This is a genomic window from Pseudomonas sp. BNK-30, from assembly GCF_047456185.1.
GTDB lineage: Bacteria > Pseudomonadota > Gammaproteobacteria > Pseudomonadales > Pseudomonadaceae > Aquipseudomonas > Aquipseudomonas putida_E.
In genome coordinates this window covers 338,186-395,342 of sequence record NZ_CP179904.1, presented here as the reverse complement: position 1 = coordinate 395,342, position 57,157 = coordinate 338,186, and the positions used below count along the sequence as shown (strand labels likewise).

Sequence of the window (57,157 nt, the reverse complement as noted above, 5' to 3'; positions counted from 1 at the left end):
GTCGCTGGAGAAGGACTCGCGCATCGCACCCTCTTGCTCACTCCAGAAACGCTCCTCGATGACCCGTATCGCCTGCGCCAGCAACCCCTGTGCTCCCGCAGCGCCCGCCACGACGGCAGAGCTGGCGGCAAGCGCGACGAAGGCATGCAGGTAAGCCGCCTTGCCGTTGTCGCCCTGGCCGTACGGGCGGGCGAACCAACCGCCGTACCCGGCGTCGCGCAAAGGCCCGCACAAGGCCTGCACACCGTGCTGCACCAATGCCAGGCAGCCTGGCGCGCCCTGAAGGTGGGCCAGGGCGAAGCTGTGGGTCATGCGTGCGGTGTTCATGGTTTCGGCGACAGCCGTAGGGGGCAATTTGCCGCGGGCGTCGAGATTGCCGAAACCTTCGGCGGCTTGCGAGGCCTTGGCGAAAGAGAGCAGCCGCTGGCCCTCGCTTGTGAGCCAGGCGGTATGTTCCGGGGAATCGATGTAGTCCATGCGCCCGTTTCTTCCCTGTATGAGGTTTGCAGATTCTAGCCAGCCGTCCTGGCTGGGATGTCACGAAGGCTTGCGGTTATGTCACCGGTCGGTGACATACCTTCACTCAACGCCACGCGGCAGATAAAGGGTCACGCGCAACCCACCCTCGCGCAAATTGAGCAAGCTCACCTCACCCCCATGGCTATGGGCAATGTTGCGGGCGATCCCCAGCCCCAAGCCATACCCTTGCTGCTGCCCGGCGAGCCTGAAGTGCGGCTCGAACACCTGCTCAAGCTGCTGCTGTGGCACACCCGGCCCGTGGTCATCCACCTGCAGGACAAAGCCCTGTGCGCTGTCGATGATGCGCAGGCGGGCCCGCTCGCCGTACTTGATGGCATTGTCTATCAGGTTGCCGATGCAGCGGCGCAAGGCCAGCGGCTTGCCGGGGTACGGCGCCAGGGCCTGGCCTTCGACGGTGATGCGGCCATCCCCCAGATACGGCTCGGCGAGAATCTCCAGGACCTGGTTGAGGTCGACCGGCTCGATGTTCTCGTGGATGTCAGTGTCTTTCACGCATTGCAAGGCGCCTTTGACCAACAGCTCCAGCTCATCCAGATCCTGGCTGAACTTGGCCTGCAGGCGCTCATCTTCCAGCAGTTCGACGCGCAGCCGCAGCCGGGTGATGGGCGTGCGCAGGTCGTGGGAAATGGCGCTGAACAACTGGCTGCGCTCGGTGAGGTAGCGGCTGATGCGTTCACGCATGCTATTGAACGCACGCCCCACCTCGACCACCTCGCTGCCACCGCCCTCGGGCACTGGCGCCACATCGGCGCCCAGCGACAGGTCCCGCGCGGCCCGCGCCAGGCGCTTGAGCGGCCAGCTCTGCCAGTGCACCAGCAGGCCGATGAACAGCAGCAGCAAGGCGGTGGTCAGGACGATGAAGCCGATCTGCTGGCGTGGCAGGCGCTCGGCTTCAAGGCTGGTGTAGGGCTCAGGCAGCAACGAAGCGATGTACAACCACTCGCCCTCGTCCAGGCGAAGCTGCGTGACCAGTACAGGCGGGTTGAGTGGCTCCAGGGTCAGCGAGTAATGCGCCCAGGAACGCGGCAGCTCATCGAGCTTCAGGCCGCTGTTGAAGATGCGCAGGTCATCGGGTGCGACGAACTCGACGGAAATATCCATCTGCGCGCCCAGCCGCTCATGCAGTACCTGCTGGAACACATCAATCACTGCCTGCTTGCGCGGCGTGATTGGCAATACCGGCATGTCCAGCGGCTTGTCGTTGAGCGACACGAAAAAACGCGTACCGCCCATGCTGCGCAACTGGTCCAGTACCATCGGCCGATAGGCCACCGGCAAAGAACGGAAATAACTGACGCTGGCACTCATCGAATGGGCCAGGCTGCCGGCACTGGCACGCAAGCCTTGCAGCTGGCTGGCACGTAACTGCGCGACCCAGATGACGCTGGACAAACCTTGAGCCAACAACACCACCAGCAAGGTCAACAGCAGCATGCGCCCCAGCAGCGAGCGCGGCACCAGGCGCCAGCGCCGCTCAGGAAGCACAGCAGACATGCGCAGCCAGCAGGTAGCCACTGCCGCGCACAGTGCGGATCAGCCGTGGCGGTTTGTCGGTGTCGCGCAGACGCTGGCGCAGGCGGCTGACCGCCATGTCGACGATACGGTCCAGCGGCATCGGCTCGCGGCCACGGGTAGCATTGCCGATGGTATCGCGGTCGAGGATCTGCTGAGGGTGATCGAGAAACAGCTTGAGCAGGGCGAAATCGGCACCGGAAAGGATCACCTCTTCGCCATCGCGGTGGAACAGGCGGTGGCTGACCGTGTCCAGGCGCCAGTCGTCGAAGGCCAGTACCGCTGTGGCTGGCGCGGCCTGGCCGAATTCCGCGCGACGCAGCAGGGCCTTGATTCGCGCCTGCAGTTCCCGCGGGCTGAACGGCTTGCCCAGATAATCGTCCGCACCAAGCTCAAGGCCGATGACCCGGTCGGCCTCGTCGGAGCTGGCGGTCAGCATGATGATCGGCACCCGCGATTGACGCGGGTGCTGGCGCACCCAGCGACACAGGCTGAAGCCGTCCTCGTCGGGCAGCATCACATCGAGAATGACCAGATCGCAGTGAGTGTTTTCCAGCGCGTGGCGAAAACCCTGGCCATCGGCTTGGGCATGCACCTGGAAGCCGGCGCGACTCAGATAGGTTTGCAACAGCTCGCGGATTTCCTGATCGTCGTCGACCATCAGGATCGATTTTCCGGCAGTGCTCAAGGTATCCCGCCCTCTTGTTGTCACAGGTCTTTTGCCTGCTGTGAGGGCCGCAAAGCGGCCCCCTATCAATGATCCAGAGCCTGCTGTAATGCCACGCCGGCGCCCAGCAGTCCAGAAAACTCTGCCGTCACCAGCCACACCGGCACACCGGCGAAGTAACCGCTCATGCAGCCCTTGTCGGCAAAACTTGCAGCGAACCCGCTGCGCATGAACAGTTCGGCAAACCGCGGGATGACGCCGCCAACAATATAAACACCACCGCGCGCACCCAGGGTCAGAACATTGTTGCCTGCCACGCGCCCCAGGAAGCGGCAGAACTGTTCGACCACCGCCAATGCCCGTGGCTCGCCACTCAGGGCGGCATCGGTAATTTCTGCGGGTGTCTTGTGCCGTACCGTATCACCGTCCAGCGCACAGATGGCCTGGTACAAACGCACGAGGCCGCCACCGCTGAGCACGGTTTCAGCGCTGACATGGCCAATCTGCCCATGAATCTGCTGATGGATCGCCGCTTCGCGGGCATTGCCCACCGGCAGGTCGACATGCCCTCCCTCACCGGGCAGCGCCAGCCAATGCTGCTCACCGAGGCACAGCAGGCTACCGACGCCAAGGCCGGTACCCGGGCCGATCACCAGTGCAGGTCGCGCCGGGTCGGCCTGGCCGGGGCAGACCTGGCGCACCTCGTCCTCTTGCAGGCGGGTCATGCCCAAGGCCATCGCCGTGAAGTCGTTGATCAGCAGTAGCTGTTCGACCTGCAACGTCTTGCAGAATGCGCTGCGGCTCAGCCGCCAATGATTGTTGGTGAAGCGAAATTCATCACCGTCGACCGGCCCGGCCACCGCCAGGCACACTGCCGACAGCCCGCCACGCTCGATACCCTGGCTCTGCAGGTAGGCCTCGATGGCCTGCTCCGGGCTGGTGTAGTCAGCGGTGGCGAAAACTTTCACCTGATGCAGCTGGTTGTCACGCCACAACGCAAACCGGGCATTGGTGCCACCGATGTCGCCAACCAGCAGGTCCTTCATTTGAGGTTCTCCAGGGCCGAGGTAAAGGCGCTGGCGCCCTGCTCGGCCGAGCTGAACGCCATGCGCATGAAGCCGAACAGCTCGCGCCCACAGCCCAGGTCGTTGCCCTGTGGCGCAGGTGGCAGGTCGCGGCGGGCCAGTTCCTCGGCCGACACCTTGAGCTGCAGCGTGCCTTCGACACCATCGACCCGCACGATATCACCATCGCGCACCCGCGCCAGCGGTCCGCCATCAAAGGCTTCAGGGCAGACATGGATTGCGGCCGGGATCTTGCCCGATGCACCTGACATGCGCCCATCGGTGACCAGTGCCACTTTATAGCCGCGGTCCTGCAGCACACCGAGGAACGGCGTCAGCTTGTGCAGCTCCGGCATGCCGTTGCAACGTGGCCCCTGGAAACGCACCACGGCCACGAAGTCGCGCTCCAGTTCGCCGGCCTTGAACGCATCGGCCAGCGACTGCTGGTCCTGGAAAACCCGTGCCGGGGCCTCGACGACCTGATGTTCAGGGGCCACCGCGGACACTTTCATCACGCCACGCCCAAGGTTGCCTGCCATCACCCGCAAGCCGCCTTCGGCCGAGAACGGCCGCGCCACCGGGCGCAGGATGGTCTCGTCCAGGCTCTGCTGCGGGCCTTCGCGCCAGACCAGCTTGCCGTTGTCGAGGAACGGTTCCTGCGTGTAGCGGCGCAACCCGTGGCCGGCGACAGTGTTGACATCCTCGTGTAGCAAGCCGGCATCGAGCAGCTCACGGATCAGGAAGGACATGCCACCGGCGGCCTGGAAGTGATTGATGTCGGCCTTGCCATTGGGGTAAACGTGGGACAGGGTCGGCACCACCTCGGACAGGTCGGCCATGTCCTGCCAGGTGAGCTGGATGCCTGCCGCCTGGGCGATCGCCGGCATGTGCAGGGTGTGGTTGGTCGACCCCCCGGTGGCATGCAGGGCGACGATGGAGTTGACCAGCGATTTCTCGTCGACGATCTCGCCCAGCGGCATGAAGCTGCCACTGGCCTTGGTCATGCGTGTCACTTGCTGTGCGGCCTCGGCGGTCAGCGCGTCGCGAAGCGGGGTGTATGGGTTGACGAACGAGGCCCCCGGCAGGTGCAGGCCCATCACTTCCATCACCAGCTGGTTGGTGTTGGCAGTGCCGTAGAAGGTGCAGGTGCCCGGGCTGTGGTAGGACTTCATCTCCGACTCCAGCAGTTCCTCACGGCTGGCCTTGCCCTCGGCATAGCGCTGGCGCACATCGGCTTTCTGCTTGTTGGAGATGCCGGAAACCATTGGCCCGCCCGGTACGAAAATGGTGGGCAGGTGACCGAAGCGCAGCGCGCCCATCATCAAGCCGGGGACGATCTTGTCGCAGATACCCAGCATCAGCGCAGCGTCGAACATGTTGTGCGACAGCGCCACCGCAGTAGACATGGCGATCACTTCACGGCTGGCGATGGCCAGCTCCATGCCAGGCTCACCCTGGGTCACGCCATCGCACATGGCCGGCACACCGCCAGCGAACTGGCCGACGGAGCCAACTTCGCGCAGTGCCTTCTTGATCTGTTCGGGGAAATGCACATACGGCTGGTGCGCCGAGAGCATGTCGTTGTAGGCCGAGACGATGGCCACGTTGGCGGCATTCATCAGGCGCAGGCTCTGCTTGTCGTCAGCGCCACACCCGGCCACGCCATGGGCGAAGTTGGCGCACTGCAGGCTGGCCCGCATGGGTCCGTCGCTGGCCGCGCCGCGAATCAGCTGCAGGTAGCGTTCACGGGTGGCACGGCTGCGTTCGGTCAGCCGTTGGGTGACCTCAAGGATGCGCGGGTGCATGTACTGGACTCCAGGCTAGCGGTAAGGGCGGTTTACCGGGCATTTCCCCTCCAAACGATTGCGGCCTAGGCTCCTGTGTAAGAGACCCTGCGCATCGAGGCGGCGGCTTGCCCGACCACTCGTTGTATATTTAAACAAAATACTGCCAGTAAAAAGGCTTGTTTTCTATCGCTGAGTGAATAATCTTGTAATTCCAACAACAAAACCGTTTCAGTGAAGCTTCATTTGTGCCACAGGTTTCACTCGAACTGCCAGAGGTACTGCCATGACACTACGTATCGCCATCAACGGATTCGGCCGCATTGGTCGCAATGTCCTGCGCGCACTGTATACCCAAGGCTACCGCCACGACCTGCAGGTCGTCGCCATCAACGACCTGGGCGACAGTGCCATGAACGCCCACCTGCTCAAATACGACAGCGTACACGGTGCTTTCGATGCGTCGGTGGAAGCTGATCACGAGAGCCTGACGGTCAACGGTGACCGTATCGCGGTGAGCGCCATCCGCAATCCGGCCGAGCTGCCCTGGAAGGCTGAAGCGATCGACGTGGTGTTCGAGTGCACCGGGCTGTTCACCGACCGCGCCAAGGCCGCGGCGCACCTGGCGGCCGGGGCTGGCAAGGTGATCGTCTCGGCACCGGCCAAGGGCGCCGACGCCACCGTGGTATACGGCGTCAACCATGACATTCTGCGCGCGTCGCACCAGGTCATTTCCAACGCCTCCTGCACCACCAACTGCCTGGCGCCGATCGCCCAGGTACTGCACCGCGAGTTCGGCATCGAGCAGGGGCTGATGACCACCATCCATGCCTACACCAACGACCAGGTGCTGACCGACGTCTACCACAGCGACCCGTACCGGGCGCGCTCGGCCACCCAGTCGATGATCCCGAGCAAGACCGGCGCCGCCGAAGCCGTGGGCCTGGTGTTGCCGGAACTGGCCGGCAAGCTGACCGGCATGGCGGTGCGCGTACCGGTGATCAACGTGTCGCTGGTCGACCTCACCGTCAACCTCAAGCGCGAGGCCACGGCCGAGCAGGTGAACCAGTTGTTCCTCGAAGCCAGCCGGCATTCCAAGGTGCTCGGCTACAACACCCTGCCGCTGGTCTCGTGCGACTTCAATCACAACCCGTTGTCGTCGATATTCGATGCCAACCACACCCGCGCCAACGGCAGGATGCTCAAGGTGCTGGCCTGGTATGACAATGAGTGGGGGTTCTCCAACCGCATGCTGGATAACTGCCTGGCATTGTGCAGCGCCCGCTGAGCGCAGGCACTTGCTGCGGTAGGAGCGGCCTTGCGCCGCGAAAGGGGCGCGCAGCGGCCCCAACTATATCTCTGGCGCTCAGAAAACCTTGGGGCTGCTCTGCAGCCCTTTCGCGACGCAAGGCCGCTCCTACCGACAATCTTTACCTTTTCCTAACACTTCCAGGCTTGACCTTCAGGCAAGATGATAAGCATTATCATTCACCTTTCGTCGGCCAGGTCCCCCTGTGAGTCAGTCCCGGTTCAACTCTGTCTTCCTCGTTCAGCGCCTCCCCCTATTGCGGACCTTGCAGCGCATGGTCGGCAACCCCAGCACCGCCGAGGACCTGCTGCAGGAAACCTACCTGCGAGTGTCCCGCGCCTTGGGGGAGCGGCCCATCGAACACCTCGAGCCCTTCGTCTTCCAGACCGCGCGAAACCTGGCCCTGGACCATCTGCGCACGCGCCGGGTGCAATCGCGCATGCTGGTCGACGATGTGCCCGAAGAAATCCTGCACAACGTCGCCGCGCCGCTGAGCAGCAGCGAGGATGCCGCACACGCCGAGCAACTGCTCAAGCACCTGAGCGTCAGCCTCAACCAGTTGAGTGAGCGTCAGCAGCGCATTTTCATCCTCAGCCGCCTGCACGGTGCCAGCTACGTGGAAATTGCCGGGCAACTCAATGTCTCGGCCAGCACGGTCCAGAAGGAGCTGAAACTGATCATGGCAATCTGCATGGGTGTGGCCGAACGCCTGAAGTAAGACGACCGCTGGCCACCCGAGCGCGGCGAAGCGCTTGCCACGCCCCGCCTTAGCCTTGATCATTCGGGAAAATCATTTCAAGGATTCACCGTGACCGACAGCCCCGCCCCTCGCCCGCCGACCGCAGGGCCCGACGCCCGCGCCCGTGCGATGGACGAGGCGCTGGACTGGCTGGTCCGCCTGCAATGCGCCACCGAAGCGGACACGCTGGCCTTCGAGCAGTGGCTCAGCGCCGCGCCGGAAAACGCCGTGGCCTACGTCGAAGCCGAAGCCCTGTGGAACGGCACGCCGGTGCGCCAGGCCGCCACACAAATGCATCAGGTGCGGCGCCGCTCTGTACGCGGGCGTCTGCGGGCTCACTGGAAACCCCTGGCGACCGCCGCAGTACTGCTGGTCGGGCTGTTCACCGTGGGCAACTTGCCGATGCGCCTGCAGGCCGACCACCTGACCGTGGTGGGCGAACGCCAGCGCCTGCAGCTCGATGACGGGGCCAAGGTGCTGCTCAACACCAACTCGGCTTTCGCCAGCGACGTGCGCGAAGGCCGTCAGGTGGCGCGGTTGCTACAAGGCGAGGCGTATTTCCAGGTACCCGGTGGCACCCAACCACCACTGGAAGTTCAGGCCGGCCCGCTGCGGGCACAGGTGCGCGACACCGATTTTGCCGTGCGCTACCTCGATGGTGAGGCACAGGTCCGGGTGCAGCGCGGCGACGTCGACCTGCAGGCCGCCAGCGACCAGCGTATCCGCCTGAGCGCCGGCGACAGCATCAGCGTCGGCCCGCAAGGCTTCGGCCAGCGCCAGCGCCCGGACATGCACAAGGACCTGGCCTGGGTCGATGGGCGCCTGGTGTTCGAGAACTGCCCGCTTAGCCAGGTGCTGGCCGAAGTGCGGCGCTATTACCCAGGCTGGATCATCAACCGCAACGCCCACCTGGACGACATGGCGGTGACCGGCAACTACCGCCTCGACCAGCCGCTGGAGACTTTGCGCGCCCTGGCGCACATCACGTCAACGCGGCTGCACGAGTATCCCGCGCTGGTCATTCTCAACTGACCTGAAAATTATTTTTACGCGATCGCGCTGCCCCGCCCGTCTCGCTATAGCCAATGCAACTGATTCTTGTTTGAAAACAGGAACGGTAATCACCTATAACAGTTCGCGCGTCAGGGAGCGCTTTCGATGTCCACAGGTCCAACTCGCCCGTCCCCCCTTCCCCGCCGTACCGGCCAATTGTCCCTGCTGACCCTGGCCTTGCTCGCCAGTGGCGCCTGCGGCCTGCCAGCGCTGGCAGCAGAACCTGCGCACGCGACAAGCCCACGCCTGGGCGACTACCGCTTCAGCATCGCCCAGCAGCCCTTGGTCGAGGCCATCAACGCCTTCAGCCAGGTGACCGGCTGGCAGGTGGGCTTCAGCGCCGAACTGGCCGACGGTGTGGCTTCGCCAGGTGTACGCGGCTCGCTGCCTCCGGAAGCGGCACTGAAACAACTGCTGCAAGGTACCGGCCTGGGCTATCGCAAGATCGGCAACGGCAATGTGGTGCTCGAACGCCAATCGGCGGGCAATGCCATCGCCCTGCAGCAGATGACCGTCAGCGCCACGCGCAGCGCCCAGGACGTCAGCCAGGTGCCGAGCACCGTGAGTGTGCAGACACGCGAGCAACTGGACCGGCAGAACGTCAATAACATCCAGGAACTGGTGCGCTATGAGCCAGGCGTGTCGGTCGGTGGCACCGGCCAGCGCAGCGGCCTGAACGGTTACAACATCCGTGGCATCGACGGTGAGCGCGTGCTGACCCAGATCGACGGTGTGTCGATCCCTGACAGCTTCTTCTACGGCCCCTACGCCCAGACCCAGCGCAACTACGTCGACCCCGAGATCGTCAAGCGCGTGGAAATCCTCCGCGGCCCGGCCTCGGTGCTGTACGGCAGCAATGCCATCGGCGGTGCGGTGAGCTACTTCACCCTGGACCCGGACGACATCATCAAGCCCGGCAAGGATGTCGGCGCGCGCCTGAAGACCGGCTACAGCTCGGCCGACGACAGCTGGCTGACCTCCGCCACCGTGGCCGGCCGCCAGGGCGACTTCGACGGCCTTTTGCACGTCAGCCAGCGCAACGGCCACGAAACCGAATCCTACGGCGAGCATGGCGGCAGCGGCCTGTCGCGCACCGAAGCCAACCCGGAAGACGTGCGCACCACCAACGTGCTGGCCAAGCTTGGCTGGAACTACGCCGACGACGCGCGCCTGGGCTTCACCTACGAGCGTTACAAGGATGACCGCGACCAGAACATCCTCAGTGCCGTGGGCGGCCCGTTCATTCCAGGCTTAGGTGCCATGAACTCCTACCGCATGCGCCAGGGCAACGACACCGTCACCCGCGAGCGCTTCGGCATCAACCACGAGTTCGGCCTCGACAGCCTGGTCGCCGACCATGTGAAATGGAGCCTGAACTACCAGATCGCCAAGACCGACCAGCGCACCGATGAGCTGTATGTCGCGTCGGGGCGGCAGGTGCTGCGCGACCGCCAGACCACCTACAAGGACCGCCAATGGGTGTTCGATGCCCAGCTGGACAAAGCCTTCAGCATCGGCCAGACCGATCACCTGCTGACCTACGGCACCACCATAAAGCATGAAGAAGTGACCGGCTCACGCAGCGGCTCCGGCACCTGTGTGGCCATTGGCGGTAGCTGCACCGCCATCGGCCAGGACAGCTCGCGCGACGGCCAGGCCCTGGTCAGCGATTTCCCGGACCCGACCATCAACACCTACAGCCTGTTCTTACAGGATGAGATCCGCTGGAACAACTGGACCTTCATGCCCGGTGCCCGCTACGACTACACGCGCATGGAGCCCAAGTTCACCGACGCGTTCCTGCGTGGCATTCAGGGCTCGGGCGCAGCGCCAGGCGCCCTCGACGACTCGGACAAGAAGTGGCACCGCGTGTCGCCCAAGTTTGGCCTGACCTACGCTTTCAACGACAACTACACCTGGTACGGCCAGTACGCCGAAGGCTTCCGCACGCCGACAGCCAAGTCGATGTACGGCCGCTTCGAGAACCCGACACTGGGCTACAGCGTGCAGGGCAACCCCGGGCTTGAGCCGGAGAAGAGCAAGAGCTACGAGACCGGCCTGCGCGGCAACTTCGATGCCGGTAACTTCAGCGCTGCGGTGTTCTACAACAAGTACCGCGACTTCATCGACGAAGACGCCGTGCAGTCGGCTAACCTGGAAACCACCTTCCAGGCCAACAACATCAAGCACGCCACCATCAAGGGCGCAGAGGTCAAAGGCCGCCTCAACCTCGACCACTTCGGTGCGCCAGACGGCCTCTACACCCAAGGCTCGATCGCATACGCCAACGGCCGCAACGATGACAACGGCCAGCCGCTGAACAGCGTCAACCCACTGACCGGCGTGTTCGGCCTGGGTTACGAGCAACCGAACTACGGCGGCCTGCTGAGCTGGACCGTTGTCAAGCGCAAGACCCGCGTCGACGACACCACGTTCTTCGCCCCGGACGGCCAAAGCTCGCAATTCCGTACCCCTGGCTACGGCGTGCTGGACCTGAGCGGTTTCTACAAGGTGACCGACGACGTAACGGTCAACGCTGGGCTGTACAACCTGACCGACAAGAAATACTGGCAGTGGGATTCGGTGCGCGGCTACGACGGCCAGGGTGAGGCGGGCGTGACCCAGCCTGCCAACCTCGACCGCCTGACCATGCCAGGGCGCAACTTCGCCATCAATGTGGTGTGGGATATCTGACTGAGCCAATCGCTACTGGCCCTATCGCCGGCAAGCCCCCACGGCTACGCCACTGAACCTGAGGGCAGTGGGTACCCTGTGGGGGCCGGCTTGCTGGCGATAGGGCCGGTACTGACAACACAAAAAACCGGTTTTTTTACTCTCCCCACCCCTCTGTTTCGTCTTGTCACTAGACGCCCCAAATTCCCAAGGACACCCCATGACCGACCGCCCAGCCCTGCGCTCGCAACGCCTCAACCAGGTCACCCACGCCCCGCACACCGAGCTCGACGCCCTGGTCAAATCCCACGCACCGTTCGACAGCCGCGAGAGTTTCGCCCGTTTCGTCGTCGCCCAGTACCTGTTCCAGTCCGAACTGCAGGCCCTGTACAACGACCCGAAACTGATCGCCATCGTGCCTGACCTGGCCCAGCGCTGCCGCGCCGATCAAGCCCGCCTGGACCTCGCCGACCTCGATACCGAAGTACCGGCTGCAGTACCCGGCGCCTTGCACGACCCAAGCCTGGCAGAAGCGTTGGGCTGGATCTTCGTCTCCGAAGGCTCCAAACTGGGCGCCGCGTTTCTGATCAAGCGGGCAGTGGCCCTGGAGCTGTCCGACAGCTTTGGCGCCCGCCACCTGGGCGAACCGGCCGGTGGCCGCGCCGAGGGCTGGAAGCAGTTCACCCGAACCCTCGATGGCCTGGCGCTGTCTGCCGAAGAAGACGCTGCTGCCGAGCGCGGCGCAGTGGCCGCCTTCGAGCGCTTCACCGAACTGCTCAAGCATGCCTACGCCGCCGACAGCGCGCTGGCCTGATACGCTTAACCCGGCCACCCTTCCGGTGGCCGGACCGTTTTGTGCAGTGAGACCATGACCCGACCTGCCCGCTCGAAACTGTCGCGCCTGCTGTATGGCATCCTGGCTTACGTAAGCTTGGGTATCGGCCTGGTCGCCATCGTCATTCCTGGCCTGCCGACCACCGAGTTCATCCTTCTGGCCGCCTGGGCAGCGACACGCAGCTCGCCGCGCCTGTCGGCATGGCTGGAGAACCACCGGCTGTTCGGGCCTATCCTGTTCAACTGGCGCAATGGCAAGGTGATCCAGCGCCGGGCAAAGGTCAGCGCAACTCTGAGCATGCTGGTGTGCGCAGGCCTGATGCTGGCCTTCTTTGACCATCGCTGGCCGGTATTTCTGGCCATCACCGGCATGGCCCTGGGCAACCTGTGGATCTGGTCACGGCCAGAGCAGGCATGCCCGCCTGCGTCACAGGCTCAGTAGCCCTGAATACAGCGCATACGCTGCCAGAGCAGCGCCAATCAGCACCGCCGCGAAGATCAACTTCTCCCACGTGGTGAACAGCACCTGGCCTTGTTCACGCTTGGCCCGGGCGAACAGGATTACCCCAGGCGCATACAGCAATGCCGACAGCAGCAGGTACTTGAGCCCACCGGCATACAACAGCCAAAGCGCATACACCAGCGCCACCAACGCCACCAACAGGTCCTTGCGGCGCAGCCCCTCTTGCCCGGCATAACTCTCCCCGCGCAGCGCCAAGAGCACCGCGTAGGCGGCCGACCACAGGTACGGCACCAGGATCATCGACGACGCCAGGTAGATCAGGCTGGTGTAGGTACCCGCCGAAACCAAGGTGATCAGCAAGAACCCCTGGATCATGCAGTTGGTCAGCCACAGGGCATTGGCCGGCACATGGTTGGCATTTTCCTTGGCCAAAAAGCGCGGCATGGTCTTGTCCCGTGCCGTGGCGAAGAGGATTTCGGCGCACAGCAGTGCCCACGAGAGCAAGGCGCCGAGCAGCGAAACTGCCAGGCCGATGCTGATCAGCAACGCGCCCCAGGGCCCGACGATGTGCTCAAGCACCGATGCCAGTGAGGGGTTCTGCAGCCCGGCCAGTTCCGGCTGGGTCATCACCCCCAGCGACAGCACGTTGACCAGCACCAGCAGCGCCAGTACGCCGAGAAAACCGATCACCGTGGCCTTGCCCACATCCGTGCGGCGCAGCGCCCGCCCCGAATAGACACTGGCGCCTTCGATGCCGATGAACACGAATACGGTGACCAGCATCATGTTGCGCACCTGGTCCAGCACATTACCGAACTGCGGGTTGCTAACGCCCCAGATATCCCGGGTAAAGATGTCGGCGCGGAAGGCGAAGGCGGCGATGACGATGAAGATCAGCAGCGGCACCACCTTGGCCACGGTGGTTACCTGGTTGATGAACGCCGCTTCCTTGATGCCACGCAGCACCAGAAAGTGCACCGACCACAACAGCAATGAGGCACAGCCGATGGCAATGGGCGTATTGCCCTCACCGAACACCGGGAAATAAAAGCCCAGTGTACTGAACAGCAGCACGAAGTAGCCGACGTTGCCCAGCCAGGCGCTGATCCAGTAGCCCCAGGCCGAGGAAAAGCCCATGTAATCGCCAAAACCTGCCTTGGCATAGGCATACACCCCTGAATCCAGCTCAGGCTTGCGGTTGGCCAAAGTCTGGAACACGAAGGCCAGCGCCAGCATGCCCACTGCGGTGATACCCCAGCCAATCAGCACAGCACCAACATCCGCGCGCGCCGCCATGTTCTGCGGCAACGAGAAGATGCCGCCACCAATCATCGAACCGACCACCAGTGCGATCAACGCGCCGAGGCGCAGTTTCTGTCCTGGTTCGCTCATGCGATTCCTCGTCTTTTGTGCGTGCTGTCACATCGCTGAAACAGCTTTATCTGCATATAGATACGGCTACTTATAATAGACAAAGCCATTAAAGCTATAGCACTAATAACTCTTTTGTCTATACCGATCGCTCCAGATAAACGCTTGTCCGACGTGCAACTTTGTCAAGCTCGATTACCCATGGAATTTATTGAGAAAAGTTTGCGAAAACGGCAAAAGCGGCTAGCTTCAGAGTTCGCAGGCTGAACAGAGCGTTTGCTCTGGTTGTACATGGAGGTGCCAGCGCACGGGGCCTGCAACAGGGCTGTCGGCACTCTCCAGGAGTCAAGTGAAGGAAATTTCCTACTTCACAACGCCATGAACTGATCCAAGTCAGATCATGGCCCAGGCGACGGATTTATTCTGTGGTCAACTTTCTCCTGGTACGGAGTTGTTAAATGTCTGATTCTTCCGGAAAACTAAAACTCGGCGCACTCGTTGCACTCGTCGTCGGTTCGATGATTGGCGGCGGTATTTTCTCGCTGCCGCAAAACATGGCCGCCAGCGCAGGGGTTGGCGCCGTACTGATCGGCTGGGCGATCACCGCAGTCGGCATGCTGACCCTGGCTTTCGTGTTCCAGACCCTGGCCAACCGCAAACCTGATCTGGACGGCGGGGTATACGCCTACGCCAAGGCCGGCTTCGGCGACTACATGGGCTTCTCCTCGGCGTGGGGCTACTGGATCAGCGCCTGGCTGGGCAACGTCGGTTACTTCGTGCTGCTGTTCAGTACCCTGGGCTACTTCTTCCCCATTTTCGGTGAAGGCAACACCCCCGCTGCCGTCATCGGCGCCTCGGTGTTGCTGTGGGCGGTGCACTTCCTGGTACTGCGCGGCATCAAGGAAGCGGCGTTCATCAACCTGGTCACCACCGTTGCCAAGGTGGTACCGCTGGTGCTGTTCGCGCTGATCTGCGTGTTCGCCTTCCGCCTCGACATCTTCACTGCCGACATCTGGGCCACCGGCACGCCGGAACTGGGCAGCGTGATGAACCAGGTGCGCAACATGATGCTGGTCACCGTCTGGGTGTTCATCGGCATCGAGGGTGCGAGCATCTTCTCCTCACGGGCGGAAAAACGCGCCGACGTGGGCAAGGCCACAGTCATTGGCTTCATCACCGTGTTGCTGTTCCTGGTGCTGGTCAACGTGCTCTCGCTGGGCGTGATGACTCAACCGGAACTGGCCAAACTGCAAAACCCGTCGATGGCTGCCGTGCTGGAGCATGTGGTCGGCCACTGGGGCGCGGTGCTGATCAGCGTCGGCCTGATCATCTCGCTGCTCGGCGCATTGCTGTCGTGGGTGCTGCTGTGCGCCGAGATCATGTTCGCCGCTGCGAAGGATCACACCATGCCGGAGTTCCTGCGCCGCGAGAATGCCAACCAGGTGCCGGCCAACGCCCTGTGGCTTACCAACGCCATGGTGCAGATCTTCCTGGTGATCACGCTGTTCTCCGCGAGCACCTACCTGTCACTGATCTACCTCGCCACCTCGATGATCCTGGTGCCCTACCTGTGGTCGGCAGCCTATGGCTTCCTGCTGGCCATGCGCGGTGAAACCTACGAGCAGGCTGCCAGCGAACGCAGCAAAGACCTGCTCATCGGCGCCATCGCACTGATCTACGCCATCTGGCTGCTGTATGCAGGCGGCATGAAGTACCTGCTGCTCTCCGCCCTGCTGTATGCCCCTGGGGTCATCCTGTTTGCCAAGGCCAAGCGTGAAATTGGCCAACCGATCTTCACCAACGTGGAAAAACTGATCTTCGCAGCTGTGGTCATCGGCGCCCTGGTGGCGGCCTATGGCCTGTATGACGGCTTCCTGACCCTGTGACCCACGTCTTCGCTCAATTGGAGGAAAGAACCATGTCCGCTGAAAAACAGAAGTACGGTGTGCACTCCGAAGCCGGCAAGCTGCGCAAGGTAATGGTTTGCGCCCCAGGGCTTGCGCACAAGCGCCTGACCCCGAGCAACTGCGACGAACTGCTGTTCGATGATGTGATCTGGGTCGACCAGGCCAAACGCGACCATTTCGACTTCGTCACCAAGATGCGCGAGCGCGGCGTGGATGTGCTTGAGATGCACAACCTGCTGACCGACATCGTGCAGAACAAAGACGCGCTGAAGTGGATCCTTGACCGCAAGATCACCCCTGACACCGTAGGTGTGGGCCTGACCAACGAAGTGCGCAGCTGGCTCGAAGGCCTCGAGCCGCGCCACCTGGCCGAGTTCCTGATCGGCGGTGTGGCCGGCCAGGACCTGCCGCAGAGCGAAGGCGCCGACGTGGTCAAGATGTACAACGATTACCTGGGCCACTCCAGTTTCATTCTGCCACCGCTGCCGAACACCCAGTTCACCCGCGACACCACCTGCTGGATCTATGGCGGCGTCACGCTGAACCCGATGTACTGGCCGGCGCGACGCCAGGAAACGCTGCTGACCACTGCCATCTACAAATTCCACCCGCAATTCACCGGTGCCGACTTCCAGGTCTGGTACGGCGACCCGGACAAAGACCACGGCAACGCCACCCTTGAAGGCGGTGACGTGATGCCGATCGGCAAAGGCATCGTGCTCATCGGCATGGGCGAGCGCACTTCACGCCAGGCCATCGGGCAGCTGGCGCAAAACCTGTTCGCCAAGGGTGCAGTGGAAAAGGTCATCGTCGCCGGCCTGCCGAAGTCCCGCGCTGCCATGCACCTGGATACCGTGTTCAGCTTCTGCGACCGCGACCTGGTCACGATCTTCCCCGAAGTGGTGAAAGAAATCGTGCCATTCATCATCCGCCCGGACGAAAGCAAGCCCTACGGCATGGACGTGCGCCGCGAGCACAAGTCGTTCATCGAAGTGGTGGGCGAGCAACTGGGCGTCAAGCTGCGCGTGGTCGAGACCGGCGGCAACAGCTTCGCCGCCGAGCGCGAACAGTGGGATGACGGCAACAACGTGGTGGCGGTGGAGCCTGGCGTGGTCATCGGCTACGACCGCAACACCTACACCAACACCCTGCTGCGCAAGGCCGGCATCGAGGTCATCACCATCAGCGCCGGCGAGCTTGGCCGGGGCCGTGGCGGCGGCCACTGCATGACCTGCCCGATCGTGCGCGACCCCATCGATTACTAACGACCATTTCCCCGGCTGCCCCCACAAGGCGGTGGCCGGGCCGATTACCGAACTCAAGGAGAATCACCATGGCGTTCAACATCCATAACCGCAACCTGCTCAGCCTCGAACACCACAGCACCCGCGAGCTGAAGTACCTGCTGGACCTGTCCCGCGACCTCAAGCGTGCCAAATACACCGGTACCGAACAGCAGCACCTGAAGGGCAACAACATCGCCCTGATCTTCGAGAAAACCTCGACCCGCACCCGCTGCGCCTTCGAAGTGGCCGCCTATGACCAAGGCGCCAATGTCACCTACATCGATCCCAACTCTTCGCAGATCGGCCACAAAGAAAGCATGAAAGACACCGCCCGCGTACTCGGGCGCATGTACGATGCCATCGAGTATCGCGGCTTCAAGCAGGAAATCGTCGAAGAGCTGGCCAAGTTCGCCGGGGTGCCGGTGTTCAACGGCCTGACCGACGAGTACCACCCGACCCAGATGATCGCCGACGTGCTGACCATGCGTGAGCACAGCGACAAGCCGCTGCACGACATCAGCTATGCCTACCTGGGCGACGCCCGCAACAACATGGGCAACTCGCTGCTGCTGATCGGCGCCAAGCTCGGTATGGACGTGCGGATCGCTGCGCCCAAGGCGCTGTGGCCGCATGACGACCTGGTCGAGCGCTGCAAGCAGTACGCTGAGGAAAGCGGTGCACGCATCACCCTTACCGAGGACCCGAAAGCCGCAGTCAAAGGCGTGGACTTCGTGCACACCGACGTCTGGGTGTCGATGGGTGAGCCGATCGAAGCCTGGGGCGAGCGCATCAAGCAGCTCAAACCCTATCAGGTGAACACGGAACTGATGAAGTCCACCGGCAATCCGCGGACCAAATTCATGCACTGCCTGCCGGCGTTCCACAACTCCGAGACCAAGGTCGGCAAGCAGATCGCCGAACAGTATCCGGACCTGGCCAATGGCATCGAAGTGACCGACGACGTGTTCGAGTCGCCCGCCTGCATCGCCTTCGAACAGGCGGAAAACCGCATGCACACGATCAAGGCGATCCTGGTGTCGACCCTGGCTGATCTTTGATAAGCACCTCGGTAGTGTGGGAGCCGGCTTGCCGGCGATGCAGGCAACACGGTGCATGGCACCGGCTTCGCCGGTGATCGCCGGCAAGCCGGCTCCCACACAGAAACGAGGCGCTCCCCCCATCTTCGCAAAGGACATTCCCATGCGTATCGTTGTTGCATTGGGCGGCAACGCCCTGCTGCGCCGCGGCGAGCCCATGACCGCTGACAACCAGCGTGCCAATATCCGCACCGCCACCGAGCAGATCGCCAAGATTCACCCCGGCAACGAGCTGGTCATCGCCCACGGTAACGGCCCCCAGGTTGGCTTGCTGTCATTGCAGGCGCTGTCGTACAAACCCGACGAAGCCTACCCGCTGGACGTGCTCGGTGCCGAAACCGAAGGCATGATCGGTTACATGATCGAACAGGAACTGGGTAACCTGCTGGCGTTCGAAGTGCCGTTCGCCACCCTGCTGACCCAGGTCGAAGTCGATGCCGACGATCCGGCCTTCAAGGACCCGACCAAGTTCATCGGCCCGGTCTACAGCAAGGAAGAAGCCGAACGCCTGGCCAAGGAGAAAGGCTGGGTGGTCAAGGCCGACGGCGACAAATACCGCCGCGTGGTGGCCAGCCCCAAACCCAAGCGCATCTTCGAGATCCGCCCGATCAAGTGGCTGCTGGAAAAAAACAGCATCGTGATCTGCGCAGGCGGTGGCGGCATCCCCACCATGTACGATGAAAACCGCAAGCTCAAAGGCATCGAAGCGGTCATCGACAAGGACCTGTGCTCGGCGCTTTTGGCCGAGCAACTGGAAGCCGACCTTCTGATAATCGCCACTGACGTCGATGCGGCTTACATTGACTGGGGCAAACCCACGCAAAAAGCCATTGCCCAGGCCCACCCCGACGAGCTCGAACGCCTGGGCTTCGCCGCCGGCTCCATGGGGCCGAAGGTGCAGGCCGCCAGCGATTTCGCCCGCGCCACCGGCAAGGTCGCAGTGATCAGCTCGCTGGAGAATATCGAGGACATCGTCAAAGGCACCGCCGGCACCCGTGTTTCAACGGCCACGCCAGGCATCAGCTACCGTTGAATGCAGTAGGCGGGCGCAGGCCGCCCGCCATTTTCGACCCTCCGGAGGATTCCGCCATGGCCCAGTACCAACCTGGTCACGTGCATATCGAGCGCAGTGCGCTGAACGCCAATGACCACAGCTACGACCTCAACATCGAGTACGAAGCGACTCAGGATCCCAGGGAAGGCCGAGGTATCCAGTTCCGCTTGCATGGCAGCATCGAAGGCAAACCGGTGGATGAAAAGTTTTACCTGCCCAAAGATCAGGTCTTGCCGAGCTTTTTGATGGTGCTAAGCCGCAAGGCCCAGTCACACCTGCCACCGCACAAGAAATTCGAAACGCTCGGTTCACCGCACAAGATCTACGACCAGATGTTCGAGGACATCCGCGCCAAGCTGGATGTGAAGTCCGGCGACTCGATCAAGCCTGAACATTTAGAGTGAACCCAATCGCCGGCAAGCCGGCTGCCACAGGTACCCCGCTGCCTCAGGTTCTGCGGAGTACCTGTGGCAGCCGGCTTGCCGGCGATTGGGTTTAACACTGCTCCCAAGGCATACTACTGCCCTCCCCGGCCATAACCCCCCGCCTCCCCATGCGCATCCACGTCAGCTTCATCGACCGCGTCGGCATCACCCAGGAAGTCCTCGCCCTGCTCGGTGCCCGCAACCTCAACCTGGACGCCGTAGAGATGGTCCCGCCGAACGTCTACATCGACGCTCCGACCCTCAGCCCCGCCGTTCTCGAAGAACTGCACGACGCGCTGTTCGAAGTACGTGGGGTACAGTCGGTGGACGTGGTCGATATCCTCCCTGGCCAGCGCCGCCACCTGCAGCTCGATGCCCTGCTGGCCGCCATGAGCGACCCGGTGCTGGCCGTCGACAGTGCAGGCCTGGTGCTGCTGGCCAACCCCGCGCTGATCGCCCTGTGCGGTCGTGAGTCAGCGGGGCGGTCTGTTGGCGAACTGTTCGGTGACCCCGCCCTGCTGCAGGCCCTGCTGGACAACAACTTCCACCTGCCGATGCGCGAGATGCAGCTCAACGGCCAGAGCCTGCTGCTCGATGCCACGCCCATCACCAACGCCGGCGGCCTGTTGACCCTGTACCCGCCCAACCGCATGGGCGAGCGCCTGTCTGCCCTGCACCACGACCACGCCGAAGGCTTCGATGGGCTGCTCGGCGAGTCCCCGGCCATCCGCACCCTCAAGGCCCGCGCCCTGCGCGTGGCGGCCCTGGATGCCCCACTGCTGGTACACGGCGAAACCGGCACCGGCAAGGAACTTGTGGCCCGCGCCTGCCATGCCATCAGCAGCCGCCAAGCGGCGCCTTTCCTGGCCCTCAACTGCGCCGCGCTGCCCGAGAGCCTGGCCGAGAGCGAGCTGTTCGGCTACGCCCCAGGCGCCTTCACCGGTGCCCAGCGCGGTGGCAAACCCGGGCTGATGGAGCTGGCCAACCAGGGCACGGTATTTCTCGACGAGATCGGCGAGATGTCGCCATACCTGCAGGCCAAACTGCTGCGTTTTCTCAGCGACGGAAGCTTTCGCCGTGTGGGCGGCGACCGTGAGGTGAAGGTTGATGTACGCATCATCAGCGCCACCCATCGCGACCTTGAACGCATGGTTGCCGAGGGAACGTTCCGAGAAGACCTGTTCTACCGCCTCAACGTACTCAACCTGCAAGTACCGCCCTTGCGCGACCGTGGCCAGGACATTCTGATGCTCGCGCACTACTTCATGCAGCAGGCCTGCACGCAGATCCAGCGCCCGGCCTGCCGACTGACCCCGGCCACGCACTCGGCATTATTGGCCAACCCATGGCCGGGCAACGTACGCCAGCTGCAAAACGTGATATTCCGCGCGGCGGCCATCTGTGAAAGCAACCTGGTGGATATCGGCGACCTGGACATCGCCGGGACATCGGTGGCGCGTGGCCAGGATGGCGAGGTCGCGAGCCTGGAACAGGCGGTGGGGGATTTCGAGCGTGAACTGCTGCAACGGTTATATGCCAGCTACCCATCGACCCGGCAACTGGCGGGGCGCTTGCAGACTTCGCATACCGCGATAGCCCAGCGGTTGCGTAAGTATGGAATTCCCAAAGCGAAAATTTAATGATGCAACCATCACCCCTTCTCGGATTACTCCGAGAAGGGGCTTTAAATCTAATGATCGAAACAGATCAAGCATTGACTCAGTCTTCGCGGAAACCGGGTTTTCCATTAGCAACGAACCACGCTTTCAAAACTGAAATCACTCCGGCGGGACTGTCTTCCACCCCCTCTGCAGGATAGAAAATCAGACCACTTTTGTATGGGTGGTCGATAATATTTTCAAAGTGATCGGTCAGTCGATTGATATGCGCCCCCAGTACGTCGCCTTTGAGTCGGCTAGGGTTTTCGAAAAACTCATTCAGAAACTCAGTGAACTCAGCCTCTGTATACTCTTCTATTTTATTCTTGAGAATCATTGATCGGCACCTTTATTTCTGTGTATCCGCACGTGATTTTTTGGGGTTGTGATTCTAAGATTGTCGAAATCGTAAACCGCGCCACCATCTTTCAAAGGGGCGACGGCAAAAACTGAGTGCAACACCTGACCAATCCGGTACGGTGCCCCTATGTCTTACCAAGAACTCAGTATTGAAGAACGCATCACGATCCAGTTCGGCCAGCTTCAGGGCCTGAGCCAAAGAGCGATCGTCCAGATGCTTGATCGCAGCCCTCGACCATTAGTCGTGAGCTTCGCCGTAACACCGCCAGGCCCTCGCCCTATTCTGCCAGCCAGGCTCAGCAACAGATGCGCCTGCGCCGCAAAGCATGCCGTCCTGCGCGCAAGCTTGAACCAGGTGGCGAACTGTTCGATCTGGTGGCCTACCTGCTGCGACAGCGCTTTTCTCCTCAGCAAATTGCCGGCAAACTCCGACGCATGGAATTCCCAAAGCTTGAAGACGCTTACGTCTGCCGCGAAACGATCTACAACGCCATCTATGCATTGCCGGTGGGTGAGCTTCGCAAGGAGCTGATCATTTGCTTGCGGCAAGGTAAAACCAGTCGTCGCCCCCGCACTGGCGGGGTAGACCGCCGTGGCCAAATCCCTGATCTCGTCAGCATCCATGTTCGTCCGCCTGAGGCAGAAGATCGTCTGACGCCCGGCCACTGGGAGGGCGATTTGATCAAGGGCAAAGCCAATGCTTCTGCGGTCGGTACGTTGGTAGAGCGCAGCACGGGCTACCTGATGCTGATCAAGATGCATGACGCCACAGCGACTTCGGCGGTCGAAGGTTTCAGTGCCGCCTTGAACCGCATGCCTCTGGCAGCGCGTAAAACGTTGACCTATGACCAGGGCCGGGAAATGGTGCGTCACGCCGACATCACCCAGCGTACCGGAGTGGCTGTTTAATTCTGCGACCCGCATAGCCCCTGGCAGCGCGGCAGCAACGAAAACATCAACGGCCTGATTAGGCAGTACCTGCCCAAGGGCACCGACTTGTCTGGGCATAGCCAGAAGCAGTTGGATGCCATTGCGTATGAACTGAATATTCGGCCGCGCCAGCGTTTTGATTACCAATGCCCAATCGAGATGATGACGCAGATGATGGCTCGGCATCATGAGAGCCCATCCTTACTTCAATGAAGCCCGGTGTTGCACTCAGCCTTTGAAATCGCCAAGCTTTACCTGGCGTTACCGTTTTTTTGCCGCAGGCTGATCAAAGAAGGCAACTAGCGTCAGCTCAGAAGTGAAGATTGTGTGACTGGGAATTCCCGACCGGCAGCGACCGGGAATTCCTTACAGCATTTACGACTCTTTGAAACCAGGCAAACCTTGCTCAGCGCGCCATCTTTTTACTTCTTTGACCACATCACCGGGAGAGTCCTTAATACCTACCTTTCCAGGCCGAAAAATCAGATTAGATCGTGCAGGGTGTTCTGCCAATCTTTCGAACTCCAAAATTCCTTTGGTGTGGGCTCGGTCGGTTGGGTAAAATCTGGGATCACCATGATAAATCGCATAGACCAAATCAAAGAATTCTTTTTCCGTGTAATCAGATATTACTCTAGTCACAGTCGCTACCTCTTTTTATGAATTTCAACATGCGATTTTGGCGACACAATCCTCAGATTGTCGACATCGTATACGCCACCACCATCAACAATCCTCTTTACATGGTGGATTTCGTATTTAATTTTTGCGCCTATCCGCTCATCTGGATCGGCCAGCGGAGCCAAGCCTCTGCGCATGATCAGCAGATCGCCGAGCCCGAACTGATTCTCAAATAATGGACTACGACCAATCAGCTGCCATAGCCGCCTGCGAAATTCACCGAAGCTGCTGAATTTTTTCCCTCGCAGCTCACTGGCGATCTGAGCAGGAATCGGAGCCCCCTCGCGATTCCCTTCATACAGAAATTGACCCTGTATCAGTTGCCCTTTACCTGTCACCACCCCTGGCATGTTCCGGGGGCTTTTGAACATCACATAAAGAGGCGGCAACCCAGAGTCGGCCGGGAAGATGATGACATAGTCATCGAACCCAATATCTGGCAGGTCAGGATAGATGTCGAGCCGGCCTTCGAGCGGCTCCAGCGTCGGCCCAACCAGCGCCGTTATGGGGGGCGGTGTGGCCGGCAAGGCTGTGGAACTGTCAGTCGGCTCGACTGCGGGCGTCCAAAGCAGTGTTCTGGGTGGCACGTCATCAGTGGTGACGATGTACTGACCGTTTTGCGCGTCGTACTGCGCCGCCAGGACCGGTACTGCAGAAGTGATAAGGGCACCATCGGTGCGGGCGGCGAACAGCTCGGTCGGCCCGACCTGCTCGCGCTTGTCGCCCATCCGCATGGGCAGATCGACCGCACCTCGCTCGATGGCCGCAGCCTGGGCAGCAACATTGAGCTCGACCGTGAGATCGGTCAGCGGCGCGCTCAGAACGTAGTTGTCCGGTAACTCACCATTCCCCAATTTGGGGGCGTAGAGCAGTGCGAAGGTACCTACCAGGAAAGGCCCAGCCACAGCTTCGATCGAAGCGGCACTCAGCGATGCGACGGCGGAACGAATGGCCGTGCCCAGTGCTACGCCAGCCTCTAGCGCTGGAGCCGCTCCCGTAGCCATAACGATGGCTGCGTTTGCCGATAGCTCAAACAGCGTGGCTTTATAAGTGTTGGCTTGACGCGTGGCCTGCTCTGTCAACGCCCTCTCAGCCGCCTCTTGGGCTTTGGCATATGCTTCAGCTTCGGCTTGGGCCTCTGCCTGAGCTCGGGCTGCAGCTTCTGCCTCTGCCTTGGCTCGAGCCGCAGCTTCTGCCTCTGCCTTGGCCCGAGCCGCAGCTACTGCCTCTGCCTTGGCCCGAGCCGCAGCTTCTGCCTCTGCCTTGGCCCGAGCCGCAGCTTCTGCCTCTGCCTTGGCCCGAGCCGCAGCTTCTGCCTCTGCCTTGGCCCGAGCTTGGGCCTCAGTTTCCGCTCTGAGTTGCTCCTGCGCAGTGTGAAGAGCTTGTTGCAGCGCTGCTATTTGCGCTTGAAGCATCTGTATTTCGGCTTCTCGCAACTGCACCATATACGCGGCACGATACGCAGCATTGAGAGCTTCTTGAGCACTCGTTATTTTAATAAGACCAGTTGCAATATTCCTGAAGGTAGCATGGGCGTATTCCTCAGGCTTCCTTCCAAACGGAGAAGCCCCGTAATAACTATTCGCCTGTGTTTGCTGCAGCTCCAGATCTGCTGTTTTTCTACCCAACAAGACTAACCGAGCAGCGATATCTTCCTGGAGGCTTTCGATATGTGACCGCTGAGCGCCACCCCGTTCTTTACGTACAATGGCGATTTCTTGCTCAAGCCTGCCAACCAGTGCAGACAAGCTCTCAAGATAAACGACCCTGGCTGCATCATCAGCGATTTTCATTGCGCCAGCGGCTGATATCTGAAACCCCTCCAAAATCGGTCCCACATGATTGGCGACACTGCCTCCAGGAGCAGAAGCCCCAGGGCGTGAAGGTTGTGCCCCGACATAGGTTGGTGGCAATATGACTTGTCTTTTTTTTCGGGCCATTATATCTCCTTGATAAAATCTCATTAGCCTCGTATGCGCCAGTCACAAGACTTGCGATTGCTATTGATAAGTTTCAGGACGAGCAAAACCGAGAAAAGTGGCTTAGCCAACTCCCCTGCCACCCTCAATAAAACGCAAAAAGTGTTGCACCGCAGCACTCAGCCTAATACGCCAGCCCAAGAAAAAAGAGATGAGTACTTGAAAATAGACAAATCCTACAAGCAAGGAACAAATAACTGATACACAGGTACTTGCCCCAACCACCGCCTATTAAAAATAGGTAACCACCCTATTACATGGAAACGCTGCTCGATCGGCTCGCCCCACTCTCCATCCCGCACTACCTAAAGCACATGACTGATCTGATGCGTATCGATTTGGGTACACGCTAGCATTTTTGATACCCGATCGTTTGAGTGCGAGCTTACAAGGATTTGATCGGCCGGCCGTTTTCGATTTGCCCGAAAAATGGCGGGACTGCTGCAAACATCGCATCCCCGATGACGCAGCAGTGCGCAAATCATGGTAGTCCTGGCAAGGATTAAACTTTTCGCAATCAGGTTTCAGACTGTTCCTACAGGCCCAGCCAATACTTCAACAAGCACTGCTGCGAAAATGACGCTCTTCTTTGTTATGGAGAGAGCGCCTCTCATGCTTGAACTCGACTTCTATGGCACATTGGTCGCCGCCTCCCTGGTGCTGTTACTGGGCCATGGCCTGGTGACTCGTGTCGTTGTCCTGCGAACCTACAATATTCCCGAACCTGTTGCAGGCGGCCTGGTCGTTGCCCTGATCCTGCTGGTGTTACGCAGCTTCGACCTGAAAGTGCAATTCGATACTTCATTGCAAGCACCGTTGATGCTGGCGTTCTTCGCCACCATCGGACTGAACGCAGACTTCGCCAGTTTGAAAAAAGGCGGGCGCGTGGTCGGCATCTTCCTGGTCGTGGTGACCGGCTTGCTGCTGGTGCAGAATGCCATGGGCATCGGTCTGGCCACGGCATTGGGGCTGGACCCGTTGATGGGCCTGCTGACCGGCTCCATCACGCTGTCGGGCGGCCACGGCACGGGCGCGGCCTGGAGCAGTACCTTCAGCGAAAAATATGGCCTGGCCTCCGCCTCGGAGCTGGCCTTGGCCTCCGCCACCTTTGGCTTGGTGCTGGGCGGCCTGATCGGCGGCCCGGTCGCCCGCCTGCTGATCAAGCGTGTGAAGATCCCTGGCGTGGACCAAGCAACGCCTCACTTGCCCAAGGGATTTGAAGAGCCCGAAAAAGAACGCCTGATCACACCCTTCTCGTTCATCGAGACTTTAGCGCTGATTTCAGTCAGCCTGCTCGGCGGCACCCTGTTGAATGGCCAACTACTGGGCACGGCGTTCGAACTGCCAACATTCGTTTGCGTCTTGTTTGTCGGGGTGTTGTTACGCAACGTGCTTTCAGCGCTGGGTCTGTATCAGGTATTCGAGCGTGAAATCTCAGTGCTGGGCAACGTCAGCCTGTCGCTGTTCCTGGCCATTGCACTGATGTCGCTCAAGTTGTGGGACCTGGCGGCACTCGCCCTGCCCTTCCTGATTATCCTGGCCGCACAGACGTTGCTCATGGCGCTGTTCGCGATCTTCATCACCTTCCGGGTCATGGGCAGCAATTACGACGCAGCGGTATTGGCAGCCGGGCATTGCGGATTCGGCCTGGGTGCCACGCCAACCGCCATCGCCAACATGCAAGCCGTAACCCACCGCTTCGGGCCTTCGCATTTGGCGTTTCTGGTGGTGCCGATGGTGGGAGCATTCTTCATCGACATCATCAATGTCATCGTCATCAAGCTGTACCTGGCATTGCCGTTTTTCGTTGCGGGCTAAGCCCAAACGCCTCATTGTATTGATTTCAATACACCGTATTGAAATCAATACAAACCCCTTCAAATCCGTCTGTGCAAGGGTTTGATCCCCAAACTCTTTTTCCTTTCTCGCCAACTGTAGCGTTTTCATTCCAAAAAAATTGCAGAATGATCACGACCAATATTTAACCTATTGTTTTATAAGGCTTTTTTACGATTGGCCGCATTATTGCTAAGGGAATCCCAACCCAAGAGCGCGAACCCACCGCGCCCAACGCCCTGCTTCCCGAGGATTCCCCATGAGCGAGTTGCGTTTCACCGAAGATCACGAATGGCTGCGCGTCGAAGCTGACGGTAGCGTCACCGTAGGCATCACCGCCTACGCCCAGAACGCCCTTGGCGATGTGGTCTACGTGCAACTGCCGGAGTTGCAGCAATACGACAAAGGTGCCGAAGCCTCCACCGTTGAGTCGGTCAAAGCCGCCAGCGGCGTGTACATGCCTCTGAGCGGTGAAGTGGTCGCCGTCAATGACGGCCTGAACGACAGCCCTGAGCTGGTCAACGAAGACCCGCTGGGCGAAGGCTGGTTCTTCCGTTTCCTTCCGGCCGACATGAATGAAGTGGCTGCCCTGCTCGACCAGGATGCCTACGACCGCCTGATCAAAGCCAACGACGACGCCTGAGGAACCCGAAGATGACCATCAACCTCGGCACCGCCAACGAATTCATCGCCCGCCACATCGGCCCACGCGCCGCAGACGAGCAGGCCATGCTGGCCACCCTGGGCTTCGACTCGCTGGAGGCCATGACCGCCGCAGTCATCCCCGACGCCATCAAGGGCACCAGCGTACTGGGCGCCGAAGACGGCCAGAGCGAGGCCGATGCCCTCGCCGCGCTGAAAGCTATCGCCGGTAAAAACCAGCTGTTCAAGAACTATATCGGGCAGGGTTATTACAACACCCACACCCCGGCACCAATCCTGCGCAACCTGCTGGAAAACCCGGCCTGGTACACCGCCTACACCCCTTACCAGCCAGAAATCTCCCAAGGCCGCCTGGAAGCCTTGCTCAATTTCCAGACCTTGATCAGCGACCTGACCGGCCTGCCGATCGCCAACGCCTCCCTGCTCGACGAAGCCACCGCGGCAGCCGAGGCCATGACCTTCTGCAAGCGCCTGTCGAAGAACAAGGCCAGCCATGCCTTCTTCGCCTCGGTGCATTGCCACCCGCAGACCCTCGACGTCCTGCGTACCCGTGCCGAACCACTGGGTATCGAGATCGTGGTGGGCGACGAGCGTGAACTCGATGACGTCAGCGCCTTCTTCGGTGCACTGCTGCAATACCCGGCCAGCAATGGCGAGGTGTTCGACTACCGCGAGCTGGTGCAGCGCTTGCACGGCGCCAACGCCCTTGTCGCCGTGGCCGCCGACCTGCTGGCCCTGACGCTGCTGACCCCACCGGGCGAGTTCGAAGCAGACGTTGCCATCGGCAGCGCCCAGCGCTTTGGCGTGCCATTGGGCTTTGGCGGCCCGCACGCGGCCTACTTCGCCACCCGCGACGCATTCAAGCGTGACATGCCGGGCCGCCTGGTCGGTGTGTCGATCGACCGTTTCGGCAAGACTGCCCTGCGCCTGGCCATGCAAACCCGCGAGCAGCATATCCGCCGCGAGAAGGCCACCAGCAACATCTGCACCGCCCAGGTGCTGCTGGCCAACATTGCCAGCATGTTCGCCGTGTACCACGGCCCTGCGGGCCTCAAGCGCATCGCCGAACGCACCCACGCGCTGACCGCGATCCTCGCTGCCGGCCTGAAAACCCTCGGCGTGCAAGTGGTCGGAAAAACCGCGTTCGACACCCTGACCCTGGCCACCGGCAGCGCTACCGCAAGCCTGCACGACAAAGCACGCGCCCAGCGCATCAACCTGCGCCAGATCGACGCCGCCCACCTGGGCCTGTCGCTCGACGAAACCAGTACCCAGGCTGACGTCGAGGCGCTGTGGCAGCTGTTCGGTGGCCAACAGGCACAACCGGACTTCGCCGCCCTGGCCGCCAGCACCGGCTCGCGCCTGCCTGCCGCCCTGCTACGCCAGTCGGCCATCCTCGAACACCCGGTGTTCAACCGCTACCACAGCGAAACCGAGCTGATGCGCTATCTGCGCCGCCTGGCCGACAAGGACCTGGCGCTGGACCGCAGCATGATCCCGCTGGGCTCGTGCACCATGAAGCTCAACGCCGCCAGTGAAATGATCCCGGTGACCTGGGCCGAGTTCGGCAACCTGCACCCGTTCGCCCCGGCCGAGCAAAGCCAGGGTTACCTGCAGATGACCACCGAGCTGGAAGCCATGCTCTGCGCCGCCACCGGCTACGACGCCGTGTCGCTGCAACCCAACGCCGGCTCCCAGGGCGAATACGCGGGCCTCCTGGCCATCCGCGCCTACCACCGCAGCCGCGGCGAAAGCCATCGCGACATCTGCCTGATCCCCTCCTCGGCTCATGGCACCAACCCGGCAACAGCACACATGGCCGGTATGCGCGTCGTGGTCACCGCGTGTGACGCGCGTGGCAACGTCGATGTCGAGGACCTGCGCGCCAAGGCCATCGAGCACCGCGAGCGCCTGGCCGCGATCATGATCACCTACCCGTCGACCCACGGCGTGTTCGAAGAAGCGATCGGCGAGATCTGCGCGATCATTCACGACAACGGCGGCCAGGTGTACATCGACGGCGCCAACATGAATGCCATGGTCGGCCTGTGCGCACCGGGCAAGTTCGGCGGCGACGTCTCGCACCTGAACCTGCACAAGACCTTCTGCATTCCGCACGGCGGTGGCGGCCCAGGCGTCGGCCCGATCGGCGTCAAGTCGCACCTGGCGCCGTTCATGCCCGGCCACGCTCAGTTGCAGAACCGTGACGGGGCGGTATGCGCCGCACCGTTCGGCAGCGCCAGCATTCTGCCGATCACCTGGATGTACATCCGCATGATGGGTGGTGCCGGCCTCAAGCGTGCCTCGCAGATGGCGATCCTCAATGCCAACTACATCGCCCGCCGCCTGGAAGAGCACTATCCTGTTCTGTACACCGGCGGCAATGGCCTGGTCGCCCACGAATGCATCCTCGATCTGCGCCCGCTCAAGGACACCAGCGGCATCAGCGTCGACGACGTGGCCAAGCGCCTGATCGACTTCGGCTTCCACGCCCCGACCATGTCCTTCCCGGTAGCCGGCACGCTGATGATCGAGCCGACCGAAAGCGAGGCCAAGGAAGAGCTGGACCGCTTCTGCGATGCGATGATCCAGATCCGCGAAGAGATTCGCGCCGTGGAGAACGGTAGCCTGGACAAGGACGACAACCCGCTGAAGAACGCTCCACACACCGCTGCCGAGCTGGCTGGCGAGTGGGCCCACGGCTACAGCCGCGAACAGGCGGTGTACCCGCTGCCAAGCCTGGTGGAAGGCAAGTACTGGCCACCTGTAGGCCGGGTCGATAACGTGTTCGGCGACCGCAACCTGGTGTGCGCCTGCCCGTCGATCGAGAGCTATCAGGACGCCTGACCGCGTGGGGCCGCTTCGCGGCCCATCGCCGGCAAGCCGGCTCCAACCGGGACCGCACAGCTCTGGAGGCCAGCACTGTACCTGTAGGAGCCGGCTTGCCGGCGATGGGCTGCGCAGCAGCCCCAATGGGTTAACCGGATATGTCAGGAGCAAGCACCATGTCACTGAGCGTCTTCGACCTGTTCAAGATCGGCATCGGCCCTTCCAGCTCCCACACGGTCGGCCCGATGCGCGCTGCCGCGCGTTTCGCCGAAGGCTTGCGCCGTGACGGCCTGCTGGTCAGCACCGCCAGCGTCAAGGCCGAGCTGTACGGCTCACTGGGTGCCACGGGCAAAGGCCATGGCAGCGACAAGGCGGTACTGCTTGGCCTGGAAGGCGAGCACCCCGATACCGTCGACACCGAAGCCATTCCCGCCCGCCTGCAGGCAATCCGTGAAAGCGGCCACCTGCACCTGCTCGGTGAACACACCATCGCCTTCGTCGAGAAGCAGCACCTGGCGATGATCCGCAAGCCTTTGGCATACCACCCCAACGGCATGATCTTCCGCGCCTTCGATGCCGCCGGCCTGCAAATCCGCAGCCGGGAGTACTACTCGGTGGGCGGCGGTTTCGTGGTCGACGAAGAGGCCGCCGGGCAAGACCGCATCGTCGAGGACAGCACCGTACTCGCCTACCCGTTCAAGACTGCCAAGCAACTGCTCGGGCATTGCACCGCGCAGCAGCTGTCGGTGAGCCAGGTGATGCTGGCCAACGAGGCGGCCTGGCGCCCCGAGGCCGAAACCCGAGCGGGTCTGCTGCGGATCTGGCAGGTGATGCAGGATTGCGTCGCAGCCGGCTACCGGCACGAGGGCATCCTGCCGGGCGGGCTCAAGGTCAAACGCCGGGCACCGGCACTGTACCGCCAACTCAGCCAGCACCCGGAGGCCAACCTGCGCGACGCGTTGTCGGTACTTGACTGGGTCAACCTGTATGCCTTGGCGGTCAACGAGGAAAATGCCTACGGCGGGCGCGTGGTCACTGCACCGACCAACGGTGCGGCAGGCATCGTGCCGGCAGTACTGCACTACTACATGCGCTTCGTCCCCGGCGCCAGTGAAGACGGCGTCGTGCGCTTTCTACTGACTGCCGCAGCCATTGGCATCCTGTACAAGGAAAACGCCTCGATCTCCGGGGCCGAGGTCGGCTGCCAGGGCGAAGTCGGGGTGGCCTGCTCGATGGCAGCCGGCGCCTTGTGCGAAGTGATGGGCGGCAGCGTGCAACAGGTGGAAAACGCCGCCGAAATCGGCATGGAGCACAACCTGGGGCTGACCTGCGACCCGATCGGTGGGCTGGTACAGGTGCCCTGCATCGAGCGCAACGCCATGGGCTCGGTCAAGGCCATCAATGCGGTGCGCATGGCCCTGCGTGGCGACGGGCAGCACTACGTGTCGCTCGACAAGGTCATCCGCACCATGCGCCAGACCGGCGCCGACATGAAAAGCAAATACAAGGAGACCGCCCGCGGCGGTCTGGCCGTCAACATCATTGAATGTTGACCCGACAACAAACCAAGGAGTCATCGATGTCCGAAACACTGCACAAGACCCCGCTGCACGCCCTGCACCTGGAACTGGGCGCGCGCATGGTGCCATTCGCCGGCTTCGACATGCCGGTACAGTACCCGCTGGGCGTGCTCAAGGAGCACCTGCACACCCGTGAGCAGGCCGGCCTGTTCGATGTCTCGCACATGGGCCAGATCATCCTGCGCGGCAAGGATGCCGCCCAAGCCCTGGAAAGCCTGGTGCCAGTGGATATCATCGACCTGCCGGTGGGCATGCAGCGCTATGCCATGTTCACCAACGAGCAAGGTGGCATCCTCGACGACCTGATGGTTGCCAACCTGGGCGACGACACGCTGTTCCTGGTGGTCAACGCCGCCTGCAAGGAGCAGGATCTGGCCCACCTGCAGCAGCATATCGGTGACCGTTGCCAGATTCAGCCACTGTTCGAGGAACGTGCCCTGCTCGCCCTGCAAGGCCCGGCCGCAGTCACCGTGCTCGCGCGCCTGGCCCCGGAAGTGGCCGGCATGACCTTCATGCAGTTGCGCCCAGTCACCCTGCTGGGCGAAGACTGCTTCGTCAGCCGTTCGGGGTACACCGGCGAAGACGGTTATGAGATCTCGGTACCGGCCAAGGCTGCCGAAGCCCTGGCCAGACGCCTGCTGGCCGAGCCTGAAGTGCAGCCGATCGGCCTGGGCGCACGCGACTCTCTGCGCCTGGAAGCTGGCCTGTGCCTGTATGGCCACGACATGGACACCGCCACCACGCCGGTCGAGGCCAGCCTGCTCTGGGCCGTGTCCAAGGTCCGCCGCGCCGACGGTGCGCGCGCTGGCGGCTTCCCCGGGGCCGAGGTGATCTTTGCCCAGCAGCAAGCCGGCGTGGCCCGCAAGCGTGTTGGCCTGCTGCCACAGGAACGTACGCCCGTGCGTGAAGGCGCAGAGATTGTCGATGCAGCTGACAAGCCCGTGGGTAAAGTCAGCAGTGGTGGCTTCGGCCCGACACTTGGCGCACCGGTTGCTATGGGTTATGTCGATATCGAACATGGCGCGCTGGACACTCCGCTGTTTGCCCTGGTGCGCGGCAAGAAGGTTGCCCTGAAAGTCAGCAAAACGCCTTTTGTGGCGCAACGTTACTATCGCGGTTGAACGCGGTACATGAGGTTTGCGAGCAGGTCGACTTATTCGTTTTCGAACCTGCCCCATAACTTATGAACATGGCGCCAGGCCAGGCGCCATGCCGTTTGCGATGAATTGTTCAGTTATCGAAAAAAGCCCGATTTTCCAGCTGACCAAGGGCTTGTTTTTTTCTCGGGAGTTGGCGTAGAGTCATTGCACTGTGTTTGCATGGGTCGCAACAGTTCGTGACCTGGGCCAGTAGCCGCAATCTGCTACAACCCGTTGGACGTGACTTACTTTCCTGCAACCCAGCCCAGTACTCTTTCACTCTTGATAACGTGAAAGTAACTGTCATTAAAATTTAAGCTTCATAGGAAATAAGACAATGGCTGAGCGTCAGAACGGTACCGTCAAGTGGTTCAATGACGAGAAAGGTTACGGCTTCATCACCCCAGAAAGCGGTGCTGATCTGTTCGTGCACTTCCGTGCCATCGAGGGCAACGGCTTCAAGAGCCTGAAAGAAGGCCAGAAGGTTACCTTCGAAGCAGTTCAGGGCCAAAAAGGCCTGCAAGCTGACAAGGTTCAAGTCCTCGGCTAAGCCGGTCGCGACTTCGAAGAAAGCCCCTGCCCAGTGCAGGGGTTTTTTTTTGCCCGTAGAATGGCGGCTTCGCCATTCGGAGCTGTCCTGCATGCCCAAGCCTCTGCTCTCACCCCAAGGTGACTTTCCGCCGGTCGGCCTGGGCCGGCGCCTGGCGGCGATGTTCTACGACTTCCTGTTGTGTACGGCCCTGCTGATCGTCACCGCAGGGGCCTACAAGATGATCCAGATGGCGATCATCGGCGAGGCACGCATGCGCGAGCTGACCGAGGCTGGTGCGCTGGACGGCGACCCGCTGCTGTCGACGATCCTGCTGTTTGCGCTGTTCGGTTTCTTTGCCAAGTTCTGGACCCACGGCGGGCAGACCCTGGGCATGCAGGTATGGGGCGTGCGCGTGCAAAACCTTGATGGCAGCGCAATCAGCCTGTGGCAGGCGCTGCTGCGCTTTATGGTGTCGATCGCCTCATGGCTGTGCCTGGGGCTGGGGTTCTTCTGGTCGCTGATCGACAAGCGCAAGCGCGGCTGGCATGACATTTATTCGCAGACACAGCTGGTGCGGGTACCGAAACAGAAGAAATAAGCCAGTCAGTTGGCGTTGTCAGGGCTGCTTTGCAGCCCATCGCCTGCAAGCCAGCTCCCACTGGGACCGCGCAATTGCTGAGGTCTGCGCTGTACCTGTGGGAGCCGGTTTGCCGGCGATGGGCCGCAAAACGATTACCTGACTGGTATTAACCCTGAGGTCGGGTTTCTCGTGTCATCAGGCCATCATCCCGCCCGACGCAGCAACCATAAGCCGGCCAGTGCACACACACCGGCCGGGATCACCACCGCCAACAGCGGCGGGAAGCCGAACACCTGGCTCGAAGGGCCAAGCAGGTCGCCGGCAATACGGAACACAAAGCCCACCAGTACGCCAGTGAACACACGCTGGCCGAGGGTCACCGAACGCAGCGGCCCGAAGATGAACGAAATCGCCATCAGGACCAACGCCGCGGTCACCGCCGGCTGCAGCACCTTGGTCCAGAATGCCAACCAGTAACGGGCATTGTTCAGGCCCTGGTCGGACAGGTAGTGGATGTAGTCCCACAGCCCGGTGATCGACAGCGACTCCGGGGCCAGCACCACGGTATTGAGCAGTTGTGGGGTCACCGAGACATCCCAGCGTTCTTCCGAGCTCTTCACCACTTCGGTGTGATCACCACGGAAGTAGGTGGTGCTGACATCGCTGAGTACCCAATGATCGCTCTCATAACGCGCCCGGCGCGCGAAACTCGACGTGACGATCTTGCGCTCGTCGTCGAAGCGGTAGCGGGTCACACCCAGCAACAGGCCATTGGGCTGTACCGAGTTGATATGCACGAACTCATCACCCTGGCGGTGCCACATGCCGCGCTTGGAGCTCTGCGCCTCACCGCCGCCCTGGGCCAGGGAACGGTCGGCCTGGGCCTTGTTCTCGCTGATTGGCGCCACGTACTCGCCAATCAGCAGGCCGACCAGCATCAGCACCAGCATCGGCTTCATCACCGCCCAGACGATGCGCCCGATGGAAACCCCGGCGGCACGCATGATGGTCAGTTCGCTGCTGCTGGCCAGGCTGCCCAGGCCGATCAGGCAGCCGATCAGTGCCGCCATCGGCAACATGTCGTAGAGCCGGCGGGGCGCTGTAAGAAGCGTGAACCAGCCAGCATCCATGACGGTATAGGTATCGCTCAGGTCGCTCATTTCGTCGATGAAGGCGAACAACGAAGCCAGGCCCAGAATGATGCCCAGTACGGCCATGATGGCCATCAGCACGCTCTGGCCGATGTAGCGGTCCAGCTTAACCATGGGCCACCTCCGCACGACGGGCGGCACGCTTGAGCCGTAGCGGCTCCCAGTACATCAGGCCCAGGCCGATGAGCAGGAACAGGCCATGCACCCACCACATGCCCAGGGCGATCGGCAGCTTGCCTTTCTCCAGAGCGCCACGTACGGAAATCAGCATCGTCAGGTAGGCCATGTACAGAAGAATCGCCGGCAGCAGCTTGAGGAAGCGGCCCTGGCGTGGATTGACCCGGGACAGCGGCACTGCCAGCAGGGTCACGATGAATACCAGGATCGGCAAGGAGATGCGCCATTGCAGCTCGGCACGTTCGCGTAGCCCGGCATTGCCGATCAGTTGGGAGGTAGGAATGGCTTCACGCTCGGTCACTTCCTCGCTGACTTCAGGCTTGGGCAACAGCACGCCATAGGTGTCGTACTTGATCGCCCGGTAATCGGCCTGGCCAGGGTTGCCGTCATAGCGGTAGCCATTCTGCAACACCAGATAGCGATTGCCGTCGGCCTGCACTTCCTGATGGCCCTTTTCGGCTACCAGCACGGACGGTGCACGGTCCTTGGTCTTGTCCTGGTTGAAGCGCTTCTCGGAGATGAACACACCGGTGAGGTTGCTGCGATCATCGGTCAGCTCCTCGGTGTAGGTCACCCGCGAACCGTCGCGCAGGGTCTGGAAGCGGCCCGGCACCAAGGTATCGAACTCGGTCAGGGCATCCTGCTGGCCAATGATCTGCTGCACCTGGGCAACGCCCAGTGGCGCCAGGCTCAGGCTCAGCCAGGCCACCAGCAAGGCGACCAGCGCTGCAGGTGCCATGGTCAGGCCGAGCAGGCGTTGCTGGCTCATGCCGGTGGCCGACAGCACGGTCATCTCGCTTTCCAGATACAGCCGGCCATAGGCCAGAAGGATGCCGAGGAACAGCCCCAATGGCAGGATCAGTTGCAAGAAACCGGGCAGGCGGAAGCCCATGATCAGGAACAGCACGCTCGGGTCGAGCACGCCCTGGGCCGCCTGGGCCAGGTACTTGATGAAACGCCCGCTCATGATGATCACCAGCAGCACTGCGCTGACGGCGCTCAAGGTCACCAGGACCTCGCGGGAGAGATAACGAAAGACGATCAAACCAGACACTCCTGGGTTGTCAGGGGCGGACTGCCAAACAAAGGCTTACGACAGCCAAGACCAATGCCGGTTCGCCGGGGGCGAACCTCCTTGTAAAGTGCGCGCATTATCCTGTGATTGGCCGCGCCTGTCACTTGGCCGCGCATCAAGGCTGACAACGGGGTTGTCAGCACGCTTGCCGCAGGCTCAAACTGGCAGCTTTTCCACTGGCCCGCGACCACGCGGCCAGGCCCGCCCAGAGCGCTAGAACTCAAAGCGCCAACTGCACAGATCATTCGGGGACCCTGACATGGAACTGGTTGTAAAAAGCGTAGCTGCTGCATCCGTAAAAACCGCCACCCTGGTCGTACCGGTCGGCGAAGGGCGCAAGCTCGGCGCCGTTGCCAAAGCTGTCGACCTGGCCACCGACGGTGCCATCAGTGCCGTGCTCAAGCGTGGCGACCTGGCCGGCAAGCCAGGCCAGACGCTGCTGCTGCAAAACCTGCCTGGCCTCAAGGCCGAGCGCGTACTGCTGGTGGGCAGCGGCAAGGACGAAGCCCTCGGTGACCGCGCCTGGCGCAAACTGGTCACCAGCGTTGCCGGCGTGCTGAAAGGCCTCAACGGCAGCGACGCGGTACTGGCACTGGACGACATCGCCGTCAGCAACCGTGATGCCCACTACGGCAAATACCGCCTGCTGGCCGAAACCCTGCTCGATGGCGAATACGTGTTCGACCGTTTCAAGAGCCAGAAAGCCGAGCCACGCGCGCTGAAAAAGATCACCCTGCTGGCCGACAAGGCCGGCCTGGCCGAAGTGGAGCGCGCGGCACACCACGCCACCGCCATCGCCACCGGCATGGCCTTCACCCGCGACCTGGGCAACCTGCCGCCGAACCTCTGCCACCCGAGCTACCTGGCCGAGCAGGCCAAGGAGCTGGGCAAGGCTCACAAAGGCCTCAAGGTCGAAGTGTTCGACGAGAAGAAGATCAAGGACCTGGGCATGGGCGCGTTCTACGCGGTCGGCCAGGGCAGCGAACAGCCGCCACGCCTGATCGTCCTGCAATACCAGGGCGCCAAGAAGAGCGACAAACCGTTCGTGCTGGTCGGTAAAGGCATCACCTTCGACACCGGCGGCATCAGCCTCAAGCCCGGTGCCGGCATGGACGAGATGAAGTACGACATGTGCGGCGCCGCCAGCGTGTTCGGCACCCTGCGCGCCGTACTTGAACTGAAGCTGCCGATCAACCTGGTATGCATCCTGGCCTGCGCCGAGAACATGCCGAGCGGCAACGCCACCCGGCCGGGCGACATCGTCACCACCATGAGCGGGCAGACCGTTGAAATCCTCAACACCGACGCCGAAGGCCGCCTGGTGCTGTGCGATGCACTGACCTACGCCGAACGTTTCAAGCCACAAGCGGTGATCGACATCGCGACCCTGACCGGCGCTTGCATCGTTGCCCTGGGCAGCCACACCGCAGGCCTGCTGGGCAACAACGACGAGCTGATCGGCCAGTTGCTCGACGCCGGCAAGCGCGCCGACGACCGCGCCTGGCAGCTGCCGCTGTTCGATGAGTACCAGGAGCAGCTGGACAGCCCGTTCGCCGACATCGCCAACATCGGTGGGCCGAAGGCCGGCACCATCACCGCCGCCTGCTTCCTGTCGCGGTTCGCCAAAGCCTACAACTGGGCGCACCTGGACATCGCCGGCACCGCCTGGGTCAGCGGGGGCAAGGACAAGGGCGCCACCGGCCGCCCGGTTCCGCTGCTGACCCAGTACCTGCTCGACCGCGCCAGCGCCTGATGCCGTGAGGCCGGTGATGCCCCAAGGCGTCACCGGCCGGCAGAGCGAACCATGAGTAAAGTCGATTTCTACATCCTGCCCACCGACTCGCTGTCGGCACGGCTGGATTTCGCCTGCAAGCTGTGCGAAAAGGCCTGGCGCCTTGGCCACCGGGTCTACCTGCATTGCCAGGACGCCGAGCAGCGCAGCGAGCTGGACCAACGCCTGTGGCGTTTCAAGGGCGAAGCGTTCGTACCCCACGACCTGGCGGAGGCACATGCCGACGCCACAGTGGCCTTGGGCTTGGCCGACAACGCCGGCGAGCATCGGGACCTTCTGATAAACCTGGGCGCTGATGTGCCCGGCTTTGTCGGGCAATTCGAGCGGGTTGCCGAAATCGTTGTCGAGCAAGCGGATATCCGCCAATCGGCCCGCGAACGATTCCGTTTCTACCGCGAACAGGGCTATGCTCTGCAAGACCACCGCTTACAGCGACTTTGACGACGATGGACAAGCCTTCCGCCCTGCCCGATTCCGCCCATCTGCTTGACGACCTCGAGTCGATTCGCCAGTTGCTGGGCGACGCCGACCTGCAACCACCGCTGCTCACCGAGACGGTGGAGCAGATTCCGCTGCTGCTCGACACCCCGGCCGGCAACACCCTGCCAGCACCTGAACCGGCTGCCGCACCCGCCGAAGCAGAACCCGAAGAAGACCCGCAGACCCGCCGCCAGGACACACTGCTGCACCTGGAGGCCGAGCTACGCGCCGCAGCGCAATTGATCATGCAGGACGTGATCAACGACTTCACCCCGCATATCGAAACCGAGATCAAGCGCCGGCTCGATGCGCGTATCGAGCGGCTGATCAAGCGTTCTGAATAAGCCTGACAAACGCGGCGCACTCTTCGCGGATTTACCCCGCGAAGAGTGCCCATAGGTCTTGCAGCTTGTCGCTTGAAGCTCGCAGCTCCGTTATACTTCCCGGCTTTCCCGAATAAATGCACAGGGTCCCGCCGCGCATGGATAAGACCTACCAGCCGCACGCCATCGAAACTTCCTGGTACAACACCTGGGAGTCCGAAAACTATTTCGCTCCACAAGGTGCAGGTGAGTCCTACACCATCATGATCCCGCCACCGAACGTGACGGGCAGCCTGCACATGGGCCACGGTTTCAACAACGCGATCATGGACGCCCTGATCCGTTTCCGTCGCATGCAGGGCCGCGACACCTTGTGGCAGCCGGGTACCGACCACGCCGGTATCGCCACCCAGATGCTGGTCGAGCGCCAGCTCGAAGCCAAGGGCCAGAACCGTCACGACCTTGGCCGTGACGCCTTCCTGGGCAAGGTCTGGGAATGGAAAGAGCAGTCTGGCGGCAACATCAGCCGGCAGATCCGTCGCCTGGGCTCGTCGGTAGACTGGAGCCGCGAACGCTTCACCATGGATGACGGCCTGTCCGAAGCGGTCAAGGAAGCCTTCGTGCGCCTGCACGAAGACGGCCTGATCTACCGTGGCAAGCGCTTGGTCAACTGGGACACCAAGCTGCACACGGCCATCTCCGACCTCGAAGTGGAAAACCATGACGAGAAAGGCCACCTGTGGAACCTGCGTTACCCGCTGGCCGACGGTGCCAGAACTGCCGACGGCCAGGATTACCTGGTGGTTGCCACCACCCGCCCGGAAACCCTGCTGGGTGACGCTGCGGTAGCGGTCAACCCGAACGATGAGCGCTACCAGGCACTGATCGGCAAGTTCGTCGAGCTGCCGCTGGTCGGCCGTCGCATCCCGATCATCGCCGATGACTACTGCGACCCCGAGTTCGGCACCGGCTGCGTGAAGATCACCCCGGCCCATGACTTCAATGACTATGAAGTGGGCAAGCGCCACAACCTGCCGCTGCTCAACATCTTCGACAAGAACGCCTTGGTGCTGCCCGCCGCCCAGGCATTCAACCTCGACGGCAGCGTCAATGAGCAAGCGGACACCCGCCTGCCCGCCCAGTACGCCGGCCTCGACCGTTTCGTCGCGCGCAAGCAGATCGTCGCCGACCTGGACGCTCAGGGGCTGCTGGTCAGCATCGACGACCACGCTTTGAAAGTACCAAAGGGCGACCGCTCCGGCACCATCATCGAGCCATGGCTGACCGACCAGTGGTACGTTTCCACCAAGCCGCTGGCCGAACCTGCGATTGCCGCCGTTGAAGATGGCCGCATCCAGTTCGTGCCCAAGCAGTACGAAAACATGTACTTCTCCTGGATGCGCGACATCCAGGATTGGTGCATCAGCCGTCAGCTGTGGTGGGGCCACCGGATCCCGGCGTGGTACGACGAGGCCGGCCAGGTCTATGTCGGCCGCAACGAAGCCGAAGTGCGCGCCAAGCACGACCTGGGCGCCGACGTGGTACTGCGCCAGGACGACGACGTGCTCGACACCTGGTTCAGCTCGGGGCTGTGGACCTTCTCCACCCTCGGCTGGCCGGAGCAGACCGAATTCCTCAAGAAATTCCACTCCACCGACGTGCTGGTCACAGGCTTTGACATCATCTTCTTCTGGGTTGCCCGGATGATCATGCTGACCATGCACCTGATCAAGAACGAGGATGGCACGCCGCAGGTCCCGTTCAAGACCGTGTACGTGCACGGGCTGGTACGTGACGGCCAGGGCCAGAAGATGTCCAAGTCCAAGGGCAACGTGCTCGACCCGCTGGACATCGTTGACGGCATCACCCTGGACGCCCTGCTGGAAAAACGCACCAGCGGCATGATGCAGCCCAAGCTGGCCGAGAAAATCGCCAAGCAGACCAAGGCCGAGTTCCCGGAAGGCATTGCCAGCTACGGCACCGACGCCCTGCGCTTCACCTTCTGCTCGCTGGCCTCCACTGGCCGCGACATCAAGTTCGACATGGGCCGCGTCGAAGGCTATCGCAACTTCTGCAACAAGATCTGGAACGCCGCCCGCTATGTGCTGGACAAAGGCGAGGACTGCGGCCAGAACGGCGAAGCCTATGAACTGTCGCTGGCCGACCGCTGGATCATCTCGCAGCTGCAGCGCACCGAAGCCGAAGTGACCCGCCAGCTCGAGCAGTTCCGTTTCGACCTGGCCAGCCAGGCCCTGTACGAGTTCATCTGGAACCAGTACTGCGACTGGTATCTGGAACTGTCCAAGCCGGTACTGTGGGACGAAAACGCTCCGGTAGAGCGCGCCCGCGGCACCCGTCGCACCCTGGTGCGCGTGCTGGAAGTGGCGCTGCGCCTGGCTCATCCGTTCATGCCGTTCATCACCGAAGAAATCTGGCAGCGCATCGCGCCGCTGGCAGGCATCGACGGCAAGACCATCATGCTGCAGCCGTGGCCAGTGGCCAACGAAAGCCGCATCGATACCGCCGCCGAAGGCGATATCGAATGGCTCAAGGAGCTGATGGTCGGCCTGCGTAACATCCGCGCCGAAATGAACATCGGCCCGGGCAAGCCCCTGCCACTGTTCCTGAAGAACGCCAACGCCGACGACCAGCGCCGCCTGCAGGAAAACGAAGCCCTGCTCAAGAAGCTGGCCAAGGTCGAGTCGTTCACCGTGCTCGGCGAGGCCGACGAAGCGCCGCTGTCGGCCACCGCACTGGTGGGCGATCTGCAGGTGCTGGTGCCGATGGCCGGCCTGATCGACAAGGACGCCGAGCTGGCTCGCCTGAACAAGGAAATCCAGCGCCTGCAAGGTGAAGTGCAACGCGTCGGCGGCAAGCTGTCGAACGCCGCCTTCGTCGACAAGGCACCGCCTGCGGTGATCGAGAAGGAGCGCGCCAAGCTGGCCGAGTCCGAGCAGGCCCTGGCCAACTTCACCGAGCAGCATGCGCGGATCGCTGCGCTGTAACAGTTACATCGCTGACTGACCGGCGGGGGCTTCGCCCCCGATCGCGACACAGGGCCGCCCCTACAGATTCGATGCCGGATTCAACGGCACCGCTTCCTGTAGGAGCGGCCTTGTGTCGCGAAAGGGCCGCACAGCGGCCCCAGGCCAGCGATGCCCATTTGGATTCAAGCATGACCCAGAAACCCACCCTGCACCCGCGCAACCGCCATCAGGGGCGCTACGACTTCCCCAGCCTGATCAAGGCCCACCCGGACCTGGCCCGTTTCACCATCACCAACCCCCACGGCAAACCCAGCATCGACTTCGCCAACCCCGAAGCCGTGCGGGTGTTCAACCGCGCCTTGCTCAAGGCCCAGTACGGCATCCAGCACTGGGACATTCCCGCCGATTACCTGTGCCCGCCGATACCCGGCCGCGCCGACTATATCCACGTCGCCGCCGACCTGTTGGCCGAGGACAACGCTGGCGAAGTGCCCAAAGGCGCTCAGGTGCGCGCCCTGGACATTGGCGTGGGTGCCAACTGCATCTACCCGCTGCTCGGCCACAGCGATTACCGCTGGCGCTTCCTCGGCTCGGACATCGACCCGGTGGCACTGGCCTCGGCCAAGGCGATCGTCCAGGCCAACAACCTGAGCAAAGCCATCGCACTACGTCAGCAGAACAACGCCAAGCTCATTCTCGGCAGCCTGCTCGAGGAAGACGAACGCTTCGACCTGACCTTGTGCAACCCGCCCTTCCACGCCTCACGCGAGGAAGCCACCCGTGGCAGCCAGCGCAAGTGGAAGAACCTCGGCAAACAGGACCCCAAGCGCAAGCTGCCCGTGCTCAACTTCGGCGGGCAGAACAACGAGCTGTGGTGTGAAGGTGGCGAGATCCGCTTCGTCAGCCAGCTGGTTGGCGAAAGCGTGCAGTACGCTTTGCAAGTGCTGTGGTTCACCAGCCTGGTGTCCAAGGCCGGCAACCTGCCCGGCATCGAAGCGGCGCTGAAAAAGGCCGGCGCCAAGGCCGTACGGATCGTTGAGATGGGCCAGGGGCAGAAACAGAGCCGTATGGTCGCATGGAGCTTCCACGACCATGGCCAACGCCAGGCCTGGAACGAGCGACGCAAATCACAGGCATGAAAAAACCGCGCCCGGGCAAGCCGGGCGCGGTTTGGTCAATGCATCAACGAATTACTTGTTGATAGCGTCGGTCAGCGACTTGGCCGGCACGAACTTGACGACTTTCTTGGCAGCGATTTCGATGGCGGCGCCAGTCGAAGGGTTGCGGCCGGTACGGGCAGGACGCTCGGAGACTTTCAGCTTGCCGATGCCTGGCAGGGTGATTTCAGCGCCGTTTTCCAGCTGGTCGGCAACGATCTGGCCCAGTTGCTCCAGAGCGTTTTTGGCGGTGGCTTTCGGCTGAGCGATCGACTCGGCGATATCGGCAATCAGTTGGTCTTTGGTCAATGCCATGGTGGTGTTCCTTCCCTATCAAATTCAGTGGTTATGCAGCGCTCTACGACGTTATCGGGCCAGCCCCTGAAGTTTGGAGGGCCGCGCCAATCGGGCATGTAGATGCGTAAATCGGCGTTTGGTTCGACACGGAACGAGCGCGCTGCCAGCAATGCGCCACCCGAGGTGCGCAAGACCGCGCAAAGCTACCACAGGAATGGATAAATATCCGCTGCCCGCTTCAATTTAGTGCAGGTTTTTCGGGGGTTTTAGCCAAATTCGCAAAAAATTGAACAAAAAAACAACAACCGGCATTTCTGCCAACATCCGGCCACTGCATCACCTGTCGTCTGGGGTAAACTTGACGACTTTTGCAGCGCGGCGCCTGGCCGCCCACGACTGACCGAGAATTCCATGCCAATCCGTCATTGCATCGTTCACCTGATCGACAAGAAGCCCGATGGCAGCCCCGCCGTGCTCCACGCACGGGATACCGAGCTGGGTGCATCGGACGCTATCGAAAACCTGCTGGCCGACCTCAACGACAGCTACAACGCCAAGCAGGGCAAAGCCTGGGGCTTCTTTCACGGTGAATCCGGCGCCTACCCGCTGAGCGGCTGGCTCAAGCAGTACCTGGAACAGGAAAAGGACTTTGCCGCCTTCAGCCGCGTTGCCGTCGAGCATCTGCAAAAGCTGATGGAAGAATCCAACCTGTCCACCGGCGGCCACATCCTTTTCGCCCACTACCAGCAAGGCATGACCGACTACCTGGCCATCGCCCTGCTGCACCACAGCGAAGGCGTGGCGGTGAACGCCGAACTGGATGTGACGCCCTCGCGTCACCTGGACCTCGGCCAGTTGCACCTGGCGGCACGTATAAACCTGTCGGAGTGGAAGAACAACCAGAACTCCAAGCAGTACATCTCGTTCATCAAGGGCAAGAATGGCAAGAAGGTTTCGGATTACTTCCGCGACTTCATCGGCTGCCAGGAAGGCGTCGACGGCCCAGGCGAAACCCGCACCCTGCTCAAAGCCTTCAGCGACTTCGTTGAAAGCGAGGACCTGCCAGAAGAAGCCGCACGCGAAAAGACCCAGACCCTGGTCGACTACGCTACCACCCAGACCAAACTGGGCGAGCCGGTAACCTTGGAAGAGCTGTCCAGCCTGATCGACGAAGACCGGCCTAAAGCCTTCTACGACCACATCCGCAACAAGGACTACGGCCTGTCGCCAGAGATCCCGGCGGACAAACGCACCCTCAACCAGTTCCGCCGCTTCACCGGGCGCGCCGAAGGCCTGTCGATCAGCTTCGAAGCGCACCTGCTGGGGGACAAGGTGGAATATGACGAGGTGGCGGGCACACTGATCATCAAAGGCCTGCCGACGCAGCTGGTAGACCAGCTCAAGCGCCGCAAGGACTGATCAACCGCTGGCATAGGAGGCGACCAAAGCCTCCTTCGCGGCCTTGCGCAACTTCTTCACCAGGCGCTCCTGGCGCAATGCCTCGCCCTTGTCCGGCCATTGCTCGACGTAGACCAGCGCCTGCGCCGGGCTGGTCTTGAAATAACGCGCCCCCTGCCCTTTCTGATGCGCCATGAAACGCCGCTGCGGATCATCACTGATGCCGCAGTACAGCGAACCATTGGCAGCCCTCACCAGGTAGACATACCAAGGTTTGCAGATGGGGTTCTCGGATACGTCGCTCACGATGCTTGTGCCTGGCTGCAAAGCCGACAGCTTAACCGCTCAGTTCGCCTGCTGGAACGCACGCAGCCCTTTGAACGCCTGCTGGCGCACCTTGTTCTGCAGCATGGGCGACCACCCCAGCAACACACCGGGTGCACCCAGCGCCTGACGCGACCAGCGCCACAGGTCGAAGCTGTCGTCATGCTGGCAGATCAACCCGTCGCGGATGACGAAGCGCGCCTGGATATCGTTGACCACGGTACGGCCGGTCTGGCTGAACAAGTAGGTCGCCACCCAATGTGCACAGGCGCTGCGCTCGTCTGCGCGGACCTGGTCGAACGTCAGCGAGAAGTCCTTGGCGCGGGTGGTGAGCATACGCCACATGTCACCGGCATCACGGCCGCGCAGGGTACCGAAAACCGGGTCACTGAAGACGATGTCATCGCTGTAGCAAGCCACCATCGCTTCGGCGTCCAGCCGCTGGAAAGCTTGATAGAAGCGGGTGATCAGGTCACGGTTGGCGTCGCTCATGGGCAGGCCCGTCCTGGGAATGGAAAGCTGCACGATAATCCGTGGGCACAGGCAATGCCATGCCCATTTACAACATGAATGCCAGGTGGCTCCATGCAGGCTTCAGAGCCTTTCGCTACTGACTTTGACATGCAGCGCCCGCCCTGCCCCGAGGCCGAACACGATGGCCCCCACACCCAATACGGCAAAGATCCAGCCCACTGCGGCCCAGCCGCCCGTCATGTCATGTACCAAGCCCACCGCAAAGGGGCCCATGGAGGCAAGGGTGTAACCCACGCCCTGGGCCATGCTCGACAGGTTGGCCGCCACGTGGGCGTCTTTCGAACGCAGCACGATCAACGTCAGCGCCAAGGCAAAAGTACCGCCCTGCCCCAGGCCCAGCAGCACCGCCCAGCCCCACAGGCCAGACAGCGGCGCATACAGGCAGCCGAACAGGCCGGCCAGGGTAATGAGCATGACCAGCACGATTGCCAGCCGCTGGTCTTTGCCCCGCGTGGCCAGCCAGGGTGCACTCAGCGAGCTGACCAGTTGCACGATCACCGAGCCGGAGAGCACTAGGCCCGCCTCGGTCGGGCTCAGACCACGGCCAATGAGGATAGACGGCAACCAGCCGAAAACGATATACGCCAGCGACGACTGCAACCCCATGTACAAAGTCACTTGCCAGGCCAGTGGATCGCGCCACAGCCCTCTCACTCGGTAAGCCACCTTGTGCAGGCCATGCCCCTGGCGCGCCTGGGGCAACCAGACCAGCATGGCCAGTAATGCAGGGATCATCCAGAAACCCAGGCCCAAAGCCCAACTGCCGTGCAAATGCTCGGTCAGCGGTACGGTGGCGCCTGCCGCCATGGCTGCGCCCAGGCAAAGGGCCATGGTGTAGACCCCCGTCAAGGTGCCGGCATGCTTGGGAAAATCACGTTTGACGATGCCAGGCAACAGCACACCGATGATGCCAATGCTGGCACCGGCCATGATGCTGCCAAGAAATACCCCGGTCGCCCCCCAAGCACTGCGCAGAACGATGCCCAGCGCCAGCGTCAGCAAGATGCCGACGATCACCCGCTCGCTGCCCCAGCGCCGCGCAAGCAGCGGTGCAAGCGGCGCGAACAGCCCAAGGCAGAGCACTGGCAAGGTCGTCAGCAGCCCCGCCTGAGAGGCACTAAGGCCAAGGCTTTCACTGACCAGGCCAAGTACCGGGGCCATGCTCGACAGCGCGGGGCGCAGGTTCAGGGCGACCAGTACCAGGCCCAACAGCAGCAACCAGGGCCGCTGCAGCACCACAGGCTGGGCCTGCACTTGCGCATCATCGGCTTCGGCATCGATCAGCAGTTCATCCAGCTCGCGCTCGCGGGCAGGTGTGTCACGGGTCATTGGTTCAGCCATGGCCTTCTCGTGGTCAGGATTCGATGAGGGTCCGGCTCAGGCCCTTGGCCCGCTCCGGATCGCGTTGTTCGATGGCGTCGAGGATCTGGCCATGCAGATCGAAAGTGGCCTGACAGCGCGGGACAGTGGCCATGTTGTGCTGCAACGCGGCAGCCACGACACCCGAGAAATAGCGGTACAACTCGCTCAGCGCCGGGTTGTGTGCAGCGTCGATCAGGCGTTGGTGGAACGCCAGGTCGCAACTGATATAAGCATCCACATCACCATGAAAATGTTCGGCGCTGCCTTTTAGCGCGATGCGCAGGGCATGCAAGTCGTCATCGGTACGCCGCAGTGCTGCCAGGCCTATCGCCTCGGTTTCGAGGATGTGCCGCGTTTCCCTCGCCTGCTCCAGCGTGCAGCGGGACATTGCCTGCACCGCCTGCAGTGGGTCCTGGCAAGTACGCAGGTAACTGCCGTCTCCCTGGCGGATTTCCACCAGGCCGCTGAAGGCCAGCACGCGCATGGCCTCACGCACGGTATTGCGGCTGATGCCCAACTCCAAAGCCAGCTCCGGCTCGGTGGGCAGGCGCTGCCCTACCCGCCAGTCACCTTGGAGGATGCGCTCACGCATGCGCTCCACCGCGAGCTCTACCAAGGATCGCTTGGTCAATTCACTGCCCATGCCTAATCAACCAATCATCCGACGAATTTGCGTATGTTAAGCCAGCGTGGGGGGCAGATCAAATCACCGCGCCGGCCAAACCAGTGGGGCCGCTATGCGGCCCCACTGGATATCAGCTCAGCGCATCAATCAGCGCCTGGTTCATTTCTGGCGTACCGATGGTGATACGCAGGAACTGGGCAATCCGCTGTTGCTTGAAGTGGCGCACAATCACACCTTGCTCACGCAGACGTGCCGCCAGCTGCGCCGCATCCTCCTGCGGGTGGCGGGCGAAGATGAAGTTGGCCGCCGATGGCAGCACCTCGAAACCCTTGGCAGTCAACTGCTCCACCAGTGCCTCACGGCTGTCGATCACCTTGCGGCAGGTGTCTTCGAAGTACGCCTGGTCTTCGAATGCCGCAGCGGCACCGACGATCGCCATGCGGTCCAGTGGATACGAGTTGAAGCTGTTCTTGATCCGCTCCAGCGCCTCGATGAGGTCCGGGTGCCCTACCGCCAGGCCAACCCGCAGGCCCGCCAGCGAGCGCGACTTCGACAGGGTCTGGGTCACCAGCAGGTTGTCGTAGCGGTTCACCAGGCTGATAGCCGTCTGGCCACCAAAGTCGATATAGGCTTCATCGACCACCACCACCGAGTCGCGGTTGGCCTGCAACAACTGCTCGATTGCCTGCAGCGGCAACAGGCAACCGGTCGGCGCATTCGGGTTGGGGAAGATGATCCCGGCGTTAGGCTTCTGGTAGTCCTCGACACGGATCTGGAACTGTTCATCCAGCGCCACAGGCTCGAACGGGATGCCATACAGGCCGCAGTAGACCGGGTAGAAGCTGTAGCTGATGTCCGGGAACAACAGCGGGCCGCCGTGCTGGAACAGGCCGTGGAAAATGTGCGCCAGCACCTCGTCCGAGCCGTTGCCTACGAACACCTGCCCAGTGGTTACACCGTAATACTCGGCTACCGCCTGCTTGAGCCGGTCACCATTGGGGTCCGGGTACAGCCGCAGGTTGTCGTTCAGCTCGCCGCGCATGGCCTCCAGCGCCTTGGGCGACGGGCCATAGGGGTTTTCGTTGGTATTGAGCTTGACCAACCGGGCCAGCTTGGGCTGCTCCCCGGGGACGTAAGGCACCAGGCCCTTGACGAAGGGGCTCCAGAATCGACTCATGCTCAGTTCCCCTTGTCTTGGGTCAGGATACGGTATTCGGCGCTGCGGGCGTGGGCGGTCAGCGACTCGCCACGGGCCAGGACCGAGGCAGTGTGGCCCAGCTCGGATGCACCCTGCTCGGAGCAGAAGATGATCGACGAACGCTTCTGGAAGTCATAAACACCCAGTGGCGACGAGAAACGCGCGGTACCGGAAGTCGGCAGCACATGGTTGGGGCCGGCGCAGTAGTCGCCGAGCGCTTCGCTGGTGTGACGGCCCATGAAGATCGCGCCCGCGTGACGGATCTGCCCCAGCCAGGCCTGCGGATCGGCGACCGACAGCTCCAGGTGTTCGGGGGCAATGCGATTGGCCACCTCGATGGCTTGCTGCATGTCGCGCACCTGGATCAACGCGCCCCGGCCATTGATGGATTTCTCGATGATCTCGGCGCGCTCCATGGTTGGCATCAGCTTGTCGATGCTGGCAGCCACGCGATCGAGGAATTCGGCATCCGGGCTGACCAGAATGGCCTGGGCATCTTCGTCGTGCTCGGCCTGCGAGAACAGGTCCATGGCGATCCAGTCGGGGTCCGTCTGGCCGTCGCACACCACGAGGATTTCCGAAGGGCCGGCAATCATGTCGATACCCACCTGGCCAAACACGTGACGCTTGGCGGTGGCCACGTAGATGTTGCCTGGGCCGACGATCTTGTCTACCTGTGGCACGCTCTCGGTGCCATATGCCAGGGCCGCGACCGCTTGGGCACCACCGACGGTGAACACGCGGTCGACACCTGCAATGCAGGCTGCAGCCAGGACCAGCTCGTTGACTTCACCGCGCGGCGTAGGCACCACCATGACCACTTCAGCCACGCCCGCGACCTTGGCCGGGATGGCGTTCATCAGTACCGACGACGGATAGGACGCTTTACCGCCAGGTACATACAAGCCGGCGCGATCGAGCGGGGTAACCTTCTGCCCCAATACGGTACCGTCGGCCTCGGTGTACTGCCAGGAGTCCTGCTTTTGCCGCTCGTGGTAGATACGCACGCGCTCGGCGGCCTTCTCCAGGGCGGTACGCTGGGCGTCGGTGATGCGGGTCAGGGCCAGTTCCAGACGTTCACGCCCAAGGATCAGGTCGTTGATGGACGTAGCGCTTACACCATCGAAACGCTGGGTGAATTCCACCAGCGCCGCATCGCCGCGCTCGCGCACGGCCTTGATGATGTCGAGCACGCGCTGGTTGACCGCGTCATCGGACACACTTTCCCAGCTCAGCAGATGATCCAGATGTCGGGCGAAATCCGGATCAGCGGCGTTGAGACGGGCAATTGCAGTGGACACGGTCATGGCGAGGGCCTCGATTATTAGCGAATGCTCAGGCGCCCTAGGCTACCAGTCCATCCGCGCGGGCACCCGAGAAAAGTGGCTATGACGCGGATAGACGGGCGCGACAGCAGAGGTCGCGCGTTCGAGTCAGCCGCGGTGTCGCGTTTCGACAGCGTGACGCAGGGTGTCGATCAGGCTCTGGATGCGGGCATGCTGCATCTTCATGGATGCCTTGTTGACCACCAGGCGCGAGCTGATCGTGGCGATCAGGTCCTGAGGCTCCAGGCCATTGGCGCGCAGGGTATTGCCGGTGTCGACCACGTCGATGATCTTGTCGGCGAGGTTGATCAGCGGCGCCAGCTCCATCGAACCGTACAGTTTGATGATGTCGACCTGGCGGCCTTGCTCGGCATAGTAGCGCTTGGCTACGTTGACGAACTTGGTGGCAACCCGCAAGCGGCCCTTGGGCTCGGGAGCACCGACCACGCCTGCGGTCATCAGCTTGCAGCGGGCGATCTGCAGGTCCAGCGGCTCATACAAGCCCTGGCCGCCGTACTCCATCAGCACGTCCTTGCCCGCCACACCGAGGTCGGCGGCACCATGCTCGACATAGGTCGGCACGTCGGTGGCGCGCACGATCAGCAGACGCACGTCGTCCTGGGTGGTTGGAATGATCAGCTTGCGGCTCTTGTCCGGATTCTCGGTCGGCACGATACCGGCCTCGGCCAGCAATGGCAGGGTATCGTCGAGGATGCGGCCTTTGGAAAGCGCGATGGTCAACATTGGAACGTCGGTCCTTAAGCGGCTACAACCGACCCGGTCATCGACCCGGCCGTGTTCAATTCAATGGGCGCATCCTTGCGCCGACGAGGCACTAGCCCGGTACGCGACGGATCTTCGCACCCAGCATCTGCAGTTTCTCTTCGATGCATTCGTAACCACGGTCGATGTGGTAGATGCGATCGATCAAGGTATCGCCTTCGGCGACCAGCGCCGACAGCACCAGGCTGGCGGAAGCACGCAGGTCAGTGGCCATGACCGGTGCACCTTTGAGTGCCGGCACGCCCGTGACGATGGCGGTGTTGCCCTCGACCTGGATATGCGCGCCCATGCGGTGCATTTCGTACACGTGCATGAAGCGGTTCTCGAAGATCGTCTCGATGACCGCGCCGGTGCCTTCGGCAATGGCGTTGAGCGAGATGAACTGTGCCTGCATGTCGGTCGGGAACGCCGGGTACGGGGCGGTACGCAGGTTGACGGCTTTTGGCCGCTTGCCATGCATGTTCAGCTCGATCCAGTCCTCGCCGGTGGTCAGGTCGGCACCCGCTTCCTTGAGTTTTTCCAGCACGGCTTCAAGGATGGTCGGGTCGGTGTCCTTGACCTTGACGCGGCCACCGGTCACGGCAGCGGCAACCAGGTAAGTACCGGTCTCGATACGGTCGGGCATGACGCGGTAGCTGGCCGAGTGCAAACGCTCGACGCCATCGATGGTGATGGTGTCGGTACCCGCGCCTTGCACGTTGCCGCCCATGGCATTGATGAAGTTGGCCAGGTCGACCACTTCCGGCTCGCGTGCGGCGTTTTGCAGCACGCTGCGGCCCTTGGCCAGGGCAGCCGCCATCATGATGTTTTCGGTACCGGTCACGCTGACGGTATCGAAGAAGAAGTGCGCACCGCGCAGGCCGCCTTCAGGTGCCTTGGCCTTGATATAGCCACCTTCGACTTCGATCTTTGCACCCATGGCTTCCAGGCCGCGGATGTGCAGGTCGACCGGGCGCGAACCAATGGCGCAGCCGCCTGGCAGGGCCACTTCGGCCTCGCCGAAACGGGCAACCATCGGGCCAAGCACCAGGATCGAGGCGCGCATGGTCTTGACCAGCTCGTAAGGTGCGACCAGGGTCTTGATGGTGCGTGGGTCGATTTCCACCGCCAGCTTTTCGTCGATCACAGGCTCGATGCCCATGCGGCCGAACAGCTCGATCATGGTGGTGATGTCGTGCAGGTGTGGCAGGTTGCCCACGGTGACCGGGCCGTCAGCCAGCAGGGTCGCTGCCAGAATCGGCAGGGCCGCGTTCTTCGCGCCCGAAATGCGGATCTCGCCGTCAAGGCGAGCGCCGCCAGTAATAATCAGTTTGTCCATTGGAGTCTCGCCGCCAAGTTGGCTCAGGTGCGCTCAGCCCAGGCTGCGCTGCTGAAAAATTTCATGGTTACCGCATGGATGCTACCGTTGGCGATCCAGGGATTAAGGTGAGCATAGATCGCCTGCTGACGCTTGACCGGGCTCAGGCCAGCCAACTCGTCGCTGATCACGTTCAACTGGAAGTTGCAGCCTTCGCCTTCAACTTCGACCCGGGATCCCGGCAATTTTTCTTCAAGGAAGCTCTTAACTTCTACAGCCTGCATGCTCAACCTCAATCGGCGCCCGATGCGCACGGGTCGGCCATCATACAAAAAAGCCCCTCGCCTGCGAAGCCCACCGAGGGCGTGCGCTGACCGAGGGGCCTCCATCAGTGGCAAGCCATCAGCCCGCCAGCACTTCATCGAGGTCATAGACCTCGGCAATTTCCCGCATGTCGTCGGGCATCCCGCGGACCTCGCATGCCTTGCCGCCGGCCTGGCCATCGCGGATGAACGCCAGCAGCAGCGACAGCCCGACACTGGAAGACTTCTCCACCGCCGTGCAATCGATTATCAGGCGGGGCTCGCGGGAAGCTTCGACCAGCGCCTTGCCTTGCTTGCGCAAGGCCGGGCCGCTGCGGTAGTCCAGCACACCGACCAGGCGCAACACGCCCGGTTCGGCCATGTTCACGCCGCCCTCGCTCATTGCACAGCCTTGTCAGACGAAGTGTCGGCAGTCTGCTTGGCCTTGGCCACTTCGCCGGCCCAGCCGTCGATGGTCTTGTCCAGATTGTTGCCGTTACGCTGCATGGCGTCGGCGAACTGGTCGCGGAACAGCTTGCCGATGTTGATACCGTTGACGATGACGTTGCGTACCTTCCACTCGCCACCCAGGTTTTCCATGGTGTACTGCACCGGGTAGACGGCACCGTTATTGCCAGTCACCTTCATGCCGACGCTGGCGCGCTTGCCGTCATCGGCTTTGGCCGGGTCGACGGTAATGCCTTGGTTGTTGTATTCCAGCAGGGCGTTGCCATAGAACTGCATCAGGCTGCGCTTGAAGTTTTCCTGGAAGCGCTGCATCTGCTCAGGCGTGGCCTTGCGCGAGTACTTCACGGTCATGATGCTTTTCGAAATACCGTCGGCATCGACCACCGGGCCAAGGATGCGGTTGAGCGCCTCGTAGAAGGCCTGCGGGTTGGACTTGTACTGCTCCTTGTTGGACTTGAGGTCACCCAGCAATTCATTGGTCGTGCCCTGCACCACATCGTGCGGAGACTGCCCGGGCGCTGCGAATGTCAGCAGGGGAAAGGCCGCCAGCAGGACCAGCAGGCCACGTCGCAGGATCGAAATCATGGAAACTCCTTAATTAGCCGGTTGTGCTTCTTTCGGTTCCTTGCCCACGGTATTGAGCAGGAACTTGCCAATCAGATCTTCCAGTACCAGCGCCGACTGGGTGTCATGGATGGTTGCGCCTTCCTTGAGCACCTCTTCCTCACCGCCGACACTGATGCCGATGTACTTCTCGCCAAGCAGACCGGCGGTCAGGATCGAAGCAGTGGAGTCCGTCGGCAGGTTGTCGACTTTGCCGTCCAGCTGCAGGGTCACCCGGCCGGTGTAGGAATCACGGTCCAGATCGATGGCGGTGACCTTGCCGATCGTCACACCGGCCATGGTCACTTTAGCTCTGACCGTCAAACCGGCGATATTGTCGAAGTAGGCATAAACTTTATAGGTATCGCTGCTCGGGCTGGCCGATAGCCCGCTGACACGCAGGGCCAGCAGCAGCAACGCCAGGATCCCGGCCAGAAGGAACAGGCCGACACCGATTTCCAGGGTGCGGTTTTGCATCAGAAATCTCCAAACATCAAGGCGGTCAGAATAAAGTCCAGACCCAGTACAGCCAACGAGGCATAAACCACGGTCTTGGTGGTGGCACGGCTGATCCCTTCTGAGGTGGGCTCGCAGTCATACCCTTGGAATACGGCGATCCAGGTCGTGACGAAGGCGAACACCAGGCTCTTGACCAGCCCGTTGAGCACGTCGTCGGTAAAGGAAACACTGTTCTGCATGTTGGCCCAGAACGAGCCTTCGTAGACGCCCAGCCAGTCCACAGCGACCCACGAGCCACCCCAGATGCCGACCACGCTGAAGATCAGCGCCAGCAGCGGCAACGAAATGAAACCGGCCCACAGGCGTGGCGCAACGATGTACTTGAGCGGGTCGACACCGATCATCTCGAGGCTCGACAGTTGCTCGGTGGACTTCATGTTGCCGATTTCGGCGGTCAGCGCCGAACCTGCCCGGCCCGCGAACAGCAGTGCGGTAACCACTGGGCCCAGCTCGCGCAGCAGGGTCAGGGCGACCATCTGCCCCACCGCCTGCTCGGAGCCGTACTTGGTCAGGATGCTGTAACCCTGCAGTGCCAGCACCATGCCGATGAACACACCGGACACCGCGACGATCGCCAGCGACAGCACGCCCACCGAATACAGCTGTTTGGTCAGCAGCTGAAAACCGCCGCCGATGCCGCCACGGCCGACCAGTGCATGGAACAGGAACAGGCAGGAACGCCCGAGCACGGCCAGCACGTCGATCGCCGAGCGACCAAACAGGCGGATACGTTCAAGCAAGGATTTTCTGCGCATCAACGCGCCCCCAACAGATCGGCGCGGTAGTCAGGCGCAGGGAAGTGGAATGGCACCGGGCCGTCCGGATCGCCCTTCATGAACTGGCGAATACGCGGATTGTCCGAGCCCATCAGCTCATCGGGCGTGCCCTGGCCCAGCACCTGGCCGTCACCCACTACGTAGATGTAGTCGGCGATGCTGGCGGTTTCGGCCAGATCGTGGGATACCACGATGCTGGTGATACCCAGCGCGTCATTGAGCAGCCGGATCAGGCGTACCAGTACACCCATGGCGATCGGGTCCTGGCCGACGAACGGCTCGTCATACATGAGGATCTGCGGATCCAGCGCAATCGCCCGGGCCAGCGCCACGCGCCGTTTCATGCCTCCGGACAGTTCGTCGGGCATCAGGTCGATGGCACCACGCAAGCCCACGGCCTGCAGCTTCATCAACACGATGTCGCGGATCATCTCGTCCGACAGCTGGGTGTGCACGCGCAGCGGGAAGGCAACGTTCTCGAACACATCGAGGTCGGTGAACAGGGCACCGCTCTGGAACAGTACTCCCATCTGCTTGCGCGCATCGAACAGGTCGCTGCGCGACAGGCTCGGCAGGTTCTGCCCGGCAACCCATACTTCACCAATGGACGGACGCAACTGCGCGCCCATCAGGCGCAACAGCGTGGTCTTGCCGCAACCCGACGGCCCCATGATGCCGGTGACCTTGCCACGCGGAATGCGTATGTCGACATTGCTGAAAATGCTGCGCGAACCGCGCTTGAAGGTGACGCCCTTCAACTCGACCGCGTAGGCGCTATCCACACTCATCTAGACTCCTTGCTAGTACAGCCATGTCCTAATGGACGCCGGCCCTCATCTTGAAGACACACGCGCCCCTGGCGGGCCGAATAGCGGCGAACTATAGCACCGCTGACAGGGTGGCCCCAAGGCCATGGAGCGAGTCGTTCAGGCCAGCGACAGGCTTCGATGTCTTTTCATTGCACAATCGAAAGGGTGAGGCTTTCTTACATTGCGGCTATAATCGCCGCCTTTTCATCAGGCATTGCTTTTCGACATGAGCCAATCCAGTGAGCTGATCCAGTCCGCCCAGCGCACCCTGCGCCTGGAAATCGAGGCCGTACAAGGTTTGACGGCCAGCATCGATGCCAACTTCGTCAAGGCCTGCGAGCTGATCCTGGCGAGCAAGGGCCGCGTCGTGGTGGTCGGCATGGGCAAGTCTGGGCATATCGGCAACAAGATCGCCGCAACCCTGGCCAGCACCGGCACGCCGGCGTTTTTCGTGCATCCGGCTGAAGCCAGCCATGGCGACATGGGCATGATCACCCGTGGCGATATCATCCTGGCCCTGTCCAATTCCGGCAGCACCGCCGAAATCGTCACCTTGCTGCCGCTGATCAAGCGCCTTGGCATCGAGCTCATCAGCATGACCGGCAACCCCGACTCCCCGCTGGCCCAGGCCGCCGAGGTCAACCTCGATGCCCGTGTCGCCCATGAGGCTTGCCCACTGAACCTGGCGCCCACCTCATCGACCACGGCAGCACTGGTGCTGGGCGACGCCCTGGCCATTGCCCTGCTCGAAGCGCGCGGCTTTACCGCAGAAGACTTCGCCTTCTCGCACCCCGGTGGCGCACTGGGCCGCCGCCTGCTGCTCAAGGTCGAGAACGTCATGCACGCTGGC

53 protein-coding genes and 1 pseudogene (2 of these 54 cut by a window edge) are annotated in these 57,157 nt (G+C 62.0%); 27 read left to right on the top strand and 27 right to left on the bottom strand.

Annotated features, from left to right (window positions below; translation table 11 throughout):
* The 5 genes from ACMGGN_RS01845 to edd all read right to left on the bottom strand — a co-directional run.
* Window positions 1-477, bottom strand: partial view of an AGE family epimerase/isomerase gene (locus ACMGGN_RS01845; RefSeq protein WP_414156412.1) — the beginning only. It extends 750 nt beyond the left edge of the window; 477 of the gene's 1,227 nt are visible here — the first part of the coding sequence; its start codon is at window positions 475-477; its stop codon lies beyond the left edge, outside the window.
* A gap of 102 nt (window positions 478-579) precedes the next feature.
* Window positions 580-2,034: an ATP-binding protein gene (locus tag ACMGGN_RS01840; protein ID WP_414156411.1), complete on the bottom strand. Its 1,455-nt coding sequence runs from the start codon at window positions 2,032-2,034 to the stop codon at window positions 580-582.
* Window positions 2,015-2,740, bottom strand: coding sequence for a two-component system response regulator GltR (gene gltR / locus ACMGGN_RS01835; protein WP_119687716.1), 726 nt, complete (start codon window positions 2,738-2,740; stop codon window positions 2,015-2,017). Before gltR ends, ACMGGN_RS01840 begins: the two co-directional genes overlap by 20 nt.
* A gap of 65 nt (window positions 2,741-2,805) precedes the next feature.
* Complete coding sequence (locus ACMGGN_RS01830) at window positions 2,806-3,765, bottom strand: glucokinase (protein ID WP_251962497.1); 960 nt, start codon at window positions 3,763-3,765, stop codon at window positions 2,806-2,808.
* Window positions 3,762-5,588 (bottom strand): phosphogluconate dehydratase, encoded by a 1,827-nt coding sequence (edd, locus tag ACMGGN_RS01825; RefSeq protein WP_119687718.1) that lies wholly within the window; start codon window positions 5,586-5,588, stop codon window positions 3,762-3,764. The genes ACMGGN_RS01830 and edd overlap by 4 nt, the downstream gene beginning before the upstream one ends.
* A gap of 265 nt (window positions 5,589-5,853) precedes the next feature.
* On the opposite strand from edd, the gene gap reads away from it, so the two are divergent.
* The 6 genes from gap (at window position 5,854) to ACMGGN_RS01795 (ending at window position 12,617) form a co-directional block, all read left to right on the top strand.
* Window positions 5,854-6,855, top strand: coding sequence for a type I glyceraldehyde-3-phosphate dehydrogenase (gap, locus tag ACMGGN_RS01820; protein WP_119687719.1), 1,002 nt, complete (start codon window positions 5,854-5,856; stop codon window positions 6,853-6,855).
* 226 nt (window positions 6,856-7,081) lie between these two features.
* Entirely contained in the window at window positions 7,082-7,594 is a 513-nt protein-coding gene (locus ACMGGN_RS01815) for an RNA polymerase sigma factor (RefSeq protein WP_119687720.1), read from the top strand.
* A gap of 90 nt (window positions 7,595-7,684) precedes the next feature.
* Window positions 7,685-8,647, top strand: a complete 963-nt coding sequence (locus tag ACMGGN_RS01810) for a FecR domain-containing protein (RefSeq protein ID WP_174141546.1) — start codon at window positions 7,685-7,687, stop codon at window positions 8,645-8,647.
* A 126-nt stretch (window positions 8,648-8,773) separates the two neighbouring features.
* Window positions 8,774-11,362, top strand: coding sequence for a TonB-dependent receptor (locus tag ACMGGN_RS01805; protein WP_414156410.1), 2,589 nt, complete (start codon window positions 8,774-8,776; stop codon window positions 11,360-11,362).
* A 199-nt stretch (window positions 11,363-11,561) separates the two neighbouring features.
* A complete protein-coding gene (locus tag ACMGGN_RS01800) occupies window positions 11,562-12,155 on the top strand; it encodes a biliverdin-producing heme oxygenase (RefSeq protein ID WP_046784421.1) in 594 nt (197 codons plus the stop codon).
* Between the two features lie 54 nt (window positions 12,156-12,209).
* Window positions 12,210-12,617 carry a YbaN family protein gene (locus ACMGGN_RS01795; protein ID WP_125924445.1) on the top strand — a complete coding sequence of 136 codons (408 nt, stop codon included), beginning with the start codon at window positions 12,210-12,212 and terminating at the stop codon, window positions 12,615-12,617.
* Here the strand turns inward: ACMGGN_RS01795 and arcD (ACMGGN_RS01790) are convergent.
* The gene (arcD, locus tag ACMGGN_RS01790; protein WP_046784423.1) at window positions 12,603-14,030 is read right to left on the bottom strand and encodes an arginine-ornithine antiporter; all 1,428 of its coding nucleotides are present in this window, start codon (window positions 14,028-14,030) and stop codon (window positions 12,603-12,605) included. The genes ACMGGN_RS01795 and arcD (ACMGGN_RS01790) overlap by 15 nt on opposite strands.
* A 437-nt stretch (window positions 14,031-14,467) precedes the next feature.
* Between arcD (ACMGGN_RS01790) and arcD (ACMGGN_RS01785) the strand changes: the two genes are divergently transcribed.
* From arcD (ACMGGN_RS01785) to ACMGGN_RS01760, 6 genes are all read left to right on the top strand, one after another.
* Window positions 14,468-15,895 (top strand): arginine-ornithine antiporter, encoded by a 1,428-nt coding sequence (gene arcD, locus ACMGGN_RS01785; protein ID WP_046784424.1) that lies wholly within the window; start codon window positions 14,468-14,470, stop codon window positions 15,893-15,895.
* A 32-nt stretch (window positions 15,896-15,927) separates the two neighbouring features.
* Complete coding sequence (gene arcA, locus ACMGGN_RS01780) at window positions 15,928-17,181, top strand: arginine deiminase (RefSeq protein ID WP_115273961.1); 1,254 nt, start codon at window positions 15,928-15,930, stop codon at window positions 17,179-17,181.
* 68 nt (window positions 17,182-17,249) lie between these two features.
* A complete protein-coding gene (locus ACMGGN_RS01775; protein WP_012316037.1) occupies window positions 17,250-18,260 on the top strand; it encodes an ornithine carbamoyltransferase in 1,011 nt (336 codons plus the stop codon).
* Window positions 18,261-18,402: 142 nt separating this feature from the next.
* Window positions 18,403-19,332: a carbamate kinase gene (gene arcC, locus ACMGGN_RS01770; protein WP_281870087.1), complete on the top strand. Its 930-nt coding sequence runs from the start codon at window positions 18,403-18,405 to the stop codon at window positions 19,330-19,332.
* A gap of 56 nt (window positions 19,333-19,388) precedes the next feature.
* Complete coding sequence (locus ACMGGN_RS01765) at window positions 19,389-19,757, top strand: DUF5064 family protein (protein ID WP_281870086.1); 369 nt, start codon at window positions 19,389-19,391, stop codon at window positions 19,755-19,757.
* Between the two features lie 149 nt (window positions 19,758-19,906).
* Window positions 19,907-21,418, top strand: coding sequence for a sigma-54-dependent transcriptional regulator (locus tag ACMGGN_RS01760; protein WP_115273959.1), 1,512 nt, complete (start codon window positions 19,907-19,909; stop codon window positions 21,416-21,418).
* 79 nt (window positions 21,419-21,497) lie between these two features.
* Here the strand turns inward: ACMGGN_RS01760 and ACMGGN_RS01755 are convergent, their stop codons facing one another.
* Complete coding sequence (locus ACMGGN_RS01755) at window positions 21,498-21,773, bottom strand: bacteriocin immunity protein (protein WP_414156409.1); 276 nt, start codon at window positions 21,771-21,773, stop codon at window positions 21,498-21,500.
* Complete coding sequence (locus tag ACMGGN_RS01750; protein ID WP_414156408.1) at window positions 21,770-21,898, bottom strand: hypothetical protein; 129 nt, start codon at window positions 21,896-21,898, stop codon at window positions 21,770-21,772. Before ACMGGN_RS01750 ends, ACMGGN_RS01755 begins: the two co-directional genes overlap by 4 nt.
* Window positions 21,899-21,923: 25 nt before the next feature.
* On the opposite strand from ACMGGN_RS01750, the pseudogene ACMGGN_RS01745 reads away from it, so the two are divergent.
* Window positions 21,924-22,939 (top strand): annotated as a pseudogene (locus tag ACMGGN_RS01745) (IS30 family transposase).
* A 162-nt stretch (window positions 22,940-23,101) separates the two neighbouring features.
* Here the strand turns inward: ACMGGN_RS01745 and ACMGGN_RS01740 are convergent.
* Both ACMGGN_RS01740 and ACMGGN_RS01735 read right to left on the bottom strand, forming a co-directional pair.
* Window positions 23,102-23,368 carry a bacteriocin immunity protein gene (locus tag ACMGGN_RS01740; protein WP_279930722.1) on the bottom strand — a complete coding sequence of 89 codons (267 nt, stop codon included), beginning with the start codon at window positions 23,366-23,368 and terminating at the stop codon, window positions 23,102-23,104.
* 5 nt (window positions 23,369-23,373) lie between these two features.
* Window positions 23,374-25,347: an S-type pyocin domain-containing protein gene (locus ACMGGN_RS01735; protein ID WP_414156407.1), complete on the bottom strand. Its 1,974-nt coding sequence runs from the start codon at window positions 25,345-25,347 to the stop codon at window positions 23,374-23,376.
* 651 nt (window positions 25,348-25,998) lie between these two features.
* Here ACMGGN_RS01735 and gltS point away from each other — a divergent pair.
* The 7 genes from gltS (at window position 25,999) to ACMGGN_RS01700 (ending at window position 34,563) form a co-directional block, all read left to right on the top strand.
* On the top strand, window positions 25,999-27,204 hold the full coding sequence (gene gltS, locus ACMGGN_RS01730; protein ID WP_115273957.1) for a sodium/glutamate symporter: 1,206 nt from the start codon (window positions 25,999-26,001) through the stop codon (window positions 27,202-27,204).
* A gap of 277 nt (window positions 27,205-27,481) precedes the next feature.
* Window positions 27,482-27,865: a glycine cleavage system protein GcvH gene (gene gcvH, locus ACMGGN_RS01725; protein WP_161872185.1), complete on the top strand. Its 384-nt coding sequence runs from the start codon at window positions 27,482-27,484 to the stop codon at window positions 27,863-27,865.
* 11 nt (window positions 27,866-27,876) lie between these two features.
* The gene (gcvP, locus tag ACMGGN_RS01720) at window positions 27,877-30,732 is read left to right on the top strand and encodes an aminomethyl-transferring glycine dehydrogenase (RefSeq protein ID WP_414156406.1); all 2,856 of its coding nucleotides are present in this window, start codon (window positions 27,877-27,879) and stop codon (window positions 30,730-30,732) included.
* 158 nt (window positions 30,733-30,890) lie between these two features.
* Window positions 30,891-32,267 carry an L-serine ammonia-lyase gene (locus ACMGGN_RS01715; RefSeq protein ID WP_115273954.1) on the top strand — a complete coding sequence of 459 codons (1,377 nt, stop codon included), beginning with the start codon at window positions 30,891-30,893 and terminating at the stop codon, window positions 32,265-32,267.
* 26 nt (window positions 32,268-32,293) lie between these two features.
* Entirely contained in the window at window positions 32,294-33,415 is a 1,122-nt protein-coding gene (gcvT, locus tag ACMGGN_RS01710) for a glycine cleavage system aminomethyltransferase GcvT (RefSeq protein WP_046784431.1), read from the top strand.
* 355 nt (window positions 33,416-33,770) lie between these two features.
* On the top strand, window positions 33,771-33,983 hold the full coding sequence (locus ACMGGN_RS01705) for a cold-shock protein (RefSeq protein ID WP_012316046.1): 213 nt from the start codon (window positions 33,771-33,773) through the stop codon (window positions 33,981-33,983).
* Window positions 33,984-34,074: 91 nt separating this feature from the next.
* Window positions 34,075-34,563: an RDD family protein gene (locus ACMGGN_RS01700; protein WP_251962493.1), complete on the top strand. Its 489-nt coding sequence runs from the start codon at window positions 34,075-34,077 to the stop codon at window positions 34,561-34,563.
* A gap of 185 nt (window positions 34,564-34,748) precedes the next feature.
* Here ACMGGN_RS01700 and lptG read toward each other — a convergent pair whose 3' ends face one another.
* Window positions 34,749-35,810 (bottom strand): LPS export ABC transporter permease LptG, encoded by a 1,062-nt coding sequence (gene lptG, locus ACMGGN_RS01695; RefSeq protein WP_251962492.1) that lies wholly within the window; start codon window positions 35,808-35,810, stop codon window positions 34,749-34,751.
* Window positions 35,803-36,918: an LPS export ABC transporter permease LptF gene (lptF, locus tag ACMGGN_RS01690; protein WP_012316049.1), complete on the bottom strand. Its 1,116-nt coding sequence runs from the start codon at window positions 36,916-36,918 to the stop codon at window positions 35,803-35,805. The genes lptG and lptF overlap by 8 nt, the downstream gene beginning before the upstream one ends.
* A 289-nt stretch (window positions 36,919-37,207) precedes the next feature.
* Between lptF and ACMGGN_RS01685 the strand changes: the two genes are divergently transcribed.
* The 5 genes from ACMGGN_RS01685 (at window position 37,208) to rlmF (ending at window position 43,669) form a co-directional block, all read left to right on the top strand.
* Entirely contained in the window at window positions 37,208-38,701 is a 1,494-nt protein-coding gene (locus tag ACMGGN_RS01685) for a leucyl aminopeptidase (RefSeq protein WP_046784433.1), read from the top strand.
* 51 nt (window positions 38,702-38,752) lie between these two features.
* A complete protein-coding gene (locus ACMGGN_RS01680; RefSeq protein ID WP_012316051.1) occupies window positions 38,753-39,181 on the top strand; it encodes a DNA polymerase III subunit chi in 429 nt (142 codons plus the stop codon).
* Between the two features lie 5 nt (window positions 39,182-39,186).
* Window positions 39,187-39,564, top strand: a complete 378-nt coding sequence (locus ACMGGN_RS01675; protein ID WP_012316052.1) for a hypothetical protein — start codon at window positions 39,187-39,189, stop codon at window positions 39,562-39,564.
* A 137-nt stretch (window positions 39,565-39,701) separates the two neighbouring features.
* Window positions 39,702-42,548, top strand: coding sequence for a valine--tRNA ligase (locus ACMGGN_RS01670; RefSeq protein WP_414156405.1), 2,847 nt, complete (start codon window positions 39,702-39,704; stop codon window positions 42,546-42,548).
* 170 nt (window positions 42,549-42,718) lie between these two features.
* Entirely contained in the window at window positions 42,719-43,669 is a 951-nt protein-coding gene (gene rlmF / locus ACMGGN_RS01665; RefSeq protein WP_119687726.1) for a 23S rRNA (adenine(1618)-N(6))-methyltransferase RlmF, read from the top strand.
* 51 nt (window positions 43,670-43,720) lie between these two features.
* On the opposite strand, the gene ACMGGN_RS01660 is transcribed toward rlmF, so the two are convergent.
* On the bottom strand, window positions 43,721-44,002 hold the full coding sequence (locus ACMGGN_RS01660) for an HU family DNA-binding protein (protein WP_012316055.1): 282 nt from the start codon (window positions 44,000-44,002) through the stop codon (window positions 43,721-43,723).
* Between the two features lie 393 nt (window positions 44,003-44,395).
* Here ACMGGN_RS01660 and yejK point away from each other — a divergent pair, with 393 nt between their 5' ends.
* Window positions 44,396-45,403 carry a nucleoid-associated protein YejK gene (gene yejK, locus ACMGGN_RS01655; RefSeq protein ID WP_012316056.1) on the top strand — a complete coding sequence of 336 codons (1,008 nt, stop codon included), beginning with the start codon at window positions 44,396-44,398 and terminating at the stop codon, window positions 45,401-45,403.
* Here the strand turns inward: yejK and ACMGGN_RS01650 are convergent, their stop codons facing one another.
* The 14 genes from ACMGGN_RS01650 to ACMGGN_RS01585 form a co-directional block, all read right to left on the bottom strand.
* Window positions 45,404-45,691, bottom strand: coding sequence for a GIY-YIG nuclease family protein (locus tag ACMGGN_RS01650; protein ID WP_237859922.1), 288 nt, complete (start codon window positions 45,689-45,691; stop codon window positions 45,404-45,406). It abuts the gene before it with no gap.
* A gap of 36 nt (window positions 45,692-45,727) precedes the next feature.
* Window positions 45,728-46,198, bottom strand: a complete 471-nt coding sequence (locus ACMGGN_RS01645; protein ID WP_046784437.1) for a nuclear transport factor 2 family protein — start codon at window positions 46,196-46,198, stop codon at window positions 45,728-45,730.
* Between the two features lie 102 nt (window positions 46,199-46,300).
* Window positions 46,301-47,581, bottom strand: a complete 1,281-nt coding sequence (locus ACMGGN_RS01640) for a CynX/NimT family MFS transporter (RefSeq protein WP_115273949.1) — start codon at window positions 47,579-47,581, stop codon at window positions 46,301-46,303.
* A 13-nt stretch (window positions 47,582-47,594) separates the two neighbouring features.
* Window positions 47,595-48,245 carry a FadR/GntR family transcriptional regulator gene (locus ACMGGN_RS01635; protein ID WP_115273948.1) on the bottom strand — a complete coding sequence of 217 codons (651 nt, stop codon included), beginning with the start codon at window positions 48,243-48,245 and terminating at the stop codon, window positions 47,595-47,597.
* Between the two features lie 112 nt (window positions 48,246-48,357).
* Window positions 48,358-49,404: a histidinol-phosphate transaminase gene (gene hisC, locus ACMGGN_RS01630; RefSeq protein ID WP_046784440.1), complete on the bottom strand. Its 1,047-nt coding sequence runs from the start codon at window positions 49,402-49,404 to the stop codon at window positions 48,358-48,360.
* A 2-nt stretch (window positions 49,405-49,406) separates the two neighbouring features.
* Complete coding sequence (gene hisD, locus ACMGGN_RS01625; RefSeq protein ID WP_046784441.1) at window positions 49,407-50,732, bottom strand: histidinol dehydrogenase; 1,326 nt, start codon at window positions 50,730-50,732, stop codon at window positions 49,407-49,409.
* A 126-nt stretch (window positions 50,733-50,858) separates the two neighbouring features.
* Window positions 50,859-51,494 (bottom strand): ATP phosphoribosyltransferase, encoded by a 636-nt coding sequence (gene hisG, locus ACMGGN_RS01620; RefSeq protein ID WP_046784442.1) that lies wholly within the window; start codon window positions 51,492-51,494, stop codon window positions 50,859-50,861.
* A 91-nt stretch (window positions 51,495-51,585) separates the two neighbouring features.
* The gene (murA, locus tag ACMGGN_RS01615; RefSeq protein WP_012316064.1) at window positions 51,586-52,851 is read right to left on the bottom strand and encodes a UDP-N-acetylglucosamine 1-carboxyvinyltransferase; all 1,266 of its coding nucleotides are present in this window, start codon (window positions 52,849-52,851) and stop codon (window positions 51,586-51,588) included.
* 23 nt (window positions 52,852-52,874) lie between these two features.
* Window positions 52,875-53,114, bottom strand: a complete 240-nt coding sequence (locus ACMGGN_RS01610) for a BolA family protein (RefSeq protein WP_003255121.1) — start codon at window positions 53,112-53,114, stop codon at window positions 52,875-52,877.
* 118 nt (window positions 53,115-53,232) lie between these two features.
* A complete protein-coding gene (locus ACMGGN_RS01605; RefSeq protein ID WP_039601751.1) occupies window positions 53,233-53,535 on the bottom strand; it encodes a lipid asymmetry maintenance protein MlaB in 303 nt (100 codons plus the stop codon).
* A complete protein-coding gene (locus ACMGGN_RS01600; RefSeq protein WP_046784443.1) occupies window positions 53,532-54,185 on the bottom strand; it encodes a phospholipid-binding protein MlaC in 654 nt (217 codons plus the stop codon). The genes ACMGGN_RS01605 and ACMGGN_RS01600 overlap by 4 nt, the downstream gene beginning before the upstream one ends.
* A 9-nt stretch (window positions 54,186-54,194) precedes the next feature.
* Window positions 54,195-54,680, bottom strand: a complete 486-nt coding sequence (gene mlaD, locus ACMGGN_RS01595) for an outer membrane lipid asymmetry maintenance protein MlaD (RefSeq protein WP_012316067.1) — start codon at window positions 54,678-54,680, stop codon at window positions 54,195-54,197.
* Window positions 54,680-55,477 carry a lipid asymmetry maintenance ABC transporter permease subunit MlaE gene (gene mlaE, locus ACMGGN_RS01590; RefSeq protein WP_012316068.1) on the bottom strand — a complete coding sequence of 266 codons (798 nt, stop codon included), beginning with the start codon at window positions 55,475-55,477 and terminating at the stop codon, window positions 54,680-54,682. Before mlaE ends, mlaD begins: the two co-directional genes overlap by 1 nt.
* Window positions 55,477-56,286, bottom strand: coding sequence for an ATP-binding cassette domain-containing protein (locus tag ACMGGN_RS01585; RefSeq protein ID WP_039601753.1), 810 nt, complete (start codon window positions 56,284-56,286; stop codon window positions 55,477-55,479). Before ACMGGN_RS01585 ends, mlaE begins: the two co-directional genes overlap by 1 nt.
* Window positions 56,287-56,533: 247 nt before the next feature.
* On the opposite strand from ACMGGN_RS01585, the gene ACMGGN_RS01580 reads away from it, so the two are divergent.
* Window positions 56,534-57,157, top strand: partial view of a KpsF/GutQ family sugar-phosphate isomerase gene (locus ACMGGN_RS01580; RefSeq protein ID WP_046784444.1) — the 5' portion only. The gene runs 351 nt beyond the window's last position; 624 of the gene's 975 nt are visible here — the first part of the coding sequence; it begins with the start codon at window positions 56,534-56,536; its stop codon lies off the right edge, out of view.

What these genes read in the sequence shown, in the direction of transcription:
- rlmF (WP_119687726.1), top strand. Translation starts at nt 42,719, where the DNA reads ATGACCCAGAAACCCACCCTGCACCCGCGCAACCGCCATCAGGGGCGC.
- ACMGGN_RS01700 (WP_251962493.1), top strand. Translation starts at nt 34,075, where the DNA reads ATGCCCAAGCCTCTGCTCTCACCCCAAGGTGACTTTCCGCCGGTCGGC.
- ACMGGN_RS01600 (WP_046784443.1), bottom strand. Translation starts at nt 54,185, where the DNA reads ATGATTTCGATCCTGCGACGTGGCCTGCTGGTCCTGCTGGCGGCCTTT.
- arcC (WP_281870087.1), top strand. Translation starts at nt 18,403, where the DNA reads ATGCGTATCGTTGTTGCATTGGGCGGCAACGCCCTGCTGCGCCGCGGC.
- ACMGGN_RS01670 (WP_414156405.1), top strand. Translation starts at nt 39,702, where the DNA reads ATGGATAAGACCTACCAGCCGCACGCCATCGAAACTTCCTGGTACAAC.
- mlaD (WP_012316067.1), bottom strand. Translation starts at nt 54,680, where the DNA reads ATGCAAAACCGCACCCTGGAAATCGGTGTCGGCCTGTTCCTTCTGGCC.
- ACMGGN_RS01635 (WP_115273948.1), bottom strand. Translation starts at nt 48,245, where the DNA reads ATGGGCAGTGAATTGACCAAGCGATCCTTGGTAGAGCTCGCGGTGGAG.
- ACMGGN_RS01840 (WP_414156411.1), bottom strand. Translation starts at nt 2,034, where the DNA reads ATGTCTGCTGTGCTTCCTGAGCGGCGCTGGCGCCTGGTGCCGCGCTCG.
- ACMGGN_RS01680 (WP_012316051.1), top strand. Translation starts at nt 38,753, where the DNA reads ATGAGTAAAGTCGATTTCTACATCCTGCCCACCGACTCGCTGTCGGCA.
- ACMGGN_RS01765 (WP_281870086.1), top strand. Translation starts at nt 19,389, where the DNA reads ATGGCCCAGTACCAACCTGGTCACGTGCATATCGAGCGCAGTGCGCTG.
- murA (WP_012316064.1), bottom strand. Translation starts at nt 52,851, where the DNA reads ATGGACAAACTGATTATTACTGGCGGCGCTCGCCTTGACGGCGAGATC.
- ACMGGN_RS01760 (WP_115273959.1), top strand. Translation starts at nt 19,907, where the DNA reads ATGCGCATCCACGTCAGCTTCATCGACCGCGTCGGCATCACCCAGGAA.
- ACMGGN_RS01610 (WP_003255121.1), bottom strand. Translation starts at nt 53,114, where the DNA reads ATGCAGGCTGTAGAAGTTAAGAGCTTCCTTGAAGAAAAATTGCCGGGA.
- arcD (WP_046784424.1), top strand. Translation starts at nt 14,468, where the DNA reads ATGTCTGATTCTTCCGGAAAACTAAAACTCGGCGCACTCGTTGCACTC.
- arcD (WP_046784423.1), bottom strand. Translation starts at nt 14,030, where the DNA reads ATGAGCGAACCAGGACAGAAACTGCGCCTCGGCGCGTTGATCGCACTG.
- ACMGGN_RS01675 (WP_012316052.1), top strand. Translation starts at nt 39,187, where the DNA reads ATGGACAAGCCTTCCGCCCTGCCCGATTCCGCCCATCTGCTTGACGAC.
- ACMGGN_RS01735 (WP_414156407.1), bottom strand. Translation starts at nt 25,347, where the DNA reads ATGGCCCGAAAAAAAAGACAAGTCATATTGCCACCAACCTATGTCGGG.
- ACMGGN_RS01795 (WP_125924445.1), top strand. Translation starts at nt 12,210, where the DNA reads ATGACCCGACCTGCCCGCTCGAAACTGTCGCGCCTGCTGTATGGCATC.
- ACMGGN_RS01585 (WP_039601753.1), bottom strand. Translation starts at nt 56,286, where the DNA reads ATGAGTGTGGATAGCGCCTACGCGGTCGAGTTGAAGGGCGTCACCTTC.
- gcvH (WP_161872185.1), top strand. Translation starts at nt 27,482, where the DNA reads ATGAGCGAGTTGCGTTTCACCGAAGATCACGAATGGCTGCGCGTCGAA.
- yejK (WP_012316056.1), top strand. Translation starts at nt 44,396, where the DNA reads ATGCCAATCCGTCATTGCATCGTTCACCTGATCGACAAGAAGCCCGAT.
- edd (WP_119687718.1), bottom strand. Translation starts at nt 5,588, where the DNA reads ATGCACCCGCGCATCCTTGAGGTCACCCAACGGCTGACCGAACGCAGC.
- ACMGGN_RS01775 (WP_012316037.1), top strand. Translation starts at nt 17,250, where the DNA reads ATGGCGTTCAACATCCATAACCGCAACCTGCTCAGCCTCGAACACCAC.
- gcvP (WP_414156406.1), top strand. Translation starts at nt 27,877, where the DNA reads ATGACCATCAACCTCGGCACCGCCAACGAATTCATCGCCCGCCACATC.
- ACMGGN_RS01805 (WP_414156410.1), top strand. Translation starts at nt 8,774, where the DNA reads ATGTCCACAGGTCCAACTCGCCCGTCCCCCCTTCCCCGCCGTACCGGC.
- hisC (WP_046784440.1), bottom strand. Translation starts at nt 49,404, where the DNA reads ATGAGTCGATTCTGGAGCCCCTTCGTCAAGGGCCTGGTGCCTTACGTC.
- gcvT (WP_046784431.1), top strand. Translation starts at nt 32,294, where the DNA reads ATGTCCGAAACACTGCACAAGACCCCGCTGCACGCCCTGCACCTGGAA.
- hisG (WP_046784442.1), bottom strand. Translation starts at nt 51,494, where the DNA reads ATGTTGACCATCGCGCTTTCCAAAGGCCGCATCCTCGACGATACCCTG.
- gap (WP_119687719.1), top strand. Translation starts at nt 5,854, where the DNA reads ATGACACTACGTATCGCCATCAACGGATTCGGCCGCATTGGTCGCAAT.
- ACMGGN_RS01605 (WP_039601751.1), bottom strand. Translation starts at nt 53,535, where the DNA reads ATGAGCGAGGGCGGCGTGAACATGGCCGAACCGGGCGTGTTGCGCCTG.
- ACMGGN_RS01660 (WP_012316055.1), bottom strand. Translation starts at nt 44,002, where the DNA reads ATGGCATTGACCAAAGACCAACTGATTGCCGATATCGCCGAGTCGATC.
- arcA (WP_115273961.1), top strand. Translation starts at nt 15,928, where the DNA reads ATGTCCGCTGAAAAACAGAAGTACGGTGTGCACTCCGAAGCCGGCAAG.
- ACMGGN_RS01715 (WP_115273954.1), top strand. Translation starts at nt 30,891, where the DNA reads ATGTCACTGAGCGTCTTCGACCTGTTCAAGATCGGCATCGGCCCTTCC.
- ACMGGN_RS01640 (WP_115273949.1), bottom strand. Translation starts at nt 47,581, where the DNA reads ATGGCTGAACCAATGACCCGTGACACACCTGCCCGCGAGCGCGAGCTG.
- ACMGGN_RS01645 (WP_046784437.1), bottom strand. Translation starts at nt 46,198, where the DNA reads ATGAGCGACGCCAACCGTGACCTGATCACCCGCTTCTATCAAGCTTTC.
- mlaE (WP_012316068.1), bottom strand. Translation starts at nt 55,477, where the DNA reads ATGCGCAGAAAATCCTTGCTTGAACGTATCCGCCTGTTTGGTCGCTCG.
- gltS (WP_115273957.1), top strand. Translation starts at nt 25,999, where the DNA reads ATGCTTGAACTCGACTTCTATGGCACATTGGTCGCCGCCTCCCTGGTG.
- ACMGGN_RS01755 (WP_414156409.1), bottom strand. Translation starts at nt 21,773, where the DNA reads ATGATTCTCAAGAATAAAATAGAAGAGTATACAGAGGCTGAGTTCACT.
- ACMGGN_RS01830 (WP_251962497.1), bottom strand. Translation starts at nt 3,765, where the DNA reads ATGAAGGACCTGCTGGTTGGCGACATCGGTGGCACCAATGCCCGGTTT.
- lptG (WP_251962492.1), bottom strand. Translation starts at nt 35,810, where the DNA reads ATGGTTAAGCTGGACCGCTACATCGGCCAGAGCGTGCTGATGGCCATC.
- hisD (WP_046784441.1), bottom strand. Translation starts at nt 50,732, where the DNA reads ATGACCGTGTCCACTGCAATTGCCCGTCTCAACGCCGCTGATCCGGAT.
- ACMGGN_RS01800 (WP_046784421.1), top strand. Translation starts at nt 11,562, where the DNA reads ATGACCGACCGCCCAGCCCTGCGCTCGCAACGCCTCAACCAGGTCACC.
- ACMGGN_RS01685 (WP_046784433.1), top strand. Translation starts at nt 37,208, where the DNA reads ATGGAACTGGTTGTAAAAAGCGTAGCTGCTGCATCCGTAAAAACCGCC.
- ACMGGN_RS01705 (WP_012316046.1), top strand. Translation starts at nt 33,771, where the DNA reads ATGGCTGAGCGTCAGAACGGTACCGTCAAGTGGTTCAATGACGAGAAA.